Source organism: Inquilinus limosus, from assembly GCF_051487185.1.
GTDB classification, from domain to species: Bacteria; Pseudomonadota; Alphaproteobacteria; order DSM-16000; family Inquilinaceae; genus Inquilinus; species Inquilinus limosus_F.
On the sequence record NZ_JAHVDK010000013.1, the window covers coordinates 111,139 to 165,344 of the forward strand.

Sequence of the window (54,206 nt, forward strand, 5' to 3'; positions counted from 1 at the left end):
GCCCTGACCGAGGCCGGGCAGGAGAAGATCGAGCGCCTGCTGATCGAGAACGGCCTTCTCCAGGGCGACAACCTGTACGACATCCACAACGTGAACGTCGTCCACCACGTGAACCAAGCCTTGCGCGCCCACGTGATGTTCCAGCTGGACCGCGATTACATCGTCAAGGACGGTAAAGTCGTCATCATCGACGAATTCACCGGCCGCATGATGGAAGGCCGGCGGTATTCCGAAGGCTTGCACCAAGCAATCGAGGCCAAGGAGTGGGTGGAGATCCAGCGCGAGAACCAGACCCTCGCCTCGATCACCTTCCAGAACTATTTCCGCCTCTATCCGAAGCTGGCGGGTATGACCGGCACGGCGCAGACCGAGGCCGCCGAGTTCGGCGAGATCTACAACCTCGAGGTGGTCGAGATCCCGACCAACGTCCCGGTCCAGCGCCGCGACGAGGACGACGAGGTCTACCGCACCGTCCGCGAGAAATACGACGCCATCGTCACCCTGATCCGCGAGTGCAACGCCCGGCAGCAGCCGGTGCTGGTGGGCACCGTGTCGATCGAGAAGTCGGAGACGCTGTCGGCGCTGCTGCAGCGGGAGAAGATCCCGCACAACGTACTGAACGCCCGCTTCCACGAGCAGGAAGCCTATATCGTCGCTCAGGCCGGCCGGCCGGGCGCGGTGACCATCGCCACCAACATGGCCGGCCGCGGCACCGACATCCAGCTCGGCGGCAATGTCGAGATGCGGGTCGCGCTCGAGCTCGCCGGCGTCGAGGACCCGGCGGAACGGGAGCGGCGCGAGGCCGAGATCCGGGCCGAGGTGGCGCGGAACAAGGAGATCGTGCTGCAGGCCGGCGGCCTCTACGTCGTCGGCACCGAGCGGCATGAGAGCCGCCGCATCGACAACCAGCTGCGCGGCCGCTCCGGCCGCCAGGGCGACCCCGGCGGGTCGAAGTTCTTCCTGTCGCTGGAAGACGACCTGATGCGCATCTTCGCCTCCGAGCGGCTGGACGGCATCCTGCGCCGCTTCGGCCTGAAGGAGGGCGAGGCGATCATCCATCCCTGGATCAACCGGGCGCTGGAGAAGGCGCAGGAGAAGGTCGAGGCGCGCAACTTCGACATCCGCAAGAACCTGCTGCGCTTCGACAACGTGATGAACGACCAGCGCAAGGTGATCTACGAGCAGCGGCGCGAGATCATGCAGGCCGAGGAGGTCGGCGCCATGGTCGCCGATATGCGGCAGGAGGTGGTCGCCGGCATGGTCGCCCGCGCCATCCCTGAGAACAGCTACGCCGAGAAGTGGAACATCGACGGGCTGCACGAGGAGGCGCTGCGCATCTTCGGGCTCGACCTGCCGGTCAAGGGGTGGGCCACGGAAGAGGGCATCGCCGACCGCGAGATCGAGGAGCGGATCCAGGCGGCAGTCGACGCCAAGATGGCGGCCAAGGTCGAGGCCTACGGCCCCGAGATCATGAGGATGGCCGAGAAGAGCCTGCTGCTGCAGATCCTCGACCAGAGCTGGAAGGACCACCTGCTGACGCTCGACCATCTGCGCCAGGGCATCAATCTGCGCGCCTATGCCCAGCGCGACCCGCTGCGCGAATACCAGGCCGAGGCGTTCAATCTGTTCGAGGAGATGCTGGCCGGCTTGCGCGAGAACGTCACCCAGGTGCTGGCGCAGGTCGAGCTGCGGGTCACCCGGCCGGAGGACGTCGAGGCGCAGCAGCGCGCGGCGATGCAGCGCGAGATGCATGAAGGCCGCTTCGACCCGGCGCTCGGCGCGCCGGAGCCGGCAGCCGCGACCGTCAGCGGCGAGGCGGCGGTGGCGGCGGCGAGCGCGGCCCTGGCGCTGAACCCCGACTGGGTGCACACCCCGCGCAATGCCCCCTGCCCCTGCGGCTCGGGAAAGAAGTTCAAGCACTGTCACGGCGCGGTGGCGTAAACACCGACAGAGCGAAGCTGCCCTGAGGCCGGCCGGCGAATCCCATCGCCGCCGGCCTTCGCTTTTGCCAAGCTGGGCGCAAGCGGAGCGGGAGCGGGCGGCCATGACGGTGGTCCTGAGCAGAAGAGCCGACATCACCCTCGACGCGGTGCACCGCGTCGCCTGGCGGGGCGAGGGTGTGCGCATCGCCGAGACGGCGCTGCGGCGGATCGCCGAATGCCGGGCCGCCTTCCTGCGGTTGATCGACACCGACCCGGACCTCGTCATCTACGGCGTGACCACGGCGATGGGCGAGCTGGCCGACCGCCGCCTGCAGCCCGAAGAGCGCGAGCGTCACGCCCGGATCAAGGCCTTCGCCGCCGCCACCGCCTTCGGCAACCCGCTGCCGGAGCGGGTGGCGCGCGGCATCGTGCTGGCCCGGCTGGCGAATTTCCTGGAAGGTCACGCCGCCACCACGCCGCGGATTGCCCTTGCCGTCGCCGCCATGCTGGACGGCGGACCGCTGCCTCTGGTGCCCGCTTCTGGCCAAGGCGGCGCCGGCGAGATCCTGGCCCTCTATCCGCTGTTCGCCGAGCTCAGCACCCGCTTCGACCTCGAGGTCAAGGAGCGCGGGTCGCTGATCAACGGCTCGCCCGGCGCCGCGGCGCTGCTGGCCGATTCGGCCCTGGCGGCGCGCAACCGCATCCGGCTGGCAGAGACCGTCTTCGCCCTGTCGATCGAGGCCTTCCGGGCGCCGCTGGAGCATTATGACCCGGCGCTGGAGCCGCTATGGGGCGACGCCCACGAAGCCGCGGCGCTGCGCAACCTGCGCGCCCTTCTCGACGGTGCCGGCGACGGGCGGCGCAGCTACCAGGCCCCGATCAGCTACCGCATCGTGCCGCGCCTCCTGGGCCAGGCGCACCGCGCCCTGGCGGCGGCGGAGCAGGCGGCCACGGTGTCCCTGGCCGCAGTCACCGACAACCCGATCTACATCCCGCCCGACGAGGCGGGGCCGGCCTATCCGAACGGCCGCTGCCTCAGCACCGGCGGCTATCACAACGCCATGGCGGCCCCGGCGCTGGACGACCTTGCGGCGATCTGGGCCGATCTCTGCCTTCTGTGCGACCGCCACAGCTCGAAGCTGCTGGCCGGGCGGGTGTCGCATCTCCCCGACCTGCTGATGGTCGACCGCGACCCCGCCGACAGCGACGGCCATGGCAGCCTGGGCTATGTGCCGATGGCGGTGACCGGTTATCTTGAACAGGCCAAGGCGGCAGCACAGCGCACCTTGCTGCCGGGCACCGAGGCCGCGGGCGCCGGCCAGGACGACGTCGCCGCCCCGGCTTTCCTGGCCTGGGCGAAGGAGGAGCGGGCCGGCCGCTGCCTCGACGCCGCGCTGGCGATGCTGGCGGTGATCGCGTCCCAGGCGCTGCACGTTACCAGCCGAGCGGCCCCGCCGCCGCTGCGGTCCCTGGTCGACGAGGTGCGCGGCACGGTGCCGCCGGTGGAAGAGGACCGCGTGCTCGGCCCCGAGCTCGGGCGCCTGGCCGAGCGCCTCACGCAGCGAGTGTTCTCGACCGAAGAGCCGTAGGTCCGGCCGCTCAGCCCAGGTTCTGCCCGATTGCCAGGAACTTCTCGCGCCGCTTGCTGCGCAGGGTCTTGCCGTCGAGCTCAGTCAGCGGCACCAGCGCCGCGCCGATCGCGTCGCCGACGGCGCCGATCGCCTGCTGCGGGAAACGGTGGGCGCCGCCGACCGGTTCCTCGACCACGGTGTCGATGACGCCGAGTTGCTTCAGGTCCTGCGCCGTCAGCTTCAAGGCCGCCGCGGCCTCCTGGCTCTGCGCGCTGCTGCGCCACAGGATCGAGGCGCAACCCTCCGGCGAGATCACCGAGTAGATCGAATGCTCCAGCATCAGCACCCGGTCGGCCACGGCGATGCCGATGGCGCCGCCCGAGCCGCCCTCGCCGATCACCACCGAGACCACCGGCACCCGCGCCTTGAGGCAGGATTCGATCGACTTGGCGATGGCCTCGGCCACGCCGCGCTCCTCCGACGCCACGCCGGGATAGGCGCCGGCGGTGTCAACGAAGGTGATCACCGGCAGATGGAACCGGTCGGCCAGGTCGAGCAAGCGCTGCGCCTTGCGGTAGCCTTCCGGCTTGGCCATGCCGAAATTGTGCCGGATCCGGCTTTCGGTGTCGTTGCCCTTCTCCTGCCCGATCACGACGACCGAGCGGCCCTGGAACCGGCCGAGCCCGCCGACGATGGCGCGGTCCTCGGCGAAGGCGCGGTCGCCGGACAAAGGCTGGAACTCGGTGATCAGGCCCTGGATGTAATCCAGCGCATGCGGCCGATTCGGGTGCCGCGCCACCTGCACCTTCTGCGCTGGCGTCAGCCCGCGATAGGTGTCCCGCAGCAGCTTGTCGACCTTGGCCTGAAGCCGGGAGACCTCGTCGGCGATGTTGAGCTCGCCGGCGTCGGTGATGTGCCGAAGCTCCTCGATCTTGCCTTCGATCTCGGCAATCGGCTTTTCGAATTCGAGAAAGGTCTTCATTCCGCGTTGAGACTGGCCCTCGGGATCGGGGGGCTGTCTAACACAGGGCTGCGCGCATTGAGACCGAAATCTGCGCAGGGCTGGGTACGGCATCGGCCCGCAGCAGAGTGCCGCCCGGGCAGCCCTCGAGCGCGCCGAGCCGAAGCTCCGCCACCAGCAGCCGGTGCGGCTGCTCGTCCGGCATGACGAAGCCCAGCGGGGCGGCCGGCTGGAAGCCGAAGCGGGCGTAGTAGGCGAGGTCGCCGACCAGCAGCACCAGCCGGTGCCCCATATCGGCCGCCCGCTTCATGCTGCCGCGCATCAGCGCCGCCCCGACCCCGGCGCCGCGCAACTCCGGCTGCACCGCCAGGGGCCCGAGTAGCAGCACCGACCGGCCCGGCTCGACCAGCATCGGCCAGTAGCGGATCGAGCCCAGAATCCGACCGCTGGGACGGCCGTCCTCGCGCACCACGAAACAGAGGCTGCGCACCGGCGCGATGCCGTCGCGGTAGCGGTAGGAGATCTTGGTCTGCCGGTTCGGGCCGAAGGCAAGGTCGAGCAGGGCGTCGACTTCGGCCGCGTCCCGCGGCCGCTCGGTCTTCAGGAGATACACTTGGGAATGATCCTTGGAACGGAGAGCGTCGGTTCGCGCGCCGACCGGCGTCCGTCCCGCCCGCATCATGGTGTCGCAGGCACCCCGGACGCCTCAGGCCGCCGCGCCGGTGAAGGCGGGGCGACGGCGTCGTCGTCGCAGCGTCGGGGGCAGGAAGGTCACGTCGTTCCGTTCCACTCAGGAATCAGCGGTGACAGCGAAACCGCAACCGGGCCCGGCTGTCAATCCAAATGCAACATCATGATTACGGCGAAGACATGTGACGCCGGCCGGCCGTCGTGCCAGCACCGGCCGCATGCAGGCCCTGCCCCTTCCGAATCCCGCGCTCCGCCAGTTCGCCCGCTACGCGGCGGTCGGGCTGGCGGCGACCGCCATGCACTATTCCGTGCTGATCGGGCTGGTCGAATCGGGCGCCGCAGCGCCGCTGTCGGCGACGCTGGCCGGCTATCTCGCCGGCGGCATCGTCTCCTACGCGCTCAACCGACGGCTGACCTTCGGCGGCGACCGGCCGCATGGCGAGGCGGCCTGGCGATTCGCCCTGGTCGCCGCCGGCGGCTTCGCCTGGACCGGCCTGCTGATGGCGCTGCTCACCGGCCGGCTCGGCGCGCCCTATCTGCCGGCCCAGGCCGCAACCACGCTGATCGTGCTGGGCTGGGGCTTCCTGGCGAATCGGTTGTGGACCTTCGCCCACCCGGACGCCCCGACCTAGGACCGCCGGGCCTTCGCCAGCGGATGGGCCGAGGTCACCAGGCTCTGCAGCCGGTCGCCCAGCACATGGGTGTAGATCTGGGTGGTGGCGATGTCGGCGTGGCCCAGCATGGTCTGGACCGAGCGCAGATCGGCGCCGTGCGACAGCAGATGGGTGGCGAAGGCATGGCGCAGCACATGCGGGCTGACGCGGCTGGGCTCGATCCCCGCCTCCACCGCAAGATCCTTCAGCAGCTGGCCGAATCGCTGCCGGGTCAGGCAGCCGCCGCGCGCGGTGCGCGAGGGGAACAGGAAGCCGCGGTCGCGGCCCTTGACGAAGAAGACGCCGCGATGCGGCAGGTAGGCGGCGATGGCGTCGCGCGCCGGCTCCGACAACGGCACCAGCCGCTCCTTGCCGCCCTTGCCGCGGACGATCAGCGCCCGCCCGTCCCGCACCAGGGCTGACAGCGGCAACCCGACCAGCTCGGACACCCGCAGGCCGCCGCCATAGAGGATCTCGAGCAGGGCCAGGAGGCGCAGCGCCTCGGCCTGCCGTTCCGGGTCGGCGAAGCGGGCGGAGACGGCGCCGATCAGCGCCTCGACCTCGTCCTCCGACAGCAGCTTCGGCAGCGGCCGGCCCAGCGCCGGGGAGTCGAGCGCGGCGGAGGGATCATCCTGCCGCCGGCCCTCCGACACCAGGAAGCGGTAGAATTGCCGCATCGCCGACAGGCGACGGGCCGCGGTGCGTGCGGCGGTGCGGCCACCCTTAGCCCCTTCGCGCCGCGCCAGGTCGCCGAGATAGGCGCGCAGATCCTCGGTGCCGGCGCGGTCGACGGCGCCGCCGCGGGCTTCGAGGAAGCGGTTCAGGTCGAGCAGGTCGCGGCCATAGGCCTCGCGTGTGTTCGCGGCGACGCCGCGCTCCGCCACCAGCATGTCGAGGAAGGCCTCGACCGAGTGCGGCGGCAGCAGCCGCGGCGCGGGCGGGCGGCCGCGCCGGCGCTTCGGGGCTGCGGCCTCGGTCACTTGTTACTTAAAGCGGTCGTTCGGGATCACCTTCTCAACCGTCTGGGTCGGCGGCCGGAAGTCGATCACCGCGAGCGCGACGCCGCCGCCGACGATCACCAGCAGCAGGGCGATCGCCAGCACCCGGCCGAGGCCGCCACCTCCACCGCCACCGGAACTCTGCGAAAAGCGGGACTTCGAACGACGACGAGCCAAGACGGACCCCTGAGACCTAGGATGTGAATGGACGCGCCGGAGAAAGCAGATGCGGCGGGCCCGGCGCAACCCTATCTTAGGCGGTCGGCAGGGCGGCGGCAAACCGCCTCGCCCCGCCAGCCACGCCCAAGCAGGGCTCGAAAGAGGATCGATGATCACCACGCTGCACCGCCCCTTGCCTCGCACCCTCGTGCTCGTCGGCCTGATGGGCGCCGGCAAGACCGCGGTGGGCAAGCGCGTGGCCGCGCGGCTGGGGCTGGGCTTCACCGACGCCGACCACGAGATCGAGGCGGCGGCCGGCTGCAGCATCCCGGACATCTTCGAGCGCTACGGCGAGCCCGCCTTCCGCGATCTGGAGCGGCGGGTGATCGCCCGGCTGATGCGCGACCCGGTGCAGGTGCTGTCGACCGGCGGCGGCGCCTTCATGGACCCGCAGACCCGGGCGCTGATCGCCGAGCACGGCCTGTCGGTGTGGCTGAGGGCGGAGCTGCCGGTGCTGGCGGCGCGCACCGCCAAGCGCGGCAACCGGCCGCTGCTGCGCCAGGGCGACCCGAAGGCGGTGCTGGCCGGGCTGATGGAGCGGCGTTACCCGGTCTATGCCCTGGCCGACCTGACGGTGGAGAGCCGCGACGGGCCGGTCGAGGAGACGGTGGACCGGGTCCTGGCCGCGGTCGACGCCCGGCTGGCCGCGGAGGAGGCGGCCCAGCCCGCCATGGGACAAACGGATTGAACCCCTGAGATGACACGCGAAACCATCCGCGTCGGGCTGGGCCCGCGCAGCTACGACATCGTCATCGGCCCGGGCGCCCTGGCCGAGGCCGGAGAGAGGATCGCGGCGCTGGGCCGGGGCAAGCGGGTGATCGTGGTTGCCGACGCCCGGGTGGCGGCGCTGCACGGCGCGGCGCTGGAGGCGTCGCTCGCCGCGTCCGGGATCACGGCCGAAACCCTGACGGTGCCGCCGGGCGAGGCGACCAAGTCGATGACCGTCCTGGCCGACCTCCTGGACCGGATCCTGGCGCTGGGCATCGAGCGTCGGACATTGCTGGTCGCGCTCGGCGGCGGCGTGGTCGGCGACCTGGCCGGCTTTGCCGCGGCGGTGGCGCTGCGCGGGCTCGATTTCGTGCAGATCCCGACCACGCTGCTGGCCCAGGTCGACAGCTCGGTCGGCGGCAAGACCGGGATCAACAGCAAGCACGGCAAGAACCTGATCGGCGCCTTCCATCAGCCGCTGCTGGTGCTGGCCGACACCGCACTCCTGTCCACCCTGCCGCCGCGAGAGCTGCGTGCCGGCTATGCCGAGGTGACGAAATACGGCGCGCTGGGCGACGCCGGCTTCTTCGCCTGGCTGGAGGAGAACGGCCCGAAGCTGCTGGCCGGCGACGGCGAAGCCACGATCAGGGCGGTGAAGCGCAGCTGCGAGATGAAGGCCGAGATCGTCGGCCAGGACGAGCGCGAGGCGGCACAGCGCGCCCTGCTGAACCTCGGCCACACCTTCGGCCACGCGCTGGAGGCCGAGACCGGCTATGGCGACGCCCTGCTGCACGGCGAGGCGGTGTCGATCGGCATGGTCATGGCCTTCGACCTGTCGGTGCGCCTCGGCCTGTGCCCGGCGGCGGATCGCGACCGGCTGGCCCGGCACCTGGAGGCGGTCGGTCTGCCGACCCGGCCGGCCCGCGACCGCGCCTGGTCGGTCGACGCCCTGCTGCACCACATGACCCGCGACAAGAAGGTCCGGGACGGCCGCATGACCTTCATCCTGGTGCGCGGCCTCGGCCAGGCCTTCGTCACCAGTGAGGTGCCGGCGGAACCGGTCGCCGCGGTCCTGGCCGACGCCGTCGCCGCCTGACCACCCGACCGGACGACCACCATGTCTGACGATCTCGTCCTCCTGCTCAACCTCGCCGGGATCGTCGTGCTGCTGGTGGTCTCGGCCTTCTTCTCGGGATCGGAGACGGCGCTGACCGCGGCCAGCCGGGCGCGGATGCACCAGCTGGAGACGCACGGGCTCAAGCGGGCCGGAATCGTCAACCGGCTGCGCGAGCAGAAGGAGCGGCTGATCGGCGCCCTGCTGCTGGGCAACACCCTGGTCAACATCCTGGCCTCGGCGATCGCCACCAGCTTCCTGACCACGATGCTCGGCGCTTCGGCCGTGCCCGTGGCCACGCTGGTGATGACCGCGCTGATCCTGGTCTTCGCCGAGGTGCTGCCGAAGACCTACGCCATCAACCATGCCGATCGGGCGGCGCTGTCGCTGGCCCCGCTGGTGCGCGGCGTCGTCTGGCTGCTGAGCCCGGTGGTGCGGCTGGTGAACGGGCTGGTGCGCGGGGTGCTGCGGCTGTTCGGCGCCGATCCCAGCCGGATCGGCCTGGCCGACTATGTCGACGAGCTGCGCGGCGCCATCGAGCTGCACCGCGGCAGCGAGGCCGAGGTGGCGCAGGAACGGCAGATGCTGCGCTCGATCCTCGACCTCGGCGACGTCTCGGTGGCGGAGATCATGACCCACCGCCGCAGCGTCGAGGCGATCGACGCCGAGCTGACGCCGCGCCAGGTGGTGGCGGCGATGCTGAACAGCCCGCACACCCGCATGCCGCTGTGCCAGGGCGGCCTGGAGAACATCCTGGGCGTGCTGCACGCCAAGGACGTGCTGCGGGCGCTGCAGGCGGCCGGCGGCGACCCGGATCGCCTCGACATCCGCCGGATCGCGACCAAGCCCTGGTTCATCCCGGATTCGACCAGCCTCTTGGACCAGCTGCACGCCTTTCGCACCCGGCGCGAGCATTTCGCCCTGGTGGTCGACGAGTACGGCGACTTGCAGGGCGTGGTGACGCTGGAGGATATCCTGGAGGAGATCGTCGGCGACATCGTCGACGAGCACGACCTACCGGTCGCCGGCGTCCGCCCGCAGCCGAACGGCAGCTTCCTGATCGACGGCACGGTCACTATCCGCGACCTGAACCGCCGCTTCGAATGGCGGCTCCCGGATGACGAGGCTTCGACCATCGCCGGGCTGGTGCTGCATGAGGCGCGACACCTTCCGGAGGTCGGCCAGGTCTTCACCTTCCACGGCTTCCGCTTCGAGATTCTGCGGCGGCAGCGCAACCAGATCACCGCGCTGCGCGTGACCCCGCCCGCGGAGCCCGAGCCCGAGGAGGGTTGACCATGCCCCTCTCCGCCCCCGCCGAGCGCGAGCCGATCCATACCCGCCGCGTCACCTGCGACGGCTATCGCCGCGCGGACGGGCTATGGGATATCGAAGGCCACCTCGTCGACGTCAAGCATTACGAGTTCCGCAACGAATTCCGCGGCACTATCGCACCCGGCGAGCCGCTGCATCAGATGCGGATCCGACTGACCGTCGACGACGACCTCTCGATCGTCACGGTCGAGGCGGTGACCGAGCACGGCCCGTATGCCCTGTGCCCCGAGATCACGCCGAGCTTTCAGGCGCTGGTGGGCCTGCGCATCGGCCCCGGCTTCACCCGCGCGGTGAAGGAGCGGCTGGGCGGCGCCAAGGGCTGCACCCACCTGGTCGAGCTGCTGGGGCCCATGGCGACCACGGCGTTCCAGACCGTGTTCCCGATCCTGTCGCGCGAGCGCCGGGCCGACTCCGATCCGGCCAGACGGCCGATGCTGCTGGACAGCTGCCATGTCTTCGCCGCCGACGGCGAGCACGCCCGCCGCCACTGGCCGGCCTTCTACACCGGGCCGGAGCGGAGCTGACCGCAGGCGCGACGATGCGCCCGGTGCCGAATGCGTCTGTCGGCCGTTAACCACGGCACGACCGATCCGGCTGTCCCGAGGAGAGACGATGATCCGACGCCTGGCCCTGGCTGCCGCCCTGCTCAGCGCCCTCGCGGCCGCCCCCGCCGCGCTGGCCGATCCGATGCTGGCGGATTTCGACTATCCCTTCCCGGTCCAGCGCTTCGACTTCCGCTCGCAGAATCAAGATCTGTCCATGGCCTATATGGACGTGCAGCCGGACAAGCCGAACGGCCGGACCGTGGTGCTGCTGCACGGCAAGAACTTCTGCGGCGCCACCTGGGAGGGGGTGATGCGGCCGCTGCTGCAGGCCGGATACCGCGTCGTCGCCCCGGACCAGATCGGCTTCTGCAAGTCCAGCAAGCCGCAGGCCTACCAGTTCGGGCTGCATCAGCTGGCCGCCAACACCAGGGCGCTGCTGGACAGCCTGGGCATCCAGCACCCGGTCATCATGGGCCATTCCATGGGCGGCATGCTGGCGATGCGCTACGCCCTCGCCTTCCCCGACGCGCTGTCCGGGCTGGTGCTGGTGAACCCGATCGGGCTGGAGGACTGGAAGGCCGCGGGCGTGCCGGAGCAGACCGTCGACCAGTGGTTCGAGGCCGAGCTGAAGACCACAGCCGACAGCATCAAGGCCTATCAGCAAGCCACCTACTATGCCGGCGAGTGGCGCCCGGAATACGACCGCTGGGTCGGGATGCTGGCCGGCATGTATCAGGGCGAGGGCGGCCGGCAGGTCGCCTGGAACCAGGCGCTGACCTCGGACATGGTGTTCAACCAGCCGGTGGTCTACGAGCTGGAGCACATCCACGCCCCGACCGTGCTGATGATCGGCGAACGCGACACCACCGCGATCGGCAAGGCGCTGGTCCCACCCGAGGTGGCGCAGCGCCTGGGCAACTATGCCGAGCTGGGCCGCCGCGCCGCCGAGCGCATCCCCGGGGCCAGGTTGATCCGCTTCCCGACCCTTGGCCATTCGCCCCAGATCCAGTCGCCGGAGGAGTTTAACAGGGCGCTGCTGGGCGCGCTGGAGCGGCTGCCTCCTCCCTGAGGAGACGAGGCGGAAACCGGCTTCGTCTCGTGTCGCTTGCAACATGCAAGTGACTGCGGTAGTGACTGGCGCATGCAGCGCACCAGCTTCGCCGGCATGGATTGCCCGATCGCCCGCGCCCTCGATGCGCTGGGGGAGTGGTGGAGCCTTCTGATCCTGCGCGACGCCTTTCTGGGCCTGACCCGCTTCGACGAGTTCCAGCAGAGCCTGGGCATCGCCCCGAACATGCTGACGCGGCGGCTGAAGCGCCTGACCGAGGCCGGCCTGCTGGAGCGCCGCGCCTATTCGCAGCGGCCGCTGCGCCACGAATACCGGCTGACCGCGGCCGGCCGGGACGTGTTCCCGGTGCTGGCGGCGCTGGGCACCTGGGGCGGCTGCCACGCCACCGGCGGCAAGGTGCTGGTGCAGCTGGTCGGCCGCGCCGACGGCGTGCCGATGGACCCGGTCCTGGTCGACCGCCCCAGCGGAATCCCGATCACCCCGGAGACGGCCGAGTTCCGCCTGGGCCCGGATGCCCGACCCGCCCACCGGGACCGGGTCGCCCGGCTGCTGCAGCATCGGAACGGCCGCGACGCGGACTCTGTTCCGGTATGAGGAGACCCTGAGATGCGCCGCATCGTTGTCACCGGAATGGGGGCGGTCTCGCCCCTGGCCAACGGCGTGGAGGCCAGCTGGCGCCGGCTGCTGGCCGGCCGGTCCGGCCTGCGCCGCCTGCCGGAGGAGATGGTGGCGGACCTGTCCGCCAAGGTCGGCGGCGTGGTGCCGTCCATCGCCGAGGATCCCGAGGCCGGCTTCGACCCGGACGCGGCGGTGCCGCCCAAGGACCAGCGCAAGATGGACCGCTTCATCCAGTTCGCCATGGCGGCGGCGGACGAGGCGGTTGCCCAGGCCGGCTGGCGCCCGACCACCCCGCGCGAGCAGGAGCGGACGGCGACGATCATCGCCTCCGGCGTCGGCGGCTTCCCCTATATCGTCGAGACGGTGCGCACCGTCGACCAGAAGGGCGTGCGCCGGCTGTCGCCCTTCACCGTGCCGGCCTTCCTGGTCAATCTGGCGGCCGGCCAGGTCTCGATCCGCTACGGCTTCAAGGGGCCGCTGGGCGCCCCGGTCACCGCCTGCGCCGCCGGGGTGCAGGCGATCGGCGACGCCGCCCGGCTGATCCGCGCCGGCGAGGCCGATGTGGCACTGTGCGGCGGCAGCGAGGCCTGCATCGACCGGGTCAGCCTGGGCGGCTTCGCAGCCGCGCGGGCGCTGTCGACCGACTTCAACGACACGCCGGAGCGTGCCTCCCGCCCCTTCGATCAGGCGCGCGACGGCTTCGTCATGGGCGAAGGCGCCGGCCTCTTGCTGATCGAGGCGCTGGATCATGCCATCGCCCGCGGCGCCAGGCCGATCGCCGAGCTGCTCGGCTACGGCACCAGCGCCGACGCCTATCACATGACCTCCGGACCGGAGGACGGCGAGGGCTCGCGCCGGGCGATGGAGATCGCGCTGGCGCAGGGCGACGTCGTCCCCGGCGACGTGCAGCATGTGAACGCGCACGCCACCTCCACCCCGGTCGGCGACAAGAGCGAGCTGGCGGCGCTCAAGGCGCTGTTCGGCAGCCGCGGGACGGTGGCGGTGAGCGCGACCAAATCCGCCACCGGCCATCTGCTAGGCGCCGCCGGCGGGCTGGAGGCGATCTTCACCATCCTGGCGCTGCGCGACCAGGTCCTGCCGCCGACGCTGAATCTGGAGAACCCGGACCCGGACGCCGAGGGCATCGACCTGGTGGCCCGCGAGGCCCGGCCCGGCCGGATCGAGCACGCCCTGTCGAATGGCTTCGGCTTCGGCGGCGTCAACGCCAGCGTGCTGTTCCGCCGGTGGCAGGGCTAACACAGAGCCTACCCATTGCCTTTCCCGCTTGCGGGAGAGGTCGGAGACGCGAAGCGGCTCCGGGTGAGGGGATTTTGTCGAGGCCGAGACCAGCCCTCACCCGGTCTCGCTAACGCGAGCCCGACCTCTCCCGCGTCCGGCGGGAGAGGTATGCGACATGACCGGAAGGCGTCAGCGGGACGCCCCGCTAGCCTCGTTTCCCCGTCACCAGCCCGGCGCGGCGCAGGGCTTCGGCCATGGCGCCGTCGGGCTCCGGCGCCGGGGCGCGCGGCTTCGGCGGCTGCGGCTTGGCCTGGGCCGGACGCTGCGGCCCGGACTGCGGGCGGTCCTGCGGCTGGTGCCGCGGACGCCCGTCGGGCCGCCCGCCAGGGGCGCCGTTCTCGCGGCGCGGCGGGCGGGACTGGCCGTCATCGTCCAAGCGCATGGTCAGGCCGATGCGCTTCCTCTGCACATCGACCTCCAGCACCTTGACCTTCACCACGTCGCCCGGCTTGGCGACGGTGCGCGGATCCTTCACGAAGCTCTTCGACATGGCCGAGATGTGCACCAGCCCGTCCTGGTGCACACCGATGTCGACGAAGGCGCCGAAGGCCGCGACATTGGTGACCACGCCTTCCAGCACCATGCCGGGCTGCAGGTCGGTCAGCTTCTCGACGCCGTCCTTGAAGCTGGCGGTCTTGAAGGCCGGGCGCGGGTCGCGGCCGGGCTTCTCCAGCTCGCGCAGGATGTCGGTCACCGTCGGCACGCCGAAGATGTCGTCGGTGAAGCGCTCCGGCTCCAGCCCGCGCAGGGTCGCGGTGTCGCCGATCAGCGCCTTGATCTCGCCGCCCGTCGCCTCGATGATCCGGCGCACCACCGGATAGGCCTCGGGGTGCACGCCGGAGGCGTCGAGCGGATCGTCGCCGTTCGGGATGCGCAGGAAGCCGGCGCATTGCTCGAACGCCTTGGGCCCGAGCCGCGGTACGTCCTTCAGCGCCGCACGGGTGCGGAACGGGCCGTTGGCGTCGCGATGCTGCACGATGTTCTGGGCCAGCCCCTCGCCGACGCCGGAGACCCGGGCCAGCAGCGGCGCCGAGGCGGTGTTGAGATCGACCCCGACCGCGTTCACGCAGTCCTCGACCACGGCGTCGAGCGAGCGCGACAGTTTGGTCTCGCTGACATCGTGCTGGTACTGGCCGACGCCGATCGATTTCGGGTCGATCTTCACCAGCTCCGCCAGCGGGTCCTGCAGACGGCGGGCGATCGACACCGCGCCGCGCAGCGACACATCGAGCTCCGGCAGTTCCTGCGAGGCATAGGCCGAGGCGGAATAGACCGAGGCGCCGGCCTCCGACACCACCGCCTTGGTCAGCTTCAGCTCCGGATGGCGTTTGATCAGGTCGGCGGCCAGCTTGTCGGTCTCGCGCGAAGCGGTGCCGTTGCCGATGGCGACAAGGTCGACCGCATGGGCGCGGGCGAGCTCGGCCAGGGTGGCGATCGATTCGTCCCAGCGCTTCTGCGGCTCGTGCGGATAGATCGCGGTGGTGGCCACGACCTTGCCGGTGGCATCGACCACGGCGACCTTCACCCCGGTGCGGTAGCCGGGGTCCAGCCCCATGGTGGCGCGGGTGCCGGCCGGCGCCGCCAGCAGCAGGTCGCGCAGATTGCCGGCGAAGATCTTCACCGCCTCCTCCTCCGCCGCCTGCCACAGGCGCAGCCGGAGGTCGATGTCGAGATGGACCAGGATCTTCGTGCGCCAGGCCCAGCGCACCGTCTCGGCCAGCCAGCCATCGCCCGGCCGGCCCTGGTCGGCGATGCCGAAGCGGCGGGCGATGCGCTGCTCATACAGACCCGGGGCCTTCCGGCCCGACGCTTCGGCCGGCGCCTCCTCCGGCTCGAGGGTCAGCGACAGCACCTCCTCCTTCTCGCCCCGGAACAGGGCCAGGATGCGATGCGACGGCAGCTTCGTCAGCGCCTCGGCATAGTCGAAATAATCGGAGAACTTGGCGCCCGCCTGCTCCTTGCCCTCGCGCACCTTCGACACCAGCCGGCCGCGGGTCCAGGCCTCCTCGCGCAGAGCGCCGATCAGGTCGGCATCCTCGCCGAAGCGCTCGACCAGGATCGAGCGGGCGCCGTCCAGCGCCGCGGCGATATCGGCCACGCCCTTCTCGGCATCGACGAAGGCGGCGGCCGCCTGCTGCGGGTCGCGCTCCGGATGCGCCAGGAGGTCGTCGGCCAGCGGCTCCAGCCCCGCCTCGCGCGCGATCTGCGCCTTGGTCCGCCGCTTCGGCTTGTAGGGCAGGTAGATGTCCTCGAGCCGGGCCTTGGTCTCCGCCGCCTCGATCTGGGCGCGCAGCGCGTCATCGAGCTTCCCCTGCTCGGCGATGCTGTCGAGGATGGTCTTCCGCCGCTCCTCCAGCTCGCGCAGGTAGCGCAGCCTTTCGTCCAGCGTGCGCAGCTGCGCATCGTCCAGCCCGCCCGTCGCCTCCTTGCGGTAGCGGGCGATGAAGGGGACGGTCGCGCCGCCGTCGAGCAGCTCGATCGCGGCCGCGACCTGGGCCTCGCGGACGGAGAGCTCGTCGGCGATACGCTGGCTGATGGAGATCATCGACGGACCGGACCGGTTGTGAACATGGAAGGCGCTGCTTCTACCCCGCCGCCGCGGTCGAGGTCAAAACCGCCGGCAGGCGACCTTGCCAGGTTCCGGCCGCGATGATACTAAAATCATCGGTTAAGCAATGAGGCCGGCCGAGGAGAGACGCCATGAGCGAGCGGTCCGTGCAGCATGGCAACTTCACCATCGAGCGCCGCTTCGCTGCACCGCCGGCCCAGGTGTTCGCGGCCTGGGCCGACCCCGCCGCCCGCCGCATCTGGGGCGTGCCTGGTGGGGATTGGGAATTGGTCGACCCGCGCTTCGACTTCCGCGTCGGCGGCATCGAGACCAGCCGATTCGGCCCGGCCGGCGACCCGATCTATCGCAATGAGACCCGCTATGCCGACATCGTGCCGGACCGGCGCATCGTGTTCAGCTACACGATCGACCGCGGTGAGACCCGCATCTCCGCCTCGCTGAGCACGGTGGAGCTGTTGTCGGACGGGGCCGGCACCCGGCTGATCTTCACCGAGCAGGCCGCCTTCCTCGACGGCGGCGACCAGCCCCAGTTCCGCGAGGCGGGCTGGCGCGAGATCCTGGAGAGGCTGGAAGCGGCGCTGCGACGCCGGGCGGCCAACTGACTCGGCAATCTCTTCCAACACCGGAGGAGCGACCGATGGATACGACCAAGGCCGACATCCCCAATCTGATCCGGGCTTATTTCGGCGCCTATGAGTCGAAGGACCGGGCTGCCATCGAAGCTTTGGTGGGCGAGGACTTCACCTTCAGCAGCCCCCGTGACGACCACATCGACCGGGCGGCCTATTTCGAGCGCTGCTGGCCGAACAGCCGGACGATCCGCCGCTTCACCATCGAGCGGCTGTTCGATCGGGGCGACGAGGCCTTCGTGCTGTACGAGCTGGAGCTGACCTCCGGTACCCGCTTCCGCAACGTCGAGCATTTCCGCTTCGAGGGCAGTAAGATCCGAGGGATCGTGGTTTATTTCGGCTCGCTGCCGGAACCGGGATATGATCGGGCCTGATCGCCAGGAACTAACCGGCCATCCCCGCCGGCGCATCGATAACAACGCCATCACGATCAAGGGAGGCCATCCAATGAAGCTCTACCTCGCCCCAGGCGCCTGCAGCCTGGCCGACCATATCGCCCTGAACGAAGCCGGAATGGAGTTCGAGCGGATTCGGGTCGACATCCCGACCCGGCGCACCGAGACCGGCCACGACTACACCGCGGTTAACCCCAAGGGCTACGTCCCGGCGCTGGTGCTGGATGATGGCAGCGCCCTGACCGAGAACGTCGCGATCCTGTGCTGGGTGGCGGAGCGCGCGCCGCAGCTGGCGCTGGCCGGCGAGATGGGGCGGATCCGGCTGATCGAGATGCTGAGTTTCATCGCCAGCGAGCTGCACAAACTGCTGATCCGGTCGATCTTCCCGACCAGCGACAAGGAGAAGGAGATCGTCGACGGGGTGGCGGCGAAGCGCTTCGCCTATCTCGCCGAAAGGCTCCAGGGCGACTACCTGTTCGGCGACAGTATGAGCGTCGCCGACGCCTACCTCTACGTCATGCTGCGCTGGGCGCAGGCGCTGAAGCTGCCCTTTCCGGATCCGCTGCCGGCCTATTTCGAGCGTGTGAATGGCCGGCCGGCGGTGCAGCTGGCGCTGCAAAACGAGGGTTTAGCATGATGCTGGTCGGCTAGGACGGGGGTCTTGCCTCGACCGGTCGAGCCATGATACTCAACCATTGAGTTAACATATTCGGCCGCTGATCCGGCGGCCGGGAACCCGCGGTCGGAGAGCCACGGGTCGATCTGCCGACAGAACGGCTCTGCGGAAGGGAGAACGCCATGCCGGAACGCCATGCCGATTTCCATGGGCCGGCGCTTCGCGATGGGCGCTGGTGGGCGCTGACCGTGCTGTGCCTCGGCGTGCTGATGATCGTGCTGGACACGACCGTCGTGAACGTGGCGTTGCCCTCGATCAAGACCGATCTCGGCTTCAACGACTCCACCCTCGCCTGGGTGGTGAACGGCTATATGCTGACCTTCGGCGGCTTCCTGCTGCTGGGCGGCCGGCTGGGCGACCTGTTCGGGCACCGCCGGCTGTTCCTGATCGGCCTGGCCCTGTTCACCCTGGCGTCGCTGGCCTGCGGCCTGGCCGGCAGCCAGGGTTTCCTGGTCGCCGCCCGGGCGGTGCAGGGGCTGGGCGGTGCCGTCGTCTCCGCCGTCGCCCTGTCGCTGATCATGGACCTGTTCACCGAGCCTGCGGACCGCGCCAAGGCGATGGGCGTCTACGGCTTCGTCGCCGCCGGCGGCGGCAGCATCGGCGTGCTGCTGGGCGGGCTGCTGACCGGCTGGCTGAGCTGGCACTGGATCTTCCTGATCAACCTGCCGATCGGCGCCGCCGTCTTCGCCCTGTCGCTGATCCTGCTGCCGGCGGGCGGCCGCAACGAGGCGGCCCGGCATCTCGACATCGCCGGGGCGGTCACCGTGACCGCGGCGATGATGCTGGCGGTCTATGCCGTCGTGAACGGCAATGAGGTGGGCTGGACCTCCACCCGGACGCTCGGCCTGCTGGCCGCCGCCGTCGTCCTCCTGGTGGCGTTCCTGGCGATCGAGACCCGGGTGACGGCACCGCTGATGCCGCTTGGCCTGTTCCGGCTGCGCAGCCTGGCCGTCGCCAATGTCGTCGGCGTGCTGTGGGCGGCCGCCATGTTCGCCTGGTTCTTCCTGTCCGCGCTCTACATGCAGCAGGTGCTGGGCTACGGCCCGATGGAGGTCGGCCTCGCCTTCCTGCCGGCCAATCTGATCATGGCGGCCTTCTCGCTCGGCCTCTCCGCCCGGCTGGTGATGCGCTTCGGCATCCGCCGGCCGATCGTGGTCGGGCTGCTGCTGGCGGCGGCCGGGCTGGCGCTGTTCGCCTGGGCGCCCGTCGAGGGCCGCTTCACCCTGCATGTGCTGCCCGGCATGCTGCTGCTCGGCCTCGGCTGCGGCATGGCGCTGAACCCGGTGCTGCTGGCGGCGATGAGCGAGGTGGCGCCGACCGATTCGGGCCTCGCCTCCGGCATGGTCAACACCGCCTTCATGATGGGCGGGGCGCTGGGCCTGGCCGTCCTGGCCAGCCTGGCGGCGTCGCGCACAGGCGGGCTGCTGGCGACCGGCGCCGACCAGCCGGCCGCGCTGGTCGGCGGCTATCAGGCGGCCTTCCTGGCCGGGGCCTGCTTCGCCGCCCTGGCAGCGGCGCTGGGCGCCGCCCTGCTGCGCACGCCGCCGGCCGCGGAGCCCGCGGGCGAGGCCGAATCGGTGCGATCCTAGCGGCCTGTCCCCGCGGCGTCGGGTTGCTATAGTCCGGGTCCGACCCCGGAGGGACTCGCGATGGCCGTTCCCGTGCTGCATCTGTGCTGCGGCGACTGCGCCGCCGAGGTGATCCGCGCCGGGCTGGGCCTGCCCGAGACCGAGGTCCTGCCTTTGCGCGACGATCTGGCCGTCGGGCCGCTGGGCGATGTCGACGACGACCGGCCCGACGCCCGCGCCGCCTTCTGGCGCGTGCTGCTGGCCGAGGAGGATCGCGGGCGTATCGAGGCCGGCGGCGGAGCGCTGGCGGACCAACTGGCGGCCGAGTCGGCGGCATTGCGGCGCCTGCCGGAGGCGGCGTCGAAAATCGTGATCTGGCACGGCACCGGCGCCGCGGAGCAGCTGATGCTGCGCCGGACGCTGTGGGCGCTGCGCAACGCGGCGACAGCGGTCGAGGAGGTGGCGGTCGGTGCTGAACTGCTGCCTGAGGCCAAGCGCCGCGACATGACCGCCGTCGCGATGCTGCCGCCCGAGGACGCCCCCGGCGCCGCGGCCCGGCCGGTCGCGCCCGACCGCAAGGCCAGGCTGGCCGCGGACTGGGAGAGACTCCGGGCGGATGGCGGCGGGCTGCGCCATCACCAGGACGGCGCCATCACCACCCATCCGATCGACGCGCATGACGAGGAGATCCTGGCGCCGCTGGGCCCCGACTGGCAGCCGGCAGCGCGGGTGATCGGCGGGCCGATGGGCACGATCACCGGCTTCTTCGCCACCGACGCCTTCATCTTCTGGCGGCTGCGGCAGCTGGCGGCGCAGGGCCGGGTGGAGTTCGAAGGCAGCCCGGCCGCCATCCGCGGCTGCCGGGTGCGACGGGCAGGCTGACGGGAGCGGAAGACAGACCGATGGAACTCGAGCGGAACCGGTTCAAGGCGGCGCTGGCCGCGGGGCAGACGCAGATCGGGCTGTGGAGCAGCCTGTGCAGCAACATCGTCGCCGAGATCGTCGCCGACAGCGGCTTCGACTGGATCCTGTTCGACACCGAGCATTCGCCGAACGAGTTGCCGGGCCTGCTGTCGCAGCTGCAGGCGGCGGCGCGCGGCACGGCGACCGCGGTGGTGCGGCCGGCCTGGAACGACCCGGTGCTGATCAAGCGCATCCTCGACATCGGCGCCCAGGCGCTGCTGATCCCCTTCGTCCAGAACGCGGAGGAGGCGCGCCGCGCCGTGGCCGCCTGCCGCTACCCGCCGGCCGGCATCCGCGGCATCACCGCCAGCGGCCGCGGCAGCCGTTACGGCCGCGTGCCCGGTTACCTCAATACGGCCGATGCCGAGATCTGCGTGCTGGTCCAGGTCGAGACCGGCGAGGCGTTGGCGCGGATCGAGGAGATCGCGTCGGTCGAGGGCGTCGACGGGGTGTTCATCGGCCCGTCTGACCTGTCGGCCTCGCTGGGCCATATCGGCGACTCCCAGCATCCGGAGGTGCAGGCCGCGATCCAGGACGCGGTGCGGCGGCTGACCGCGATCGGCAAGCCGGTCGGGATTCTTACCTCCGTCGAGGCCGAAGCCCGGCGCTACATCGACTGGGGCTACCGCTTCGTCGCGGTCGGCACCGATCTGGGCCTGCTGGCGCGCAACGCCGACGCTTTGGCGCGCAGCTTTAAGGGGTGATCCGGGCACCATGTCGCAGACCGGCCGGGTTTGCGCCCGGCCGCGGCCGTGATATCCCGGCCAAGTCGAAGGGGGAGCGCAGGCCATGCGCCTGAGATGGGCACGGAGACGGGCATCATGGGTCGCGCTGGGCGCGGCCTATCTGCTGTTCGTCCAGGCCATCCTCGGCGGCCTCGCCATTGGCGCCAGCGCCGCGCCCGCGGCCTTCGACCCGCTCTCGGCCCTCTGCCGGACCGACGACGGCGCCGGGCCCGTCCATCCCGACCAGCCGGCCCAGCATCCGCATCTGCCCGATTGCTGCACCAGCGGCTGCAGCATGTTCGGGGGCTATCCGGTCCCGGCCGTCGTCGCGGCGCTGCTGGTGCCGCATCTGGCCGGCACGACCGAGCCCGCGCCCCTGCCCTCGGCACCGGTCGTGGCCCCGCCGCAGCGGTCGCCGGCCAATCCGAGAGCCCCTCCCGTCCAGGCGTGATCCACCGGGCCTGCCGCGGCAGGCCCATGACGATCCACGACCGGAGCAGGACGCCCGAGACGCGCCGCCCGGTCCAACCTGGAGCAATCCGATGTCCCTGTCCGTGATGGCGCGCCTGCGCCTTGCCGTCCTCGGTGTCGCCCTGGCCCTGCCGGCCATCGGCGTGGCCGCCGCGCATGAGTTCAAATCCGGCCCGATCGAGGTGATCCACCCGTGGTCCCGGGCCACGCCGCCGGCCGCGAAGGTCGGCGGCGGCTATGCCGAGATCCGCAACGACGGGTCCGAACCGGACCGTCTGGTCTCGGCCACCGCCGAGATCGCCGGCCGGGTCGAGATCCACGAGATGGCCGTCAAGGACGGCGTCATGACCATGCGGCCGGTCGAGCACGGCGTGCCCGTCCCGGCCGGCGGCGCCGCCGCGCTGGCGCCCGGCGGCATCCACCTGATGTTGATGGAGCTGAAGCGGCCGCTGAAGGCGGGCGAAAGCTTCGCCGGCACGCTGACCTTCGAGAAGGCCGGCGCCGTCGACGTCACCTTCGACGTCGAGCCGATCGGCGCGACCGGGCCGGGCCCCGGAGCGGGGCATTGAGATGCGCGCCCGAATCCTGGTGCCGTTGGCACTTGCCGTCGCCGCCATCCTGGTGGGGGCGGCCGGGTTCCTGCTGCTCTATCCGCAGGACCCATCGGCCCGGCCGATCGTGTCCGGGGCGCTGCCGGGCGGGCCGTTCCGGCTGACCGACCAGACCGGCGCGATCTTGAGCGACGCCGACCTGAAAGGCCGGCCCTTCGCCGTGTTCTTCGGCTTCACCCATTGCCCGGAGATCTGCCCGACCACGCTGTGGGAGATGTCGCAGGCGCTGCAGGTCCTCGGCCCCGACGCCGACCGGCTGCGCATGCTGTTCGTCACCGTCGACCCGGAGCGCGACAGGCCGGAGATGCTGCAGCAATACCTGCAGTCCTTCGACCGCCGCATCGTCGGGCTGACCGGCAGCCCGGAGGAGATCGCGGCCGTGGCCAAATCCTACCGGGTGTACTGGCGTCGCGTGCCGACCGGCGATGGCGACTACACCATGGACCATTCGGCCATGGTGTATCTGATGGACGCCGACGGCCGCTTCACCGAGCTCATCGCCTACGGCACGCCCGAGCCGGAGCGGATGGCTGCGCTGCGCCGCCTGATCGCCGGCACCTGATCCCCTTCCGTTTCAACCGTCGCCAGCCCCGGCCGGCGATCCGGAGACAAACCATGCTCAAATCCATCCTGCCGGCGCTGGCCCTGGCCGCCTTCGCCGCCGCCCCGGCCTTCGCCCATGTCACGCTGGAGACGCAGGAGGCGCCGGTCGGCGCCACCTACAAGGCGGTGTTCCGCGTGCCGCATGGCTGCGAGGGCTCGCCCACCGTGAAGATCCGCGTCCAGATCCCGGAAGGGGTGATCGCGGTCAAGCCAATGCCGAAGCCCGGCTGGGCGCTGGAGACGGTGAAGGGGAAATACGCCGCCTCCTACGACTATTACGGCACCCCGACCAGCGAAGGGGTGAAGGAGGTGGTGTGGAGCGGCGGCGAGCTGCCGGACGAGTTCTACGACGAGTTCGTGCTGCGCGCCTATCTGACCGCCGGCCTGCAGCCCGGGGCGCATCTGTACTTCCCGGTGGTCCAGGAATGCGAGGCGGGGGTCGAGCGCTGGATCGAGATCCCAGCCGAGGGCAAGGACGCCGACGACTATGAGTCCCCGGCGCCGGGCCTGAAGCTGCTGCCGAAGAAGTGATGGCGCCGCCTTCAGACAGCCGGCCAAATCAGTCCCCCCTCCCCTTGCGGGAGGGGGGCAGGGGGAGGGGGTTGTCGATCGAGGGGCGCCGGCCTGCGGTGGCCAGAGCACTTCGATATTCGTTCCGACACCTGGGGTCGGCTCCTGCGGCCCGAACCCCCTCCCCCTACCCCCCTCCCGCAAGGGGAGGGGGGACAAGAAAGGGCACGGCAGGGGGCTGGATTGGTGCCTGGCTGGTTCTTCTCCTCACCCTCCTCGCCCCACAGGCGGCGGTGGCCCACGCCTCGCTGCTGCGGGCCGAGCCGGCGCAGAATGCGGTGCTGGCGGCGGCGCCGGACGGGTTCCGCCTGACTTTCAACGAGCCGGTGGCGCCCCTGGTGTTGCGGCTGATCCGGCCGGACGGCACTGCCGAAACGCTGGGCCAGGCGCGGCTGGAGGATGCGACGCTGGTGGTCGCGGCGCCGCCCGGCCTCGGCACCGGCACGCATGTGCTGAGCTGGCGCGTCGTCTCGGAGGACGGGCATCCGGTCGGCGGGTCGGTCGTGTTCTCGATCGGGGCGCCCGGCGCCGGGCCGCCGCCGGCGGCGGAAGCGCCGGACCAGGCAGTCCGCGCCGCCATCTGGCTGGCCCGGATCGCTTTGTACGCCGCGCTGTTCCTCGGCATCGGCGCCGCGGCGTTCCGCGCCGCGATCGCCCCCCTGCCGCGCGTCGCCGGCCGCACCGCCGTCGCCCTGATGCTGCTGGGACTGGCGGTCGCGCCGCTGTCGGTCGGGCTGCAGGGGCTGGACGCGCTGGAGGCGCCGCTGTCGGGCCTCGGGCAGCGCGTCGTCTGGGCCGCCGGCTGGGGCACCAGCTACGGCACCACCGCCGCCGTTGCCGCCCTGGCCCTGGCGCTCGGACTGACGGCGCTGGCGCTGCGTCGGGGCTGGATCTCCGGCCTGGCGGCGCTGCTGGCGCTGGCCGCGACCGGGGCGGCGTTGGCCGCGAGCGGCCATGCCGGCGCCGCCGCGCCGCAGATCCTGACCCGGCCGGCGGTGTTCCTGCATGCGGTCTGCATCGCCGTCTGGGCCGGGGCGCTGCTGCCGCTCGGCCTGCATCTGCGCGCGGGCGGGGCCGAGGCGTTGGCGGTGCTGCGCCGCTTCTCTGCCCTGATCCCCTTCGCCGTCGCGCCCCTGGCGGCGGCCGGCGTCCTGTTGACCGTGATCCAGCTCGACCACGTCTCCGCGCTGTGGACCACCGCCTATGGCTGCGTCTTCCTGGTCAAGCTGGCGCTGCTGCTGGCCCTGTTCGGCCTGGCCGGGCTGAACCGCTGGCGCCTGACCCGGCCGGCCGGGGCCGGCGACGGGCGGGCCACGCGACGCCTGGTCCGCTCGGTCGCGGCCGAGACCGTGCTGGTGCTGGCGATCTTCGCCGCGGCCGCCGCCTGGCGCTTCACCCCGCCGCCGCGTGCCCTGGCCGAGGCCGCGGCCCGGCCGGCCGCGATCCACATCCACACCGCCCCGGCGATGGCCGACCTGACCGTCACCCCTGGCCGGACCGGCCCCGTCGCGGCCTCGATCATGGTGATGACCGGCGACTTCGGGCCGCTGGATGCGCAGGAGGTGACTCTGGTGCTGGCCAACCCCGCCGCCGGGATCGAGCCGATCCGGCGCAAGGCGGCGAAGGCCGGCAACGGCACCTGGCGGGTCGACGGGCTGGTGATCCCCGTGCCCGGCCGCTGGACCGTGCGGATCGACGTGCTGATCTCGGATTTCGAGATCGCCAGGCTGGAGGATGTGATCGACATCCGCCCCTAAGCGGGGCCGAGCAGGCGCATCACCCAGATGCCGAGAGCGAGCCAGGGGCCGAAGGCGATGGCGGTGTGCCGCGATACCCGCCCGTGGGCGGAGAGGAGGGTCGCCGCGAGCGCTGCGCCGGCACCGATCAGGAGCATCCAGGGCAGCGCCTGCCAGCCGAGCCAGGCGCCGCCGGCCGCCAGCAGCTTGGCATCGCCGAGGCCGAGCCCGTCGCGGCCGCGCAGCCGGCGATAGGCGGAGGCGAGGCCGGCGAACACCAGATAGCCGGCGGCCGCGCCGATCACCCGGTCCGCCAGTGGCGGGCCGCCCGGTTCGGCCAGTGCCGCCAGCAGCCCGGCCAGGATCAACGGCAGGGTCAGCATGTCCGGCAAGAGGCCGATGCGGCGGTCGATGGCGCCCAGCAGCAGCAGCCACCAGCCGAGCAGGCAGGTGCCGGGCGCCAGGGCGGGGTCGCCGACCAGGACGGACAGCAGGGCGATGCCGACCGCCGCCAGCTCGATCGCCGGATGCGTGCGGTCGATCGCGCCGCCGCAGTAGCGGCAGCGGCCGCCGAGGCTGATCCAGCTGAGCACCGGCACCAGGTCGCGCAGCGCCAGCGGATGGAGGCAGCGGTCGCAGCGGGAGCGGCCGACCAGCAGGCCGCGCACATCGTCCGGCAGGCGATGCGCCGCGGCGGCAAGGAAGCTGCCGACGATTGGCGAAACGGCGACCAGCGCGATCTGGATCGGGGTCACGCCCTGGCCGCGGCGATCACAGCGGACGCGGCGGCCGGTTGGTGCCGCGCGGCCGCAGCGCCTCCATGCGCGACCGCAGCTCCTCCGCGATGGCGGCCGCGTCGGCGGCATTGCGGATCACCCGCGGGGTGATGAAGATGACCAGCTCGGTCCGGTCGCGGCGGTTGCTGGTGGAGGAGAACAGGTTGCCGAGCACCGGGATGTCCTTCAGCACCGGCACGCCGCTGCGCCCGTTCTGCTGGTTGTCCTGGATCAGCCCGCCCAGCACCACGGTCTGGCCGTTGGCGACCGAGACGATCGAGCCGATGCGGCGGGTCGAGATCGTCGGCGCCAGGGCATCCTCCTCGGACGAGGGGGCGCCCTCGACGATGCTCGAGACCTCCTGCTGCACGTCCATGCTGACGTCGCCGTTGGAATTGATCCGCGGCGTCACCTTCAGGATCACGCCGGTGTCCTTGTATTCGATGTTGCTGACCACCGGCGCGTCGGGGTTGTCGGTCGACTGGCTCTGCTGCGTCCGCACCGGCACCTGGTCGCCGACCTGCAGCCGCGCGGTCTGGTTGTTCAGCACCGCAAGGGTCGGGGTCGCAAGCACCTGGACCTCGGTGACACTCGACAGCGCGTTGATGAAAATACGAGCGTTGCCGCTGGCGACCAGCCAATTAAAGCCGCCGTCCGGCCGAGTGAAATTGGTGGCGCCCCCCGTGTTGAGGGAAGCGCCGATGCTACCGACACCGCCGAAACCGCTGCCGGTCTCGAAGAAATATTCGACGCCGTATTGCAGCCGGTCGTTCAGCGTCACTTCGGCGATCGTTGCCTCGATCACCACCTGCAGCGGGCTGGCGTCGATCGCGCGCAGCGCCGATTCGATCAGCCGGAACGCCGCCGGCCGGGCGCGGATCAAGAGGGCGTTTTTGTCCCGATCCGGCACCACCCGCACCTCGCCCAGCCGGTCGAGCTTGAACACCGCCGCCCGGCCGGCCTGGGCGCCGGCCAGGCCTAGGATCGAGGCGTCGCCCTCCTTCTGCTGGGCGTTGAAGTCGATCGGCGCGAATTGCGACGAGGTCCCCGAGCCCGGCTGCCCGGACGCGGCCTGGCCGGTCGTGCCGGTGGTTCCCGTGGTGCCGGCGGCGTTAGCCTGGTCGGTCCCGCTGCTGCTGGTCGACAGCCCGGGCCCGCGGGCCACGTCCGAGCCGAGCTCGTCCTCGAAGGGCGATGCGCCGGCCTCGTCGACCTTGCCGAAGGCCTGGCCCAGCACCCGCGCCATGTTCGCCGCGGTGCCGTTCTGCACCATGTAGACGTAGACCCGCTCCTCGTCGGAATCGCCCTGGTCCAGCCGCTTGATCCAACGGCCGGCCTCGTTGAGCTTGTCGACGCGCGAGGAAACCACCAGCACGGCATTGAGCCGCTGCACCGGCAGGAAGTTGATCATCCCCTTCAAGGGACCGCGCTCGGGCGCGCCGCCGAACACCGCGCTCAGCTCCCTGATCACCGCCTCGGGCTGCGCCTGCTGCAGCGGAAAGATGCCCGACGACATGCCGCGCAGCCAGTCGACGTCGAAGGACTGCACTGTGGCGGCCAGCGCCGAACGGTCGGGGCTGGTGCCGGAGATCAGCACCATGTTGCGGGTCGGGTCGATGCGCACCAGGTCCGGATTGGTCGCCGGGGCGATCAGCGGGCCGATCGTCTCGGCCGAGACGTTGCGCAGCGGGATGATGGTGATGCCGTAGCCGGCGGGCAGCGGCTTCGGGTCGGTGCCGAGCTGCACGAAGGTGCGGCCCGACACCGCCTCGCCCAGCGGCACGATGCGGTAGCCGGCCCGGTCGTCCTGCACCAGCGCGGCGCCGCTGGCGCGCAGCACCGTCTCCAGCATCGCGATCAGGTCGTTGGGCTTGATCGGCCCCTGGGTCGACAGCGTCACCGTGCCGGTGACCCGGGGGTCGATGGTGTAGGGCTGGTGCAGCAGGTCGCCAAGCACCGCCTGCACCACCTGGGCCAGGTCGGCGTTGTTGAAATTGACCTGATAGCCGCCCGGCTGCGCCTGGATCGGCGCCCCGATCGGCGCCGGCTCGCCCGGGGCCGCGTCGATCCCCGGATAGACCTGGGCCTGGCGCACCGGCTGGGTCCTGCCGGCCGAGGCGACGACGTTCGAGCGCGCGCGGGTGTCGCCCGGCGCGGCGAGGGAGCGGTTGGCCAGATCGTCGAACATCGAGGGCGGCTGAGTCTTGACCTGCTGGCCGCAAGACATCAGCGCAAGCAGCAGCGGAACCCCAAGGATCCTGAAGGAAAACGCCCTGAAAGCCACTGAAGCCATCCCCCGCAGCGACGCCGAGCCATAACCGACCGGCTCCGGCTCGACAAGAGCCAAGAGCAATCGGCCCTGATTCGAAGCGAAATTGTTGCATTCTTGTTAAGTTTTATTGAAATCGAGTCGATAACCCTCTGATAAGACAAAAACATTTCGTTTGACCGCAGTCCTGGCGCAGTCGAGATTGCCGCTCGCCTGCCGCCCGGCGATGATGGGATGCGCGGCGGGCCGCGCGTGGGGGGCCGGCACCGGAAGGGCAATGTGAAACCGCTCCTGGACATTCTCGTCGAGCTCGGGAAGCTGGGCCCCGAGGACCGGGCGCGGGTGTCGCGCCTGCAGGAGACTTCGGGCGACGGCGTGCCGGCGCTGCTGTCGAAGCTGGGACTGGTGTCCGGCCGCGACCAGGCGCTGGCCCTGTCACTGCAGCACGGGGTGCCGCTGGTCGGCCCCGACGCCTTCCCGCCCGCGCCCCTGTTCGACGGCCGCCTGTCGCCCCGCTTCCTGCGGGAGTCCAGGGTGCTGCCGCTGGCCGAGGCCGAGGACGGGGTGGTCCTGGCCATGGCCGATCCCGGCGATGCCTATGCCCGTCGGGCGGTGGAGCTGGCGATGCGCCGGCCGGTCCGCCCCTGCGTCGCCGCGGCCGACGACCTGGACGAGGCCTTCGCCCGCTATTTCGACAGCGGCCGGTCCGCGGTCGAGCGGATCGTCGACGACATCGGCGGCGAGCCGGAGGAGGCGGCCGGCGACCCCGACGTACAGCATCTGCGCGACCTGGCGCAGGAGGCGCCGGTCATCCGCCTGGTCAACCAGATCTTCAGCGACGCGATCCGGATGCACGCCTCGGACATCCATGTCGAGTGCTTCCGCGACGAGGTGAAGGTCCGGTACCGCATCCACGGCCTGCTGCGCGAGATGAAGGCGCCGCCGGTGCGGCTGGCCCCGGCGCTGGTCAGCCGGATCAAGATCCTGGCGAAGCTGGACATCGCCGAGCGGCGGCTGCCGCAGGACGGCCGCGCCCGCTTCTCGGTCGGCGGTCGCAGCATGGACATGCGCGTTGCCACCGTCCCGACCCTGCACGGCGAGAACGTCGTCATCCGCCTCTTGGACACGGCGGGGATGGACATCGCCCTGTCCGCGATCGGCTTCGCGCCCGATGTCGAGGCGTCGCTGATGAAGCAGCTGGCCCGGCCGCATGGCATCCTGCTGGTCACCGGCCCGACTGGCAGCGGCAAGACCACGACGCTCTACGGCGCTCTGCGCATCCTGAACCAGCCGAGCCGGAAGATCCTGACCGTCGAGGACCCGGTCGAATACCAGATCAAGGGCATCAACCAGATCAATGTCCGCCCCCAGATCGGCCTCGACTTCGCCCGGGCGCTGCGGTCCTTCATGCGCCACGACCCGGACGTGATAATGGTCGGCGAGATCCGCGACCACGAGACCGCCGACATCGCGGTCCATGCCGCGCTGACCGGCCATCTGGTGCTGTCGACGCTGCACACCAACAGCGCCACCGGCGCGATCAACCGGCTGCTCGACATGGGCGTCGACGGCTATCTCCTGACCTCGACCATCGGCGGGGTGATCGGCCAGCGCCTGGTGCGGCGGCTGTGCCCGGACTGCCGCCACCCGGTCGACACCCCGGACTGGCTGGCGGAGCGGGCCGCCGCGGCCCGGCCGCTGGCGACGCCGACGCCGCAGCTGTACCAGGCGGTCGGCTGCAGCGCCTGCGACGATCTCGGCTACACCGGACGGATCGGCATCTTCGAGTATTTCGCCCCGGACGATGCGATCCGCGAGCTGCTGCGCGACCGCATCTCCACCTCCGCCCTGACCCAGGCGGCGCGCAAGGCCGGCATGGTCACGATGTATGAGGACGGGCTGCACAAATGCCTGGCCGGGCTGACGACGCTGGACGAGGTCCACCGCGTCACCGAGGAGTGGTAGGGCCGTGCCGGTCTTCGCATACAAGGCGATCGACGGCAGCGGCGCGGTGGTCGAAGGCCGCGCCGAGGCGGCGGACGAGGCCAGCCTGACGGCGAAGCTGGAGGCCACGGGCATCCTGCCGCTCTCCGTTGCGCCGGTGCGGATGCAGGCGGGCCGCAGCGGCGGATCCGGCTTCGGCCGCCGCCGCGGCCCGAAGCCCGGCGACATCACCCAGATGACGCGCGAGCTGGCGATTCTGGCGGCCGCAGGCCAGCCGCTGGAGCAGGCGCTGATGACGCTGTCGGAGGGCGCCGGCACCGGCCCGGTCGCCGGCCTCGCCGCCCAGGTGCTGGCGCGGGTGCGGGCCGGTGCCAGCCTGAGCACGGCGCTGGAGGAGCAGGGGGCGGTGTTCCCGCGGCTCTATGTCAACATGGTCCGCGCCGGCGAGAGCTCCGGCACCCTCGACGTGGTGCTGGAGCGGCTGGCCGACCTGCGCGAGCGCGGCGAGAAGACGCGTGAGATGGTGGTCTCGGCCATGCTGTACCCGGTGATCCTGATCATCGTGTCGCTGGCCTCGGTGTTCCTGCTGCTGACCTTCGTGGTGCCGCAGTTCGAGACCATCTTCAAGGATGCCGGCGCGGCCCTGCCGACGCCGACCGCGATCGTCATCGCCATCGGCCGCTTCTGCCAGGAGTACGGCTGGATCGTCGGCCTCGGCGCCGTCGCCGCGGTAGTCGCGGTGCGCCGCCTGCTGGCCCTGCCCGGGCCGCGGCTGGCCTGGGACCGCGCGGCGCTGCGCCTGCCGCTGGTCGGGCCGATGGTGCGCACCCTGGCGACCGCCCGGTTCTGCCGCACCCTGTCGACCCTGGTCGGCAACGGCGTCGACCTGCCCTCGGCCATCGCCCTGTCGCGCGACGTGATCCCGAACGGCGCCGTCCGCGCCGCGATGGAAACCGTCATCACCGGCGTGCGACAAGGCCGCGGCCTGGCCGACCCGCTGGCCGAGACCGGCCTGTTCCCGCCGCTGGCCGTGCAGATGCTGCGGGTCGGCGAGGAGACCGGGCGGATCGACGTGACCTCGGCGCATATCGCCGAAGCCTATGAGCGCAAGCTGGAGGCCGCGATCAAGCGGCTGGTCACGCTGGTCGAGCCGGCCCTGATCATCCTCCTCGGCCTGGCCGTGGGCGGCATCGTCATGTCGATCCTCCTGGCCGTCATCAGCATCAACGACCTCGCCTTCTGAGAGACCATGTCCCACACCCCGATGCAGACCCAGACCGACACGCCCGCCGCCGCCCGCCGTCGCCGCCAGGCCGGCTTCACCCTGATCGAGCTGCTGGTCGTGCTCGTCATCCTCGGCCTGCTGGCCGGGCTGGTGGGACCACGGGTGCTGGCCTATCTCGGCGGCGCCCGGGCGGATTCGGCGCGGCTGCAGATCGAGAACTTCAAATCCGCCCTCGATCTCTACGCCATCGATGTCGGCGGCTATCCGACCACCGCCCAGGGGCTGAAGGCGCTGCTGGCCAATCCGGGCGGGGTGCGCGGCTGGAACGGCCCCTATCTGCGCAGCAACGCGCTGCCGCAGGACCCTTGGGGCAACACCTACAACTACCGGGCGCCGGGGCAGCACGGGGCCTTCGACCTCTATTCCCTGGGCGCCGACAGTCGGGAGGGCGGCAGCGGCGATGACGCCGACATCACCAGCTGGTGACCGCGCACGCAAGCGGGACTCCCGCGGCTTCACCCTGCTGGAGCTGCTGGTGGTCCTGGTCGTGCTCGCCACCGTGGCGGCCCTGGTGCCGCCGATGCTGGCGCGCGGCTCGGCCCAGGCCTCGCTGAAGCGCACCGTGGCGACGCTGGCGTCGGAGCTGCGCCAGGCGCGCAGCGACGCGATCCTGCGCGACGGCCCGCAGGGCGTGGTGATCGACCCGATCGGCCGCAGCTTCGGCCCGGTCGGGGCGCCGCTGCGCCACCGCATCGGCGACGGAATCGCGGTCGACATCACCAGCGCGGCGATCGCCGCCGACCGCGACGGCCGGCCGGGCATCCGCTTCCTGCCCGACGGCCGGTCCACCGGCGGCACCATCCGCCTGGCCGGGCAGGGCCGGACCTACCGGGTCGAGGTCAACTGGCTGACCGGCCGGATCCGCGTCCAGGAGGCCGACGATGGCGGGGCGTGAACGGGGCTTCACCCTGATCGAGGTGGTGGTCGCCCTGACCCTGCTAGGGCTGATCCTGACCGTCATCTTCCGGATCTACGGCACCGGGCTGACCGGCATGGCCCGGGCCGACGGGCTGCAGCGCGCCGCCATCGTCGCCGAGGGGCTGGCGGCGCAGCTGGACACCGCGACCCGGCCGCTTCGGCTGGGCGACAGCCTGTCGGGCGAGACCGATGACGGCTATCGCTGGCGGATCGTGGCCGACCGCTGGGCCGAGGCGCCGCGCCGGACGGTGACTCTGGGCAGCCGCCAGGTCCAACTCGCCCGGCTGCGCATCGCCGTCGAGGGCGCCGCCGGACCGCGCTTCGAGATGACCACCCTGGCCCTGGTGGCGGTGCAGCAATGATCGCCAGGTCCGGCAGCCGCGGCCAGCGCGGCTTCACCCTGCTCGAGACCATCATCGCCATGGTCGTGCTGGCGCTGATCATGGTGCTGCTGACCGGGGGGCTGCGCTTCGTCACCGCCGGCTGGGATCGCGGCGCCCGGGCGGCGGAGGCGGCGGAGACGATCGCGCTGGTGCAGTCGACGCTGCGGCGCGAGGCGGCGGCCGCCCGGCGCCTGACCTGGCAGGGCCAGCCCGGCGCCAAGCCCGCGGTCGCCTTCCGCGGCGAGGCCGACCGCGTGGCCATGGTCGTCGTCGATCCGGGCTTCCCCGGCGACCCCGGCCTGGCCATCGCCATGTTCACTGTCGAGGTCGAGCCCGGCCGGTCGACCCTGCGCTATGCCCGCGCCGGCTTCGACCCGCGGCTGGACGGCTTCGCCGAAGCGAAGCGGACCGACGACCTGGTCCTGGCCCGCGGCGCGGTGCACCTGACCTTCGACTATTTCGGCACGGTGCCCGGCGAACCGCGGCCGCGCTGGGTCTCGCCCTGGCCCGACCGGGAGGCGCCGCCGCTGCTGATCCGGCTGCGCAGCCGGGACGCGACCGGGCAGGCGGTGTGGCCCGACATCACGGTGCCGCTGCCGGTCGAGCTGGAGGCCGCCTGCGTCCGCACCATCACGTCGGCGGCGACGAACGGCCCGGACGCGCAGCAGCCGAACGCGCCGGCGGGACAGAATGCGCCGGCCGGGCCGCAGGCCCGTCAGCCGCCGCAACGGCAGCAATCTCCACCGCAGCCGCAGGAGGGCACGCAGGCCGCGGCCGATTCCTCGGGTGCCTCCGCCGCCCCGCCCGCCGCGGGCACGGACGATTTCTGCAGCCTGACGGGGCAGCGCGATGCCAAGGCCGGCTGACCCTCGCGACAACGAGCGCGGCATCGCCCTGGTGGTGGTGCTGTGGACGCTGGTGATGCTGGCGATGCTGACCATCGGCTTCAGCCTGAGCAGCCGGACCGAGGCCCGGGTCGCCGCCAACGGCGCCGAGGAGATCCGGCTGCGGGCGCTGCTGCGCGGCGGCGTCGAGCTGGCGGTGCTGGGCCTGGGCACCGCCGACGACGATCGCGGCTGGCGCGCCGACGGCACCCCCTACCCGGCCAAGATCGGGGACGACCGCATCGTCGTGCGCATCCGCGACGAGGCCGGGCGCATCGACCTGAACCGGGCCGATGCCGAGACGCTGCAGCGGCTGATCGCGGTGGTGCTGGGCACGCCGGAATCGGCGCAGCGTCTGGCTGAGGCGATCCTGCGGCGGCGCGGCGGCGACCAGACCGCCGCCGGCGGGGCAGCACCCGGGGCGGGAGCGGCAGCGGCCGGTCAGGCCCCGAACGCGCCGCCGCCCCAGCCCCCGATGGCCCAGCCCGATCCGGCCAATCCTGACGACCCGGCCAGGCTGGCCCGCCCGTTCCAGTCGGCCGAGGAGCTGCGCCGGGTTCCCGGCATCAGCCGGGCCCTGGCCGACTTGCTGATGCCGCATGTCACCGTCCTGTCGCCGGCGGCCGGGATCAACCCCTTCGCCGCCGATCCGGTGGTGCTGCAGGCCCTGCCCGGTGTCACCCGCGCCCAGGCCGAGGCGGTGGTGCGGGCCCGGCAGCAGCGCCCGCCGCCGACGCCGGAGCGGCTGGCCTCGCTGCTGCCGCGGGACCTCGCCGAACGGCTGCGCGGCACCGCCGGGCCCATCTACAGCATCACCGTCGAGGCCGCGACCGCCCGCGGTGCGCGCGGCCGGGTCGAGGCGGTGATCTGGGTCGCCGCGGACGCGCAGAGCTTCTATCGTGTGCTGGACTGGCGGGAGGCCGGCTTCGGCCGGCCCGAGGGGGAGGACCCGCAGCTATGATCGGCGGCATGCTGCATCGCGCGGCGGCGTTCCTGCGCTGGTGGGGGCGCGAGCTGGCCGGCCTGGTGCCGGACCGCTGGCTGCACCGCCCGATCCTGCGCCGGCGCCGGCTGATCCTGCTGTGGCGGGAGGACGGCCCGAGGCTGATCGAAAGCCGCGCCCGCCGGGTGCTGCGCGACGTGCCGCTGGGCCATGTCCCGGCCGGCGGGACCCGCCGGCGCGGCGCCGAGGTGGTCCTGCGCTTCCCGGCCGAGGCCGGGCTGCGCCGCCGGATCGTGCTGCCGCGCGAGGCCGAGGCGGCGCTGGGCCGGGTGCTGCGCTTCGAGATCGACCGCCTGACCCCGTGGCCCGCCGGCAGCGTCGCCTTCGGCGCCCGCCGGCTGGCCCAGCCCGGCGACGGCGCCACCATCGCGGTCGAGCTGACGGCGGTGCCGCGGGAGCAGGTCGAGGCCGCGGTGCAGGCGGCCGGCGCCGCCGGCTGGAGCCCGGACGTGGTCGACCTGGCCGGCGAGGACCCCACGGCCCCGCCGGGCCCGGACCTGCGCCATGATGTCGAATCCGAGCGCCGCCGGGCGCTGCGCCGGCTGGCCTGGCTCGGCGGGCTCGGCCTCGGCGCCCCGGCCGTGATCGCGGCGGCGTGGCTGATCTGGACCGTCGCGGCGCATTGGGCGACGGTGTCGGAGCTGCGCGGCCAGGTGGCCGAGGCCCGGGCGGCGACCGCGCCGGCCAGCGCCCTGCAGGCGGAGATCCGGGCGCTGGAGGAGGCCGGCTCCTATCTCGGCGCCCAGCGCCGCGCCACGCCCTATGTCTCGGCCCTGATCGAGACCGTCAGCCGGGCCCTGCCCGACGGCGCCTGGCTGACCGAGCTGTCGCTGGAGCAGGGCACGCTGCGGCTCGGCGGCTTCGCCGATGATGCCGCCGGGCTGATTCCGGTGCTGGCGGCGCTGCCGCAGCTGGACTCCGTCGCCTTCGCCGCGCCGAGCGTACGCGACCCGGAGCGCGGCCAGGAGCGCTTCGTCGTCAGCGCGACCCTGGTCACGGCCGGAGGGGCGCAGCCATGACCATCGAGCTGAGGCCCGCCGCCCGTCGCCTGGTCGCTTTCGGCCTGCTGCTGCTTCTTCTGCTGGGCATCGGCGCCGGCTTTGCCGCCGGGGCGGTCGCCATCCGCGACGCCGACGACACCGCCGCCGGGCTGCGGCAGGAGCTGGCACTGCTGGCGCGGCTGTCGATGACCCGCGACCGGCTGGAGGCGCGCAAGGCCGACCTGGTCGCGGCGGCGGGCGGCGAGACGCCGGCGCTGCAGGGGGCCAGCCCGGCGATCGCCGGCGCGACGCTGCAGCAGCTGGTGTCGGGCATCGTCGCCGAAAAGGGGGGGCGGATCGACAGCATGACGGTGCTGCCCCCGGTGGAGGAGTCCGGCGGCTACAGCCGGGTCGGGCTGCGGGCCAGCTTCGGCGCCCGCATCGAGGCCCTGCGCAACATCCTGCACACCTTCGAGACGGGGGCGCCGCCCCTGTTCATCCCGGCCTTTTCGATCCGCACCGAGTCGACCAAGGGCGAGGAGGATCCGGAGCTGCTGGTCTCGGTTGATGTCTACGGCGTGATGCGCCGGCCGGAGGGCAGCTGAGATGGCCTGGCACCCCCTGACCCGGCTGCTGGTCGTGCTGGGCCCGATCGCGATCGGCGTCTCCTATCTGCTGGAGCCGGAGGACCCGGCCGCGGTGCCGGCGATGGTCCGCGCCGGCGGCGCCCAGGCGGCGCTGCCGCCAGAGGCGCCGGCCGCGGAGTCGAGGCCGGTGCCGACGGCGCCGGAGCTGTCGGCCCTGACCGAGACGGTGGCGCGGCCGCTGTTCAGCCCGACCCGCCGCGGCCCGCAGCCACCGCCGGTGGTAGAGGCGGCGGCGCCACCCCCGCCACCGCCCACGCCGCCGCCGGCGGTGACGCTGCAAGGCGTGATCCTGGCCGGTGACAGCACCGTGGCGCTGCTGCGCCGCGACGACACTGGCGAGATCATGACCGCCCGCCCCGGCGACGACCTGTCGGGCTGGCATGTCGATCGGATCGAGGCCGGGTCGGTGACCCTGAGCGGCCCCGACGGCGCGGTCCAGCTGCCGCTGTTCCCGCCACCCTGATGCGCCGCCCGTTCCGTCTGACGCCGCTGCTGGCGGCGCTGCTGCTGCTGTGCCTGACCTCGGGGCTGCGGGCGCAGGAGCTGGGCGAAGGCTGGATCATGCCGCCCGACCCCTCCTCCGGCAGCCTGATCCCGAGCCGCCCCGACATGCCGGCCGCCGCGCAGCCCGTCCCGTCCCCCACCCGATCCGCCGTCGGCCCTGATCAGATCCGCCGCCTGATCGTGGCCCGGCTGCGGCTGACCGATCCGCGGCTGCGGTCCGCGGTGCTGCGCCAGGCCCGATGCCTGGCCTATGCCGTGTATTTCGAGGCCCAGGGCGAGACCCGGCTGGGCCAGCTGGCGGTGGCGCAGGTGGTGCTGAACCGGCTGCGCCACCCGGCCTATCCCAAGACCATCTGCAGCGTGATCGGCGACCGCGGCCAGTTCCCCTGGACCACCGGCGACCTGACCATCCGCGACGCCGCCCGGTTCCGCATCGCCTGGTCGGTGGCGCTGCACATGATGGCCGGCATCTTCACCGACCCGACCGGCGGCGCCACCCATTTCTACGCCCCGGCCCGCGTCGCCGCCCCGGCCTGGGCCACGCCCGAGGCCTATCTCGCCACCATCGGCGGCCACCGCTTCTTCCGGCCCTGACCCGCGCGGCGGGAACATCCCAACCCCGTCATCGCGAGGAGCGCAGCGACGTGGCGATCCAGGCAACGGTGCCACTGGATCGCTTCGCCTTCGGCTCGCGATGACGAATGGGGGTGCGTGGAAGTGACGTCGGCGGAAGCTATCCAGCCATTTGGCAAGATCTGCCCGGTCGCTGTCATCCATGCCAATGGCTCCGGATGCCCGACCCGGGCAGAGTGCGGCTCCGTTCCAGGGAGACCGACCATGAGCAACCCCGTCACCGCCGTTCCCGCCGCCCCTTCCGCCGAGGCGCTGGCTCATTTCCGCGCCCGGCTGGCCTTCGAGACCGACTGCGCCGACGTGCACGAAGCGCTGGCCTCCGGCGCCCCCGGCTTCGTGCTGGCCGAGGCGCGCGGGCCGAAGGCCTATGCCGCCGGCCACATCCCCGGCGCGATCAACCTGCCGCACCGGACGATCACCGCCGAGCGCATGGCCGAATGGCCGCAGGACACGCTGTTCGTGGTCTATTGCGCCGGGCCGCACTGCAACGGCGCCGACCGCGCCGCGATCAAGCTGGCCGAGCTGGGCCGGCCGGTGAAGGTGATGATCGGCGGCATCGCCGGCTGGCTGGACGAGGGGTTCGAGCTGGAGCGGTCATAAGCCGCCCGGGGGATGCGGGCCGGCCCTTGGAACCGCCGGCCCCGCCCTGTATGGTCGGGCCGATACCGCCGCGCCCGAGGCCCGATGAAGACGCTGCCCGAATTCCCCAACCTCTTCATCCTCGACCACCCGCTGATCCAGCACAAACTGTCGCACATGCGGGACAAGGGGCGGTCGACCAACGGATTCCGCCGCCTGCTGCGCGAGATCTCGCTGCTGATGGGCTACGAGATCACCCGCGACCTGCCGATGACCACCGAGCGGATCGAGACGCCGCTGGAGGCCATGGACGCCCCGGTGCTGCTGGGCAAGAAGGTGGCGCTGGTGTCGATCCTGCGCGCCGGCCTCGGCATGACCGAGGGGTTGATCGAGCTGATCCCCTCCGCCCGCCAGGGCCATATCGGGCTGTACCGCGACCACGAGACCAAGATGCCGGTCGAGTATCTGGTGAAGCTGCCGGAGCCGCAGGGCCGCATCTTCATCGCCGTCGACCCGATGCTGGCCACCGGCAATTCCGCCGTTCACGCGGTCGACGTCCTCAACGGCCACGGCGTGCCGGACGAGATGATCCGCTTCATGGCCCTGGTGGCGGTGCCGGAGGGCGTGCGCACCCTCCACGGCAAGCACCCCGACGTGCGCATCTACACTGCGGCGCTCGACCGCTGCCTCGACCAGAACGCCTATATCCTCCCGGGCCTCGGCGACGCCGGGGACCGCATGTTCGGCACGAAGTGACGCAAATGACCGACAGCACCCAGCCCAAGCAGCTTCTGCACCTCGTCTTCGGCGGCGACCTCAAGGACCCGCAGGGCGTGGAGTTCGCCGACCTGGCGAAGCTCGACATCGTCGGCATCTTCCCGAACTACGCCGAGGCCTATGCCGCCTGGCGGGCCAAGGCGGCGGCGACGGTGGACGACGCCCAGAAGCGCTATTTCGTGGTGCATCTGCACCGGCTGCTGGACCCGTCGACCGCCGACACCGGCCGCAAAGGCTGAGGCGGCTTCAGGCGGCCTCGGCGCTCGCGTGCAGGGTCTCGCGCAGGGCCTGCAGCGATCGCCTGAGCGCCGCCGCCTTCTCCGGCGTCAGGCCGGTGGCGCAGCCGATCCGCTCGAACACGCGCGCCGCCTCTCCCTGCAGCGCCCGGCCGGCGGGCGTCAGATGGATGTTGACCACGCGCTCGTCGGTGGCGCTGCGGCGGCGCTCGACCAGCCCGGCCGCCTCGAGCCGCTTCAACAGCGGCGTCAGCGTGCCGGAATCGAGGAACAGCCTTTCGCCGATCTCCTTCACCGCCAGCCCGTCCCGCTCCCACAGCACCAGCATGACGAGGTATTGCGGGTAGGTCAGGCCGATCCGCTCCAGGATCGGCTTGTACATCCGGTTGAATGCGTGCGCCGTGGAGTAGACGGCGAAGCAGACCTGGTCGGCGAGGGTCGGGGCGGGATCGGTATCGGGCATGGCGGTGTCCCCGAAGGGTATGGACGGGCGACTCGGTACTGTGGACCGGCCAGATCGATTGTGCACCATTTAATCTTGCGATCGAGGCATGCCGCGATCTCATGGCAAGCCAAATAGATTGTGCGCTATTTAATTTTTCGCAAGCGGCATCCCGCCGCCCTTCCGACGAGGAAACGATCATGGCCATCCTGTATCGCACCAAAGCCACGGCGACCGGCGGCCGCGACGGCCGCGCCACCAGCGAGGACGGCAAGCTGTCCGTCGCCCTGACCACGCCGAAGGAGCTGGGCGGCCCGGGCAGCGAGGCCACCAACCCCGAGCAGCTGTTCGCCGCCGGCTATTCCGCCTGCTTCCTGAGCGCGCTGAAATACGTCGCCGCCCAGGCCAAGGTGAAGATCGCGCCGGAGAGCACGGTGACCGCCGATGTCGGCGTCGGCCCGCGCGACGACGGCCAGGGCTTCGGCCTGGATGTCGGGCTGACCATCGCCCTGCCGGGCGTCGAGCGCGCCGTCGCCGAGGATCTGGTCGCCCGCGCCCATGTGGTCTGCCCCTATTCGCACGCCACCCGCGGCAGCCTGAACGTCCGCCTGACCGTCGCCTGATCCCGGTCCGGCCGAAAGCCCACCCGTGGCATTGCGCCGCGGGCGGGCTTTCCGTTACGACGGCCGGATGACCGTCTCACTGATCGTCCCGTCCCTGGACCGCCTGCCCGGATTTGCCGACGCGCTGCGGCGCGGCTGGTCGCCGGACACTGTCCGCAGGGAGGCGGCGGCGCGGGAGCAGCTGGAGCGGATCGCGCAGGACCCGGCCGGTTTCGTCGCCGGTCTGGACGACCCCGAGGCGAAGGGCGGCCCGATCAAGATGCCGGACGGCAGCAGCGTGCCGCGGCTGCCCGGCTTCCAGCGGTGGCTGTGGGGCGGCGAGTTCTGCGGCAGCTTCAACTTCCGCTGGCAACCCGGCACTGCCGCGCTGCCACCGCATGTGCTGGGCCATATCGGCTACAGCATCGTGCCCTGGAAACAGGGCCGCGGCTGTGCCACGCGCGGCCTGGCGCTGCTGCTGCCGGAGGTGCGGACGCTGGGCCTGCCTTATGTCGAGCTGACCACCGATCCCGACAACATCGCTTCGCAGCGCGTGATCCTGGCCAATGGCGGGCGCCTGGTCGAACGCTTCCGCAAGGCGGAAGGCTATGGCGGCGGCGAGTCGCTGCGCTGGCGCATCGACCTCTGACCCCGGCGGCCTTTCGATCGAATCGCCTTTGCCGTAGATCGGTCGGGACCTTCGGCTGACGATTCGGAGTTGAACCGGCATGGCGGTTCCTAAACCTTCCTCCGCCCTGCTGGTGCGGCCGGTGCTGGGCCTCGCGCTGGGCGCCTCCACCCTGCCGCTGCTGCATGCCGGGGTGTTCCCAGCGATGCTGCCGGCGCTGCAGGTGCAGGCCGGCGCCTTCGGGCTGGTGGCGGCCGAGTCGCTGCTGGCGCTGCTGCCGTTCCTCGGCTGGGCCGCGATCGCCCGGCGCGGCGGCGAGCGCCCGCCGATCATGGCCGGCGGCGTGCTGCTGGCCCTGGCGCTGGCCGGGTTCCTGGCCGTGCTGCGCCAGCCGCTGACGCCGGAGGATTCCATCCTGATCCCCGGCCTCTTGTGGATCGCCGCGGTGGCAGGCGCCGCCGGGCTGGTGGTCGGCAACCACCTGCACCTGATCCGGCTGGGCGGCGGGTCGGGCGGCCGCATCGCCGTGATCACGGCCGCGGCGGCGACGCTGTTCGGGCCGATCCTGCTCAACGCCGTCGCGGTGGTGCTGCGCCCGGCCGCCGGATCGCTGGCCGTCCCGCTGGGGCCGTATCTGTTCTGGGCGGCGATGGCGCTGGCGCTGGCCTTCATCACCTGGCGCAGCCCGACCGCCGCGGCTCCGGCGGCGACCACCCATGCCGCGCCGGCCGCGGTCGCGGCGGCGGCGCTGGGGCTGGTGCTGCTGCTGGCGCCGATCGTCTGGCTGAACGCCATCCGCCTGCCGCTGCTGATCCACGCCGCCACGGTGGCCGGCGGATCGGTTCCCGATCTGGTCGGCCAGGTCTCGCTGATCGGCTATCTGGCCATCGCCGTGGTGCTGCTGGCCGTGGCGCTGCATCCCGGGATCGGCCTTCTGGCCGCCGCCCCGCTGGCCGCGGCCGTCGTGATCTGGGCCCTCGCCGGGCTCGATATCGAGGTGCCGGTCTCGGCGGCCTGGGGTGTCAGCAGCGACCCTGCCTATGCCCTGGCGATGCTGGCCGGCTTCTCCGCCATCCTGGGGCGCGGTGCCGGGCCGCTCAGGGTCGGAGTCGCCTGGACTGCGCTGCAGGTCGCCGCCGTGCTGGGCAATCGCGGCGGCCAGGTCTGGTGGCAGGTCAACCAGCTCGTGATCACCGACGGGATGCAATGGACCGGCATCGCCATGGCGGTGCTGGGCGCTCTGGCCCTGGCCGGCGTCGTCCTGGCCCGCCGCGCTCCATGAAAAAGGCCTCCGGAGCGAGGCTCCGGAGGCTCTGAGTGAAGATCGGGCCGGAGGAACGCCAGCCAGGGACCGGCCCGATCGTCGACGGATCGACGGCTTCACGATGGCGTCGGCTTGGTCGTCCAGCCCGCCCGATCCGTGATCCTGTGAACGACCGCAGCGCAGAAGCAATTGCAAATCATTCGCAATCTCAAGATACGATTTTGCCGTGCGGATGCAAGCGGAATCGCGACGGGGCGCAAGCGCCGGCCGCGGCACGGGGCCGCAGCCGGCGGGAGGACTCTCAGTCGAAGCGGAGCGGGATGTTGATGGTGATCCCCGGCGTCGGCGCCACATAGACCGGGGACGGCGGCGCGACATAGACCGGCCGCGGGCGCCGCACATAGTAGGTCGGCCGGTCGTCGTAGATCACCACCCGATCGCGATGCGGCCGCCAGTAATAGGCCGGCGGCCCGTCGCGCCAGTGCCGGTGGCGATGATGGCGCCAGTAGCCCCGATCGTCGTCATCATCATCGTCGTCGTCATCGTCGTCCGCGACCGCCGTCGCCGGATGCAGCAGCAGCGTCGGGGCGGCGGCGGTCAGGGCGAGCAGCGCCAGCAGGGACAGGCGCATCAGGGAGCGCTGCATGCCGGGCCTCAGTCGAAGCGCAGCGGGATGTTGACCGAGATGCCCGGGGCCGGCGCCACATAGACCGGGGGCGGCGGCGCGACGTAGACCGGCGCCGGACGCTCGTAATAGACCGGCGGCCGCTCGACATAAACCGGCGCCGGCTCGTAGTAGACCCGCGGACGCGGCCGCACCACGACCACGTCCGGGCCGCGATCGTAGTAGTAGCCGTGGTGGTGGCGCCACGGCGGCCCCCAGCCATGGCCACGCTTCCAGCCGTCGGCGAGGGCCGGGGTCGACACCGCCAGCGTGACCGCGACGGCGGTCAAGGCACCGGCCAGGATGCGGCGAGTCGAAATCATCAGGGTCCTATCCTTCTGCTGCCGGGCGGCCCCTGGGGCCGGACCCACCAACGCACGATCGACATAACGTTCGGTCGGTGGCTTCGATCCGGCCATAATCAAGGCATTTTCGTGGCATTATCGGCCGGCGGAGGCTCCCAGCCGAAGACGCTGCGGCCGCCATATTCGTGCGAGCGGCGGCGCTCGACCGCGATGTGCTCCGGCAGGGTTGGACCGGTGGCCTGCCGCTCGACCCGCCGCGCCTGGTCGTCGAGGCGACGGATCGCCTCCAGACGCTCGTCATTGCCGAGCTTGGCCTGGGCGACGGCCGCCTTCAGCACGGCGATGGTCTGGTCGTAGACCAGGGTCGGCACCGGATACGGGTGGCGGTCCTTGCCGCCATGGGCCAGGGAGAAGCGCCCGGGATCGGCGAAGCGGCAGGGTGCGCCGTGCACCACCTCCGCCACCATGGCGAGCGACCGCACGGTGCGGGCACCGACGCCGGGCACCAGCAGCAGCTCGGCGAAATCCTCCGGCGCCCGGTCCGCAGCGGCGGCCAGCGCGCCGTGCAGCCGGCGCAGGATCACGTCCTTTGGCCGAACATCGTGATGCGCCGGCATGACCAGATGCGGCAGGCCAGGCTGGGCCGGCGGCGGTGGCATCGCCCTCCCCTCCAGCGTCGCGACCTCGCCGACCAGGCGGTCGGGGCCGAGGTCGCGCAGCAGATCGAGCTGGCGGTGGCGCGAGGCCCGGGCCCGCCGGTCCGTCAGGTTGACGATCACGCCCTGGCCGGGCCCTTCGATCGCGGTATGCGGCGCCTCGACGAAGCTCTTCAGATCCTCGGAGTGCCAGTGGTAGCGGCGGGCCAGGCGGCTGTCGCCGTTCATGCCCTGCTGCACCACCACCCAACGCCCGTCATCGGCGACGATGAAGCCGTGCAGATAGAGGTCGAAGCCGTCCTGCACCGCGGCGCTGTCGACCTTGGCGACCATCCGGCTGGCCTGCGCCAGCGCCGCGCCGTCGAAGCCGACGCGCTCGCCGATCGCCACCAGCTCGTGCGGCGTCTGCCGCGAATGCTGGCCGCGGCCGCCGCAGACATGCAGGCCGAGCTCGCCGGCTAGCGGCTGCAGCCCGCGCTTCAGCGCGCCGACCACGCTGGTGGTGATGCCGGAGGAATGCCAGTCCATGCCCATCACGGCGCCGAAGGACTGGAACCAGAAGGGGTGGGCCAGGCGGCGCAGGAACTCGTCGCGGCCGTAATGGTGGATGATCGCCTGCGCGATCACCGCGCCCAGCCGGGCCATGCGCCGGCCCAGCCAGGCCGGCACCCGGCCGTAATGCAGGGGCAGATCGGCGCTGCCGGCCCGTCGCGTCACGGAACCTCCCGGAACAAAGATCGAACGATGTTAGCGCGGAGCGCAGGTTCCCGCCATAGGAGATGCCGGAGCTGACGGCGGCTAGTAGCCGCCCCCTCCCCCCATGCCGCCGGTGTTGGAGCCGCCCGCGCCCGAGTTGCTGCCCGTGCTGGAGGCCGAGGGCATCCGGTTCGGGCCGTGGCACTCGCCGGCGGCGAGGCCCAGCAGCAGGGCGAGAAGGAGACCGATGCGAAGGCCGGGCCGGAGACGAGACGAAGCCAGAGGAGCATGCGCCATGGCAGCGACTCCCATTCGGTCGGAAACCGGGTTTCGGATCTTTGAGGGCCGGTTCGACCGGCGGCCGCGAAAGGTTACGCCGCGGCCCGCGCCTTGCCGATCAGGGCGAGGATCTCGCTCGCCGCCTGCGGGATGTTGGTGCCCGGGCCGTAGACGGCGCTGACGCCGGCGGCCAGCAGCGTCTCATAATCCTGCGGCGGGATGACGCCGCCGCACACCACCAGGATGTCGCCGGCACCCTCGGCCTTCAACGCCTGCAGCAGCTGCGGCACCAGCGTCAGGTGCCCGGCCGCCTGGGACGACACGCCGACGACATGGACATCGTTCTCGATCGCCTGGCGCGCCGCCTCCTCCGGCGTCTGGAACAGCGGCCCGATGTCGACGTCGAAGCCGATATCGGCGAAGGCTGTGGCGATCACCTTGGCGCCGCGGTCGTGCCCGTCCTGGCCCAGCTTCACCACCAGCATGCGCGGCCGCCGCCCCTCGGCCTCGGCGAAGCGCGCCACCTCCTGCTGGATCCGGGCATAGCCCTCGTCGTCGGCGAAGGCGCCGCCATAGACGCCGGAGACGGAGCGGATCACGGCGCGGTGGCGGGTGAACACCTGTTCCAGCGCATCCGAGATCTCGCCGACCGTGGCCCGGGCGCGGGTGGCCTTGACCGCGAGGTCCAGCAGGTTGCCCTCGCCGCTCTTCGCCGCTTCGGCCAGCGCCGCCAGCGCCGCCCGGCAGGCGCCCTCGTCGCGTTCGGCCCGAATCTTCCTCAGCCGCGCCACCTGAGATTCGCGCACCGCCGAGTTGTCGATCGCCAGCACCTCGACATGGTCCGGCTTCTCCGGGACGTATTTGTTGACGCCGACGATGGTCTGCTCGCCGCGGTCGATCCGCGCCTGTCGGCGGGTCGCGCTTTCCTCGATCCGCAGCTTCGGCAGCCCGGCCTCGACCGCCTTGGTCATGCCGCCCATGGACTCGACCTCGTCGATCAGGGCGCGGGCCTTGTCCGCCAGCTCCCGCGTCAGCGCCTCGACATAGTAGCTGCCGCCGAGCGGGTCGACGGTGCGGGTCACGCCCGTCTCCTCGGCGATGATCAACTGGGTGTTGCGGGCGATGCGGGCCGAGAAGGGCGTGGGCAGGCCCAGCGCCTCGTCGAAGCTGTTGGTGTGCAGGCTCTGGGTCCCGCCCAGCACCGCGGCCAGCGCCTCGATCGTGGTGCGGATGACGTTGTTGTACGGATCCTGCTCGGTCAGCGACACGCCGGAGGTCTGGCAATGGGTGCGCAGCATCAGGCTCTCGGCCTTCTTCGGCGCGAACTTCTCCTGCATCAGCTGCGCCCAGAGCTGGCGGGCGGCGCGCAGCTTCGCCACCTCGGTGAAGAAATCCATGCCGATGGCGAAGAAGAAGGACAGGCGGCCGGCGAAGGCGTCGACGTCGAGCCCGCGCGAGATCGCGGCACGGACATAGTCCAGGCCGTCGGCCAGGGTGTAGGCCAGCTCCTGCACCGCCGTCGCCCCGGCCTCTTGCATGTGGTAGCCGGAGATCGAGATCGAGTTGAACTTCGGCATCCGCTGTGCCGTATAGGCGATGATGTCGGCGACGATCCGCATCGAGGGCCCGGGCGGGTAGATGTAGGTGTTCCGGACCATGAACTCCTTGAGGATGTCGTTCTGGATGGTGCCGGACAGCTTGGCCTCCGGCACCCCCTGCTCCTCCGCCGCCACGATGTAGCCGGCCAGCACCGGCAGCACGGCGCCGTTCATGGTCATCGACACCGACATGCGGTCGAGCGGGATGCCGTCGAATAGGATCTTCATGTCCTCGACGGAATCGATCGCCACCCCGGCCTTGCCGACATCGCCGACCACGCGCGGATGGTCGCTGTCGTAGCCGCGATGGGTGGCGAGGTCGAAGGCGACCGACAGCCCCATCTGCCCGGCCGCGAGATTGGCCCGGTAGAAGGCGTTCGATTCCTCGGCGGTGGAGAAGCCGGCGTACTGCCGGATGGTCCAGGGCCGGCCGGCATACATCGTCGCCCGCACGCCGCGGGTGAAGGGGGCGAAGCCCGGCAACTCCCCCGCTGTATCCGCCGGCACGTCCGCCGCGGTGTAGAGCGGCTTGACCGACACGCCCTCCGGCGTCTCGACCGACAGATCCTCGAGCGGGCGGTCGCGCAGCTCCTTCCGGGCCAGCGCCTCCCAATCGGCGAGAGTCCGCTTGTCGAAGGCGGTCATGGCGGCATTCCTCCTGTCTCGGGAGGGAGTATAGGAGCGGCGCCGGCCGCGGTCACGCGGCAGGCACGATTCTTTCGCCCGCCGGGTCGCCGGGCCTCACGGGCCAGACGAAGAGCCGGCAGCTGCGCCCTCCGACTTCGCGCGGGCCATGAAGGCCTTGATGTCGGCGACGATGTGCTTCGGCCGCTCCAGAAAGACGTAAAGCGGCACCCATGCATTTGCCTTCATCACCGGCCACCGGCGGAGCCAGGACCGCCAGCCTCTCCCGACATGGATGCCGAACCGCTCCGGGCGGTCGATCACCAGCGAGAGCTGACTGAATCTGACGAGATTGGCCCGGAACGAGATCATTCGTACGTCCGAGATCGCGTCCCAGGGCACCGACCAACCCTTGTTCGCGACAAAGTGCAAGCCTGCGTCGTCGAGGATCAGCTCGATGCGCCGCCGCCGCTTCCTTGCCAACGTCACGGCACCGACCGCCGACAGCCCGACCATCGCAGTGAACGTCATACCGATGGCCGGATGGACGAAGCCGGCCTGCCGTAGCGCGAGCTGGGCAAAGGCCAACAGAAAGCTCGAGACGCAGGAAGAGACCAGCGCCGCCAGCGCCAAGCCATCCTTCTGCCAGAGACGGCTCACGCGATGTACGACGACGCCCGGCGGCGATGCCCAACGCAGGCGGCGGAGGCGATGGGAGAGCCGTTCCAAGAGATCCCGCAGCCACAACGGCAGACACGCCAGGAACGTGAAGGCGCAGATGCCGGAGAGAATGGCCGGCTCCGCCCAGCTCTCGCCGCCGAGGCTCGGCAGGCGCCCGATGGAATAGATCAAGCCCACCAGGGCGACGCATGCGGGCGCGACAATGATCGGCCAAAAGACCGCCTGCAGCGCAACAAGGAGCACGCGGCGGTCCAGCGGCAGCAGCGTTCCGTCATCACGGCGTAATGTACGTCTGTAATTCGCCGAGAGCTGCGGCGCCGCGACGACACCCCCGTAACCGGCAAGCCAGGCGACGATGATGCCGGCGATTAGGACGATGGAGCCCCAGACGGTCTTAGAATTGTCCTGCCGCGATAAGGCGACGAGCGCGATCATCAGTATGGCCAGCAGCGACACGATGGCCGCCGCCCAGAGCGCGACGCGAATGCCGATTCGCAATGCGGACAAGATCAATGGACCCGCTTGATCGGAAAGAGGAAGGACTATGCTCCTCGAGCTGACGCAAAGCGGGACATCCGGTCAACGGCCGAAGGTTCCCTCGCTCAGTTCCGGCTCAACGCCATATGCGCGCCGAGGCCGACCAGGGCCGAGCCGCTGGCGAGGCGCAGCCACCGCGCCACCCGCTCGCTGCGGCGCAGCCGGGCCATCGCCCGGTCGACGCACAGGAGCGCGATCACGTCGGAGGCGAAGAACACGGCGTTGACGATCATCCCCAGGACCAGGAACTGGGCCCAGACCGGCAGCCCGGCGGCCGGGTCCACGAACTGAGGCAGGAAGGCGATAAAGAACAGCGCCGTCTTCGGGTTCAGGAGCTCGACCGTCACGCTCTCGGCGAAGGCGCGGCGCGCCGTCTTCTGCGCCAGCTGCGGCAGGGCGTCGCCGGACTGGCGGCTGCGCACCATGCGGATGCCGAGCCAGACCAGATAGGCGGCGCCGAAGATCTTCACCACCAGGAACAAGGTCGGCGACCAGCGGAACACCGCCGAGAGGCCAGCCGCGGCCGCGGCGACATGGACCAGGTCGCCGACCGCGATCCCGGTCGCGGCCCGGAACCCCGCCGCCCGGCCGCGCGCCAGCGTCTGGGCCACGGTGTAGAGGATCGCCGGCCCCGGGATGACCGCGATCAGCACCGTGGCGACAAAGAAGGGCAGCAGATGCGCGAGCGACGGCATGGAGGGGCCTCCGGCAGGTTGCCAGCCACCATAGCGCGGCTTCGCCTCGGCGTCAGGGCGGCATCCGGCAACCAAGCTTGAAGGCGATCTTCAGAGCAACCATAATCTAGCCAGACCTAGCTAGAGTGGTGAAGCCGTGACCACCGTCAACATCTTCGAGGCGAAATCCAGCCTCTCGCGCCTGGTGGCTGCCGTCGAAACAGGTCGCGAATCGGAAATCATCATCGCCCGCAACGGCCGCCCCGTGGCGCGCCTTGTCCCGATGGCCCCCGTCCCGGATGCCAGCCGCCGTCTCGGGCTGCTCGCCGGCCAGTATCCGACGATGACGCTCGAGGAGTTCGACGCCGAGAACGAGCGGATCGCGGCGCTGTTCGAAGATCAGGAGAAGTGAGGCTTCTGCTCGATACCCATGTCGCGATCTGGGCCCTGGTCTCGCCGGATGTGATGCCGGAGTCGATCCGGGCCCTGATCGCCGATCCGGCGAATGCCGTCCACATCTCCGCCGCGAGCATCTGGGAGATCGCGATCAAGCATTCGATGGCCCGGCGCAGCGCCCCTCCGTTTTCGGGGGCACAGGCGATCGGCTATTTCGAACAGGCGGGTTACGCGCTTCTGCCCGTATCGGCCGAGCATGCGGCCGGTGTCGAGGTCCTGCCTCCGCTCCATGCCGATCCCTTCGACCGGCTTCTCGTCGCACAGGCGCTGGCCGAACCTCTACGGCTGATCACTCACGACGACGCGGTTGCCGCTTACGACGGCTCGATTATCCATTTCTGAGCGATCCGCGGCGCTGTACCGCTCCTCGCAATGTCTTGACGTTGTCACAAATCCAGCTAGGAATGATTCGCAGATGGAGCGATGGCAACCGCCATGTCATTGGTGTAGGGGAAGGAATCCCGTGGCGGACCACGATCCCAACCCGCCCGTTTCTGCGATATAATCCTAGGTCGCAGCGGCGGGCAAAGTCGCTGCCACCGTTCGGAAGCGAGAGCACAGTCGGAGAGCGAGACCGTGAACGCAAGCGTCGGAAACCAAGGCACCGCGACGCATCCGGGCCCAATCAAACCGAAGCAGGTGTTCGTTACCGAGGGCATCGACCCGACCCTGGACCGGCCGAGCCTGGTGACGCGCTTCTTCATGCGCGTCGTCGCCTGGGCCGAGCGGCTCAACCTGAAATACACCAAGGTCGGCAACCCGCCGGTCTACGACACCGCCACCTTCCCATGGGTGGCCGAGATCGAGCGCGAATGGCCCCTGATCCGGGCCGAACTGGACAAGATCCTGCTGCGCCAGGACGAGCTGCCGAGCTTCCAGGACATCTCGTCCGACGTGAAGACAATCACCAAGGACAACCACTGGAAGACGTTCTTCCTGGCCGGCTACGGCGTCAGCTCGGAGAAGAACATCGCCCAGTGCCCGGAGACCTGGCGCGTCGTCCAGAAGATCCCGGGGCTGAAGACGGCGATGTTCTCGATCTTCGAGCCGGGCAAGCATCTGGCGCCGCATCGCGGCCCCTATAACGGCGTGCTGCGGCTGCACCTGCCGCTGCTGGTGCCGGAGCCGCGCGAGAAGCTGGCGATCCGCGTCGACAAGCAGATCTGCCACTGGACCGAGGGCCAGGCCCTGGTGTTCGACGACGCCTATGAGCACGAGGCCTGGAACCACACCGACAAGACCCGCGTGGTGCTGTTCATCGACTTCGTCAAGCCGCTGCGCTTCCCGGCGAAGCTGGTGAACTGGCTGCTCTTGAACCTGGCCGTCTTCACCCCCTTCATCCGCGAGGGGCAGGACGCGCACAAGGAGTGGGAAAAGAAGTTCTACGCCCAGGCGGAGGCCTTGCGGAACAAGAAGGCCTGAGGCCGCCTTACGCCCCCAGCCGCTCCACCACCGCGCCCGTCGTCGTGACCGCGGCGAATTCCGCCGCCAGCGTCGCCAGATGGGCGCGGTGCAGATCCTCCGCCGCGACCGTGCCGCCGGCGCCGTCCGGCAGGTCGAAGCAGGCGCAGGCGTCGCCGATCACGATCGTCCGGTAGCCCAGATTCGCCGCGACGCGGGCGGTGGTCGAGACGCACATGTCGGCGGTGAAGCCGAACAGCGCCACCGTGCCGACGCCGAGCCGCCGCAGCCGCAGGTCGAGATCGGTGCCGATGAAGGCGCAGTTCACCGACTTCGCCACCACCGGCTCGCCCTCCCGCGGCTCGAAGCCCGGGCGGAAGGCGTGGCCGGGATGGCTCGGCGCCAGGGTCGAGCCCGGCTCCACCGAATCGTGCCGGATGTGCAGCAGCGGCAGCCCCGCCCGCCGCCACGCCGCCAGCAGCCGCTGGCCGTTGGCGTCGAGATCCGGGTTGTTGCGCCGGCCCCAGGACGGCAGGCCGAAGCCGCGCTGCAGGTCGACCGGCAGCAGCGCCGCCCGGTGGGTCCAGAGATCGGGGACGACGGTCATGCTCTCTCCTCCATCTGTTGCGGAAGCGCCGTGGGCCCGGCCGCCGGCCGGAACCGCTCGCGATACTCGCGCGGCCCGACGCCGAGCCGCCGCAGGAAGGCCCGCCGCATGCCGTCGCCATTGCCGAAGCCGCAGGACCGGGCGATGGTCTCGCCCGGCAGGTTGGTCTCCTCCAGCCGGCGGCGCGCCGCCTCGACCCGCAGCTGCTCGACATAGGCGGCGGGCGTGGTGCCGATCTCGCGCAGGAAGGCACGGGCGAAGTTGCGCGGGCTCATCGCCGCCCGCGCCGCCAGCGCCGGCACCGACAGGTCGGCGTCGGGATGCGCCAGCATCCAGCCCTGCAGCGCCCGCAGCGGCCGCCGCTCCGCCGCCTGCCCGGCCAGGACGGCGCTGAACTGGGACTGGCCGCCGGGCCGCTTCAGGAACATCACCAGGTCACGGGCGGTGGCGAGCGCCAGATCCCGGCCATGGTCGGCCTCGACCAGGGCCAGCGCCAGGTCCATGCCGGCGGTGACGCCGGCCGAGGTCCAGACCGGGCCGTCCCGGACGAAGATCGGGTCGGGCTCGACCCGCACCGCCGGATAGCGCCGGCGCAGCCTGTCGCACCAGTTCCAATGCGTCGCCGCGCGGCGGCCGTCGAGCAGCCCGGCCTCGGCCAGCAGCAGCGCCCCGGTGCAGACCGAGCCGAGCCGTCGGATGCTCGGCGCCGCGGCCCGGAGCCAGGCGACGAGGGCCGGATCGGCGACGGCGTCCTCGATCCCGGTGCCGCCCGCGACCAGCAGCGTGTCGATGTCGTCCGCGGGCCGGTCGAGCCCGCGATCGGCCACCACCGCGAGGCCGGAATCGGCGCGCACGGGACCGGCCCGCGCCGCCAGGACCTCGACCGCATAGGCCGGTGGCAGCCCGCCGTCGCGCCGCAGGGCGGTGGCCGCGGCGAAGACCTCGAGCGGCCCGACGACGTCGAGCATCCCGACGCCGGGGAAGGCCAGCACGGCGATGCGCCGCGGAGAATTGCGGGTCGGCTCGGACATGCGGCGAGTGTGGCCGGACCGGCCGGATGGCAGCAACGACAGGATGCCGTCGGATTCTGCCAAATCCGGCCGGTGCTCACGCGGTCAGCCGGCGCGGGCCTTGCCCAGCGACTGCCAGGCCGCGAGCGCCAGGGCCAGCAGCGCCGCGGCCGGCGCCACCCAGGCATCCGGCGCCGACATCGCCCACAGCGTCGCCCCGGTGGCCGCGCACCACAGCACCGGTAGGACCATCAGCCCCCAGCGCGCCGGCCCGGCCGCGGCCAGCAGCAGGCCCAGCGTGCCGATGGCGGTGGGATCGGGGGCGACGCCGAAGATCTCAGCCTGCCGCCAGCCACGGCCGAGCAGCAGGCCGATCGCGGGTTGGAGCAGCAGCGCGAACAGGAAAATCCCGATCCCGGCCCGGCCGGCGAGGCCGAGCCGCGGCGGGGCGGAGAGGCGGTTGCTGATCACGCCCAGCCAGACCAGCAGCGCCGCCTGCGCCAGGAATCCGGCGGCGGCCCAGGGCGCGGCCCAGTTGATGGTGGCGTAGCGGTCGAGATGGAAGGCGATGGCGACCCAGGCCCAACAGGCGGCGAGGATGGCGGCCGCCGCCGATCCCCCGATCGGGCCGCCGCGCCGCAGCAGCATCAGCGCCGCGAGGCCGAGCAGGACGGAAGCGGTCTGCGCCGGCCAAATCGCGGCGTTGTAGAGCTCGAACAGCCGGTGGTAGGTGCGGGGAGAAAAGAGCAGGAAGTCGGAGAGTCGGTAGCTCCACCATTCCGACATCACAGCGCCTCGACATCGGCGGCCATGCGCCGGCGCATCGCCGCGTCCGGCATCGGGCCGCGGGCGACGCCGAGATTCTCGCGCACATGGTCGACGCGGGTGGTGGCCGGGATGGCGCAGGTGACGGCCGGGTGGGAGACGATGAACTTCAGCAGGATCTGCGCCCAGCTGCCGCAGCCGATCTCGCCGGCCCAGCCGGGCAGCGGCCCACCCTCGAAGTCTTGGATCAGGTCGCCCTGGCGGAACGGCCGGTTGACGATGACGCCGATGCCGCGATCCTGCGCCAGCGGCAGGATCCGGTCCTCCACCTCGCGGTCGAGGATGTTGTAGGTGATCTGGACGAAGTCGATCCGCCGGTCCCGCATGATCCGCTCGATTTCGCCGTGCCGCCGCCCCTCCGAGGTGGTGATCCCGATATAGCGCAGCTGTCCCTCCGCCTTCATGGCGAAGAGCGTGTCGAGATGCGCCTCCCACGCCAGCAGGTTGTGGACCTGCAGCAGGTCGAAGCGGGGGACGCCCCAGAACCGCCGGGACTCCTCGATCTGCCCTGGCCCCTCCTCGCCGGAGGAGGTCCAGACCTTCTCGGCCGAGAACAGGCTGGGCGGCCGGCCCAGCTTGGCGAGACCGTAGCCGATCACCGGCTGGGACGAGCCGTACATCGGCGAGGAATCGATCATCCGGCCGCCATCGGCGAAGAAGGCCCGCATCACCTCGGCGCAGTCGTCGCGCGCCTCCGGGTCGTCGCCGACATTGAAGGTGATCCAGGTGCCGAGCCCGACCACCGGCAGCGCCTCGCCGGTCGACGGGATCGGCCGGGTGATCGGGACCTCCTGCGCCGTCGCGGCCGGGACCGGCAGCAGCGGGGCGGCGCCGGATGCGGCGAGCGCGCCCAGCAGGGTACGGCGGCTGAGGGTCGGGGATCGCGTCATCACCTGCCTCCGTCTGCGGCATCGCCCCATGAAGATGGGGTCAGACCGCCTCGGCGCCATACCCGGGCTGGAAGCAGACGAATGCCGAGTGTATGGCGGCGCCGTCACTATTTCCTTCCGGTCCCGGTGTTCCTGCGCCAGCATTTGTTCCTACACTGCTGCCGGCCGGCGGGTCACGGACAGGGGGACGGGATGGGGAGTCGACGGAACAATCCGAGATCGATCGGTGGCGCGTTGGGAGCATGCCTGGCCGCTGCGCTTCTTGCGGGCGTGGCGCTATCGGCGGCGGCCGAGGAAGCGCCGGCCCCGGTGCTGAACGCCGGCGACCGCGTGC

61 protein-coding genes (2 of these 61 only partly in view) are annotated in these 54,206 nt (G+C 71.4%); 42 read left to right on the plus strand and 19 right to left on the minus strand.

Translation table 11 applies throughout. The features are described 5' to 3' along the window. Both secA and KXR53_RS16620 read left to right on the plus strand, forming a co-directional pair. Positions 1-1,941: the 3' portion of a preprotein translocase subunit SecA gene (gene secA / locus KXR53_RS16615; RefSeq protein ID WP_437376345.1), read on the plus strand. The gene continues 786 nt to the left of window position 1, outside the view; the window shows 1,941 of its 2,727 coding nt (coding positions 787-2,727); its start codon lies beyond the left edge, outside the window; the stop codon is at positions 1,939-1,941. A gap of 103 nt (positions 1,942-2,044) precedes the next feature. After that, complete coding sequence (locus KXR53_RS16620) at positions 2,045-3,511, plus strand: aromatic amino acid lyase (protein ID WP_437376346.1); 1,467 nt, start codon at positions 2,045-2,047, stop codon at positions 3,509-3,511. A 10-nt stretch (positions 3,512-3,521) separates the two neighbouring features. Here KXR53_RS16620 and KXR53_RS16625 read toward each other — a convergent pair whose 3' ends face one another. Both KXR53_RS16625 and KXR53_RS16630 read right to left on the minus strand, forming a co-directional pair. After that, the gene (locus KXR53_RS16625; protein ID WP_437376347.1) at positions 3,522-4,475 is read right to left on the minus strand and encodes an acetyl-CoA carboxylase carboxyltransferase subunit alpha; all 954 of its coding nucleotides are present in this window, start codon (positions 4,473-4,475) and stop codon (positions 3,522-3,524) included. A 37-nt stretch (positions 4,476-4,512) separates the two neighbouring features. Beyond that, positions 4,513-5,067 (minus strand): GNAT family N-acetyltransferase, encoded by a 555-nt coding sequence (locus tag KXR53_RS16630; protein WP_437376348.1) that lies wholly within the window; start codon positions 5,065-5,067, stop codon positions 4,513-4,515. Between the two features lie 295 nt (positions 5,068-5,362). On the opposite strand from KXR53_RS16630, the gene KXR53_RS16635 reads away from it, so the two are divergent. Beyond that, positions 5,363-5,776 (plus strand): GtrA family protein, encoded by a 414-nt coding sequence (locus tag KXR53_RS16635; RefSeq protein ID WP_437376349.1) that lies wholly within the window; start codon positions 5,363-5,365, stop codon positions 5,774-5,776. Here KXR53_RS16635 and KXR53_RS16640 read toward each other — a convergent pair. Together KXR53_RS16640 and KXR53_RS16645 are read right to left on the minus strand one after the other, a co-directional pair. Beyond that, positions 5,773-6,777 carry a site-specific tyrosine recombinase XerD gene (locus KXR53_RS16640; RefSeq protein ID WP_437376350.1) on the minus strand — a complete coding sequence of 335 codons (1,005 nt, stop codon included), beginning with the start codon at positions 6,775-6,777 and terminating at the stop codon, positions 5,773-5,775. The two genes, KXR53_RS16635 and KXR53_RS16640, sit on opposite strands and share 4 nt — an antisense overlap. Before the next feature lie 3 nt (positions 6,778-6,780). Next, positions 6,781-6,972 (minus strand): hypothetical protein, encoded by a 192-nt coding sequence (locus KXR53_RS16645; protein ID WP_437376351.1) that lies wholly within the window; start codon positions 6,970-6,972, stop codon positions 6,781-6,783. A 151-nt stretch (positions 6,973-7,123) separates the two neighbouring features. Between KXR53_RS16645 and KXR53_RS16650 the strand changes: the two genes are divergently transcribed. The 7 genes from KXR53_RS16650 (at position 7,124) to fabF (ending at position 13,657) form a co-directional block, all read left to right on the plus strand. Next, the gene (locus KXR53_RS16650; RefSeq protein WP_437376352.1) at positions 7,124-7,702 is read left to right on the plus strand and encodes a shikimate kinase; all 579 of its coding nucleotides are present in this window, start codon (positions 7,124-7,126) and stop codon (positions 7,700-7,702) included. A 9-nt stretch (positions 7,703-7,711) separates the two neighbouring features. Further along, a complete protein-coding gene (gene aroB / locus KXR53_RS16655; RefSeq protein WP_437376353.1) occupies positions 7,712-8,818 on the plus strand; it encodes a 3-dehydroquinate synthase in 1,107 nt (368 codons plus the stop codon). A gap of 21 nt (positions 8,819-8,839) precedes the next feature. Further along, complete coding sequence (locus KXR53_RS16660; protein WP_437376354.1) at positions 8,840-10,129, plus strand: HlyC/CorC family transporter; 1,290 nt, start codon at positions 8,840-8,842, stop codon at positions 10,127-10,129. A 2-nt stretch (positions 10,130-10,131) separates the two neighbouring features. After that, on the plus strand, positions 10,132-10,692 hold the full coding sequence (locus KXR53_RS16665) for a DUF2889 domain-containing protein (RefSeq protein ID WP_437376355.1): 561 nt from the start codon (positions 10,132-10,134) through the stop codon (positions 10,690-10,692). Between the two features lie 88 nt (positions 10,693-10,780). After that, positions 10,781-11,782 (plus strand): alpha/beta fold hydrolase, encoded by a 1,002-nt coding sequence (locus tag KXR53_RS16670; protein WP_437376356.1) that lies wholly within the window; start codon positions 10,781-10,783, stop codon positions 11,780-11,782. Positions 11,783-11,854: 72 nt separating this feature from the next. Further along, positions 11,855-12,376 carry a winged helix-turn-helix transcriptional regulator gene (locus KXR53_RS16675; RefSeq protein WP_437376357.1) on the plus strand — a complete coding sequence of 174 codons (522 nt, stop codon included), beginning with the start codon at positions 11,855-11,857 and terminating at the stop codon, positions 12,374-12,376. Between the two features lie 12 nt (positions 12,377-12,388). Continuing rightward, positions 12,389-13,657, plus strand: a complete 1,269-nt coding sequence (gene fabF, locus KXR53_RS16680; RefSeq protein ID WP_437376358.1) for a beta-ketoacyl-ACP synthase II — start codon at positions 12,389-12,391, stop codon at positions 13,655-13,657. Between the two features lie 187 nt (positions 13,658-13,844). Here fabF and KXR53_RS16685 read toward each other — a convergent pair whose 3' ends face one another. Next, a complete protein-coding gene (locus KXR53_RS16685) occupies positions 13,845-16,244 on the minus strand; it encodes a Tex-like N-terminal domain-containing protein (protein WP_437376359.1) in 2,400 nt (799 codons plus the stop codon). A gap of 155 nt (positions 16,245-16,399) precedes the next feature. Between KXR53_RS16685 and KXR53_RS16690 the strand changes: the two genes are divergently transcribed. The 11 genes from KXR53_RS16690 to KXR53_RS16740 all read left to right on the plus strand — a co-directional run bounded on the left by KXR53_RS16690 (position 16,400) and on the right by KXR53_RS16740 (position 25,236). Then, complete coding sequence (locus KXR53_RS16690) at positions 16,400-16,870, plus strand: SRPBCC family protein (protein WP_437376360.1); 471 nt, start codon at positions 16,400-16,402, stop codon at positions 16,868-16,870. A gap of 35 nt (positions 16,871-16,905) precedes the next feature. Further along, entirely contained in the window at positions 16,906-17,271 is a 366-nt protein-coding gene (locus KXR53_RS16695) for a nuclear transport factor 2 family protein (protein ID WP_437376362.1), read from the plus strand. A gap of 73 nt (positions 17,272-17,344) precedes the next feature. Continuing rightward, a complete protein-coding gene (locus KXR53_RS16700; RefSeq protein WP_437376363.1) occupies positions 17,345-17,929 on the plus strand; it encodes a glutathione binding-like protein in 585 nt (194 codons plus the stop codon). Positions 17,930-18,090: 161 nt separating this feature from the next. Next, complete coding sequence (locus tag KXR53_RS16705; protein ID WP_437376364.1) at positions 18,091-19,557, plus strand: DHA2 family efflux MFS transporter permease subunit; 1,467 nt, start codon at positions 18,091-18,093, stop codon at positions 19,555-19,557. Between the two features lie 60 nt (positions 19,558-19,617). Continuing rightward, positions 19,618-20,418 (plus strand): DUF3658 domain-containing protein, encoded by an 801-nt coding sequence (locus KXR53_RS16710; RefSeq protein WP_437376365.1) that lies wholly within the window; start codon positions 19,618-19,620, stop codon positions 20,416-20,418. Positions 20,419-20,438: 20 nt separating this feature from the next. Further along, positions 20,439-21,203, plus strand: a complete 765-nt coding sequence (locus KXR53_RS16715; protein WP_437376366.1) for an aldolase/citrate lyase family protein — start codon at positions 20,439-20,441, stop codon at positions 21,201-21,203. 85 nt (positions 21,204-21,288) lie between these two features. Next, positions 21,289-21,675 carry a DUF2946 family protein gene (locus KXR53_RS16720; RefSeq protein ID WP_437376368.1) on the plus strand — a complete coding sequence of 129 codons (387 nt, stop codon included), beginning with the start codon at positions 21,289-21,291 and terminating at the stop codon, positions 21,673-21,675. Positions 21,676-21,766: 91 nt separating this feature from the next. After that, positions 21,767-22,264 carry a copper chaperone PCu(A)C gene (locus KXR53_RS16725; RefSeq protein WP_437376369.1) on the plus strand — a complete coding sequence of 166 codons (498 nt, stop codon included), beginning with the start codon at positions 21,767-21,769 and terminating at the stop codon, positions 22,262-22,264. A 1-nt stretch (position 22,265) separates the two neighbouring features. Beyond that, positions 22,266-22,868, plus strand: coding sequence for an SCO family protein (locus KXR53_RS16730; protein WP_437376370.1), 603 nt, complete (start codon positions 22,266-22,268; stop codon positions 22,866-22,868). A gap of 53 nt (positions 22,869-22,921) precedes the next feature. Further along, positions 22,922-23,440 (plus strand): YcnI family copper-binding membrane protein, encoded by a 519-nt coding sequence (locus KXR53_RS16735; protein WP_437376371.1) that lies wholly within the window; start codon positions 22,922-22,924, stop codon positions 23,438-23,440. 272 nt (positions 23,441-23,712) lie between these two features. Further along, positions 23,713-25,236, plus strand: coding sequence for a copper resistance CopC/CopD family protein (locus tag KXR53_RS16740; RefSeq protein ID WP_437376372.1), 1,524 nt, complete (start codon positions 23,713-23,715; stop codon positions 25,234-25,236). Here KXR53_RS16740 and KXR53_RS16745 read toward each other — a convergent pair. Together KXR53_RS16745 and gspD are read right to left on the minus strand one after the other, a co-directional pair. Beyond that, positions 25,233-25,970, minus strand: coding sequence for a prepilin peptidase (locus KXR53_RS16745; RefSeq protein WP_437376373.1), 738 nt, complete (start codon positions 25,968-25,970; stop codon positions 25,233-25,235). The two genes, KXR53_RS16740 and KXR53_RS16745, sit on opposite strands and share 4 nt — an antisense overlap. A gap of 16 nt (positions 25,971-25,986) precedes the next feature. Beyond that, complete coding sequence (gene gspD, locus KXR53_RS16750) at positions 25,987-28,179, minus strand: type II secretion system secretin GspD (RefSeq protein WP_437376374.1); 2,193 nt, start codon at positions 28,177-28,179, stop codon at positions 25,987-25,989. 360 nt (positions 28,180-28,539) lie between these two features. Between gspD and KXR53_RS16755 the strand changes: the two genes are divergently transcribed. The 14 genes from KXR53_RS16755 to KXR53_RS16820 all read left to right on the plus strand — a co-directional run bounded on the left by KXR53_RS16755 (position 28,540) and on the right by KXR53_RS16820 (position 39,036). After that, the gene (locus KXR53_RS16755; RefSeq protein ID WP_437376375.1) at positions 28,540-30,225 is read left to right on the plus strand and encodes a GspE/PulE family protein; all 1,686 of its coding nucleotides are present in this window, start codon (positions 28,540-28,542) and stop codon (positions 30,223-30,225) included. Between the two features lie 4 nt (positions 30,226-30,229). Then, positions 30,230-31,447, plus strand: coding sequence for a type II secretion system F family protein (locus KXR53_RS16760; RefSeq protein WP_437376376.1), 1,218 nt, complete (start codon positions 30,230-30,232; stop codon positions 31,445-31,447). A gap of 6 nt (positions 31,448-31,453) precedes the next feature. Further along, entirely contained in the window at positions 31,454-31,915 is a 462-nt protein-coding gene (gspG, locus tag KXR53_RS16765; RefSeq protein ID WP_437376377.1) for a type II secretion system major pseudopilin GspG, read from the plus strand. Further along, entirely contained in the window at positions 31,890-32,384 is a 495-nt protein-coding gene (locus KXR53_RS16770; protein ID WP_437376378.1) for a GspH/FimT family protein, read from the plus strand. The genes gspG and KXR53_RS16770 overlap by 26 nt, the downstream gene beginning before the upstream one ends. Beyond that, positions 32,371-32,769, plus strand: a complete 399-nt coding sequence (locus KXR53_RS16775; protein ID WP_437376379.1) for a type II secretion system protein — start codon at positions 32,371-32,373, stop codon at positions 32,767-32,769. Before KXR53_RS16770 ends, KXR53_RS16775 begins: the two co-directional genes overlap by 14 nt. Further along, on the plus strand, positions 32,766-33,656 hold the full coding sequence (locus KXR53_RS16780; protein ID WP_437376381.1) for a PulJ/GspJ family protein: 891 nt from the start codon (positions 32,766-32,768) through the stop codon (positions 33,654-33,656). The genes KXR53_RS16775 and KXR53_RS16780 overlap by 4 nt, the downstream gene beginning before the upstream one ends. Then, positions 33,640-34,635, plus strand: coding sequence for a general secretion pathway protein GspK (locus KXR53_RS16785; protein WP_437376382.1), 996 nt, complete (start codon positions 33,640-33,642; stop codon positions 34,633-34,635). The genes KXR53_RS16780 and KXR53_RS16785 overlap by 17 nt, the downstream gene beginning before the upstream one ends. Positions 34,636-34,643: 8 nt before the next feature. Continuing rightward, positions 34,644-35,696 (plus strand): PilN domain-containing protein, encoded by a 1,053-nt coding sequence (locus KXR53_RS16790; protein ID WP_437376383.1) that lies wholly within the window; start codon positions 34,644-34,646, stop codon positions 35,694-35,696. Continuing rightward, positions 35,693-36,262 (plus strand): type II secretion system protein GspM, encoded by a 570-nt coding sequence (gene gspM, locus KXR53_RS16795; RefSeq protein WP_437376384.1) that lies wholly within the window; start codon positions 35,693-35,695, stop codon positions 36,260-36,262. The genes KXR53_RS16790 and gspM overlap by 4 nt, the downstream gene beginning before the upstream one ends. A gap of 1 nt (position 36,263) precedes the next feature. Further along, entirely contained in the window at positions 36,264-36,767 is a 504-nt protein-coding gene (locus tag KXR53_RS16800) for a hypothetical protein (protein ID WP_437376385.1), read from the plus strand. Next, on the plus strand, positions 36,767-37,402 hold the full coding sequence (locus tag KXR53_RS16805) for a cell wall hydrolase (RefSeq protein WP_437376386.1): 636 nt from the start codon (positions 36,767-36,769) through the stop codon (positions 37,400-37,402). Before KXR53_RS16800 ends, KXR53_RS16805 begins: the two co-directional genes overlap by 1 nt. Before the next feature lie 243 nt (positions 37,403-37,645). Beyond that, the gene (locus KXR53_RS16810; RefSeq protein WP_437376387.1) at positions 37,646-38,041 is read left to right on the plus strand and encodes a rhodanese-like domain-containing protein; all 396 of its coding nucleotides are present in this window, start codon (positions 37,646-37,648) and stop codon (positions 38,039-38,041) included. Between the two features lie 84 nt (positions 38,042-38,125). After that, complete coding sequence (gene upp, locus KXR53_RS16815) at positions 38,126-38,776, plus strand: uracil phosphoribosyltransferase (protein ID WP_437376388.1); 651 nt, start codon at positions 38,126-38,128, stop codon at positions 38,774-38,776. A gap of 5 nt (positions 38,777-38,781) precedes the next feature. Then, on the plus strand, positions 38,782-39,036 hold the full coding sequence (locus KXR53_RS16820; RefSeq protein WP_437376389.1) for a DUF4170 domain-containing protein: 255 nt from the start codon (positions 38,782-38,784) through the stop codon (positions 39,034-39,036). A 7-nt stretch (positions 39,037-39,043) separates the two neighbouring features. Here KXR53_RS16820 and KXR53_RS16825 read toward each other — a convergent pair whose 3' ends face one another. Next, entirely contained in the window at positions 39,044-39,496 is a 453-nt protein-coding gene (locus KXR53_RS16825) for a MarR family winged helix-turn-helix transcriptional regulator (protein ID WP_437376390.1), read from the minus strand. Positions 39,497-39,675: 179 nt separating this feature from the next. Here KXR53_RS16825 and KXR53_RS16830 point away from each other — a divergent pair, with 179 nt between their 5' ends. The 3 genes from KXR53_RS16830 (at position 39,676) to KXR53_RS16840 (ending at position 41,987) form a co-directional block, all read left to right on the plus strand. Continuing rightward, positions 39,676-40,098, plus strand: a complete 423-nt coding sequence (locus KXR53_RS16830) for an organic hydroperoxide resistance protein (RefSeq protein ID WP_437376391.1) — start codon at positions 39,676-39,678, stop codon at positions 40,096-40,098. Positions 40,099-40,165: 67 nt separating this feature from the next. Then, complete coding sequence (locus KXR53_RS16835; protein ID WP_437376392.1) at positions 40,166-40,726, plus strand: GNAT family N-acetyltransferase; 561 nt, start codon at positions 40,166-40,168, stop codon at positions 40,724-40,726. Between the two features lie 79 nt (positions 40,727-40,805). Further along, positions 40,806-41,987 carry a hypothetical protein gene (locus tag KXR53_RS16840; RefSeq protein ID WP_437376393.1) on the plus strand — a complete coding sequence of 394 codons (1,182 nt, stop codon included), beginning with the start codon at positions 40,806-40,808 and terminating at the stop codon, positions 41,985-41,987. 283 nt (positions 41,988-42,270) lie between these two features. Here the strand turns inward: KXR53_RS16840 and KXR53_RS16845 are convergent, their stop codons facing one another. The 7 genes from KXR53_RS16845 to KXR53_RS16875 form a co-directional block, all read right to left on the minus strand. Then, the gene (locus tag KXR53_RS16845; protein WP_437376394.1) at positions 42,271-42,615 is read right to left on the minus strand and encodes a hypothetical protein; all 345 of its coding nucleotides are present in this window, start codon (positions 42,613-42,615) and stop codon (positions 42,271-42,273) included. A gap of 8 nt (positions 42,616-42,623) precedes the next feature. Beyond that, complete coding sequence (locus KXR53_RS16850) at positions 42,624-42,956, minus strand: hypothetical protein (protein ID WP_437376395.1); 333 nt, start codon at positions 42,954-42,956, stop codon at positions 42,624-42,626. Positions 42,957-43,054: 98 nt separating this feature from the next. After that, on the minus strand, positions 43,055-44,311 hold the full coding sequence (locus KXR53_RS16855; RefSeq protein ID WP_437376396.1) for a DUF763 domain-containing protein: 1,257 nt from the start codon (positions 44,309-44,311) through the stop codon (positions 43,055-43,057). Between the two features lie 81 nt (positions 44,312-44,392). After that, on the minus strand, positions 44,393-44,587 hold the full coding sequence (locus KXR53_RS16860; protein WP_437376397.1) for a hypothetical protein: 195 nt from the start codon (positions 44,585-44,587) through the stop codon (positions 44,393-44,395). A gap of 74 nt (positions 44,588-44,661) precedes the next feature. Continuing rightward, complete coding sequence (scpA, locus tag KXR53_RS16865) at positions 44,662-46,812, minus strand: methylmalonyl-CoA mutase (protein WP_437376398.1); 2,151 nt, start codon at positions 46,810-46,812, stop codon at positions 44,662-44,664. A 96-nt stretch (positions 46,813-46,908) separates the two neighbouring features. Continuing rightward, positions 46,909-47,985 (minus strand): hypothetical protein, encoded by a 1,077-nt coding sequence (locus KXR53_RS16870; RefSeq protein ID WP_437376399.1) that lies wholly within the window; start codon positions 47,983-47,985, stop codon positions 46,909-46,911. Positions 47,986-48,074: 89 nt separating this feature from the next. Continuing rightward, complete coding sequence (locus KXR53_RS16875; RefSeq protein WP_437376400.1) at positions 48,075-48,704, minus strand: LysE family translocator; 630 nt, start codon at positions 48,702-48,704, stop codon at positions 48,075-48,077. Positions 48,705-48,840: 136 nt separating this feature from the next. On the opposite strand from KXR53_RS16875, the gene KXR53_RS16880 reads away from it, so the two are divergent. From KXR53_RS16880 to KXR53_RS16890, 3 genes are all read left to right on the plus strand, one after another. Next, entirely contained in the window at positions 48,841-49,095 is a 255-nt protein-coding gene (locus tag KXR53_RS16880) for a type II toxin-antitoxin system Phd/YefM family antitoxin (protein WP_437376401.1), read from the plus strand. Continuing rightward, positions 49,092-49,481, plus strand: coding sequence for a type II toxin-antitoxin system VapC family toxin (locus tag KXR53_RS16885; RefSeq protein ID WP_437376402.1), 390 nt, complete (start codon positions 49,092-49,094; stop codon positions 49,479-49,481). Before KXR53_RS16880 ends, KXR53_RS16885 begins: the two co-directional genes overlap by 4 nt. 234 nt (positions 49,482-49,715) lie before the next feature. After that, positions 49,716-50,561 carry an aspartyl/asparaginyl beta-hydroxylase domain-containing protein gene (locus tag KXR53_RS16890; protein ID WP_437376403.1) on the plus strand — a complete coding sequence of 282 codons (846 nt, stop codon included), beginning with the start codon at positions 49,716-49,718 and terminating at the stop codon, positions 50,559-50,561. Between the two features lie 7 nt (positions 50,562-50,568). On the opposite strand, the gene KXR53_RS16895 is transcribed toward KXR53_RS16890, so the two are convergent. The 4 genes from KXR53_RS16895 to KXR53_RS16910 form a co-directional block, all read right to left on the minus strand. Beyond that, positions 50,569-51,147, minus strand: a complete 579-nt coding sequence (locus tag KXR53_RS16895) for a cysteine hydrolase family protein (protein WP_437376404.1) — start codon at positions 51,145-51,147, stop codon at positions 50,569-50,571. Further along, on the minus strand, positions 51,144-52,178 hold the full coding sequence (locus KXR53_RS16900) for a GlxA family transcriptional regulator (protein ID WP_437376405.1): 1,035 nt from the start codon (positions 52,176-52,178) through the stop codon (positions 51,144-51,146). Before KXR53_RS16900 ends, KXR53_RS16895 begins: the two co-directional genes overlap by 4 nt. 84 nt (positions 52,179-52,262) lie before the next feature. After that, entirely contained in the window at positions 52,263-52,943 is a 681-nt protein-coding gene (locus KXR53_RS16905) for a DUF6064 family protein (protein WP_437376406.1), read from the minus strand. Next, positions 52,943-53,872, minus strand: a complete 930-nt coding sequence (locus KXR53_RS16910; RefSeq protein ID WP_437376407.1) for an aldo/keto reductase — start codon at positions 53,870-53,872, stop codon at positions 52,943-52,945. The genes KXR53_RS16905 and KXR53_RS16910 overlap by 1 nt, the downstream gene beginning before the upstream one ends. Before the next feature lie 234 nt (positions 53,873-54,106). On the opposite strand from KXR53_RS16910, the gene KXR53_RS16915 reads away from it, so the two are divergent. Then, positions 54,107-54,206 carry the 5' end (the start) of a P1 family peptidase gene (locus tag KXR53_RS16915; RefSeq protein ID WP_437376408.1) on the plus strand. The gene runs 1,256 nt beyond the window's last position, so the window shows 100 of its 1,356 coding nt (coding positions 1-100); the start codon lies at positions 54,107-54,109; the stop codon falls past the right edge of the window.

Coding starts and splice junctions, on each gene's coding strand:
- KXR53_RS16770 (WP_437376378.1), top strand. CDS start 31,890: ATGACGCCGACATCACCAGCTGGTGACCGCGCACGCAAGCGGGACTCC.
- KXR53_RS16690 (WP_437376360.1), top strand. CDS start 16,400: ATGAGCGAGCGGTCCGTGCAGCATGGCAACTTCACCATCGAGCGCCGC.
- gspG (WP_437376377.1), top strand. CDS start 31,454: ATGTCCCACACCCCGATGCAGACCCAGACCGACACGCCCGCCGCCGCC.
- KXR53_RS16830 (WP_437376391.1), top strand. CDS start 39,676: ATGGCCATCCTGTATCGCACCAAAGCCACGGCGACCGGCGGCCGCGAC.
- KXR53_RS16850 (WP_437376395.1), bottom strand. CDS start 42,956: ATGATTTCGACTCGCCGCATCCTGGCCGGTGCCTTGACCGCCGTCGCG.
- KXR53_RS16875 (WP_437376400.1), bottom strand. CDS start 48,704: ATGCCGTCGCTCGCGCATCTGCTGCCCTTCTTTGTCGCCACGGTGCTG.
- KXR53_RS16895 (WP_437376404.1), bottom strand. CDS start 51,147: ATGACCGTCGTCCCCGATCTCTGGACCCACCGGGCGGCGCTGCTGCCG.
- KXR53_RS16705 (WP_437376364.1), top strand. CDS start 18,091: ATGCCGGAACGCCATGCCGATTTCCATGGGCCGGCGCTTCGCGATGGG.
- KXR53_RS16905 (WP_437376406.1), bottom strand. CDS start 52,943: ATGTCGGAATGGTGGAGCTACCGACTCTCCGACTTCCTGCTCTTTTCT.
- KXR53_RS16685 (WP_437376359.1), bottom strand. CDS start 16,244: ATGATCTCCATCAGCCAGCGTATCGCCGACGAGCTCTCCGTCCGCGAG.
- KXR53_RS16900 (WP_437376405.1), bottom strand. CDS start 52,178: ATGTCCGAGCCGACCCGCAATTCTCCGCGGCGCATCGCCGTGCTGGCC.
- KXR53_RS16650 (WP_437376352.1), top strand. CDS start 7,124: ATGATCACCACGCTGCACCGCCCCTTGCCTCGCACCCTCGTGCTCGTC.
- KXR53_RS16790 (WP_437376383.1), top strand. CDS start 34,644: ATGCTGCATCGCGCGGCGGCGTTCCTGCGCTGGTGGGGGCGCGAGCTG.
- KXR53_RS16820 (WP_437376389.1), top strand. CDS start 38,782: ATGACCGACAGCACCCAGCCCAAGCAGCTTCTGCACCTCGTCTTCGGC.
- KXR53_RS16800 (WP_437376385.1), top strand. CDS start 36,264: ATGGCCTGGCACCCCCTGACCCGGCTGCTGGTCGTGCTGGGCCCGATC.
- KXR53_RS16635 (WP_437376349.1), top strand. CDS start 5,363: ATGCAGGCCCTGCCCCTTCCGAATCCCGCGCTCCGCCAGTTCGCCCGC.
- KXR53_RS16810 (WP_437376387.1), top strand. CDS start 37,646: ATGAGCAACCCCGTCACCGCCGTTCCCGCCGCCCCTTCCGCCGAGGCG.
- KXR53_RS16675 (WP_437376357.1), top strand. CDS start 11,855: ATGCAGCGCACCAGCTTCGCCGGCATGGATTGCCCGATCGCCCGCGCC.
- KXR53_RS16625 (WP_437376347.1), bottom strand. CDS start 4,475: ATGAAGACCTTTCTCGAATTCGAAAAGCCGATTGCCGAGATCGAAGGC.
- upp (WP_437376388.1), top strand. CDS start 38,126: ATGAAGACGCTGCCCGAATTCCCCAACCTCTTCATCCTCGACCACCCG.
- KXR53_RS16805 (WP_437376386.1), top strand. CDS start 36,767: ATGCGCCGCCCGTTCCGTCTGACGCCGCTGCTGGCGGCGCTGCTGCTG.
- gspM (WP_437376384.1), top strand. CDS start 35,693: ATGACCATCGAGCTGAGGCCCGCCGCCCGTCGCCTGGTCGCTTTCGGC.
- KXR53_RS16845 (WP_437376394.1), bottom strand. CDS start 42,615: ATGCAGCGCTCCCTGATGCGCCTGTCCCTGCTGGCGCTGCTCGCCCTG.
- fabF (WP_437376358.1), top strand. CDS start 12,389: ATGCGCCGCATCGTTGTCACCGGAATGGGGGCGGTCTCGCCCCTGGCC.
- KXR53_RS16785 (WP_437376382.1), top strand. CDS start 33,640: ATGCCAAGGCCGGCTGACCCTCGCGACAACGAGCGCGGCATCGCCCTG.
- aroB (WP_437376353.1), top strand. CDS start 7,712: ATGACACGCGAAACCATCCGCGTCGGGCTGGGCCCGCGCAGCTACGAC.
- KXR53_RS16840 (WP_437376393.1), top strand. CDS start 40,806: ATGGCGGTTCCTAAACCTTCCTCCGCCCTGCTGGTGCGGCCGGTGCTG.
- KXR53_RS16725 (WP_437376369.1), top strand. CDS start 21,767: ATGTCCCTGTCCGTGATGGCGCGCCTGCGCCTTGCCGTCCTCGGTGTC.
- KXR53_RS16620 (WP_437376346.1), top strand. CDS start 2,045: ATGACGGTGGTCCTGAGCAGAAGAGCCGACATCACCCTCGACGCGGTG.
- KXR53_RS16700 (WP_437376363.1), top strand. CDS start 17,345: ATGAAGCTCTACCTCGCCCCAGGCGCCTGCAGCCTGGCCGACCATATC.
- KXR53_RS16775 (WP_437376379.1), top strand. CDS start 32,371: ATGGCGGGGCGTGAACGGGGCTTCACCCTGATCGAGGTGGTGGTCGCC.
- KXR53_RS16670 (WP_437376356.1), top strand. CDS start 10,781: ATGATCCGACGCCTGGCCCTGGCTGCCGCCCTGCTCAGCGCCCTCGCG.
- KXR53_RS16720 (WP_437376368.1), top strand. CDS start 21,289: ATGCGCCTGAGATGGGCACGGAGACGGGCATCATGGGTCGCGCTGGGC.
- KXR53_RS16825 (WP_437376390.1), bottom strand. CDS start 39,496: ATGCCCGATACCGATCCCGCCCCGACCCTCGCCGACCAGGTCTGCTTC.
- gspD (WP_437376374.1), bottom strand. CDS start 28,179: ATGTTCGACGATCTGGCCAACCGCTCCCTCGCCGCGCCGGGCGACACC.
- scpA (WP_437376398.1), bottom strand. CDS start 46,812: ATGACCGCCTTCGACAAGCGGACTCTCGCCGATTGGGAGGCGCTGGCC.
- KXR53_RS16710 (WP_437376365.1), top strand. CDS start 19,618: ATGGCCGTTCCCGTGCTGCATCTGTGCTGCGGCGACTGCGCCGCCGAG.
- KXR53_RS16735 (WP_437376371.1), top strand. CDS start 22,922: ATGCTCAAATCCATCCTGCCGGCGCTGGCCCTGGCCGCCTTCGCCGCC.
- KXR53_RS16730 (WP_437376370.1), top strand. CDS start 22,266: ATGCGCGCCCGAATCCTGGTGCCGTTGGCACTTGCCGTCGCCGCCATC.
- KXR53_RS16665 (WP_437376355.1), top strand. CDS start 10,132: ATGCCCCTCTCCGCCCCCGCCGAGCGCGAGCCGATCCATACCCGCCGC.
- KXR53_RS16780 (WP_437376381.1), top strand. CDS start 32,766: ATGATCGCCAGGTCCGGCAGCCGCGGCCAGCGCGGCTTCACCCTGCTC.
- KXR53_RS16660 (WP_437376354.1), top strand. CDS start 8,840: ATGTCTGACGATCTCGTCCTCCTGCTCAACCTCGCCGGGATCGTCGTG.
- KXR53_RS16715 (WP_437376366.1), top strand. CDS start 20,439: ATGGAACTCGAGCGGAACCGGTTCAAGGCGGCGCTGGCCGCGGGGCAG.
- KXR53_RS16695 (WP_437376362.1), top strand. CDS start 16,906: ATGGATACGACCAAGGCCGACATCCCCAATCTGATCCGGGCTTATTTC.
- KXR53_RS16835 (WP_437376392.1), top strand. CDS start 40,166: ATGACCGTCTCACTGATCGTCCCGTCCCTGGACCGCCTGCCCGGATTT.
- KXR53_RS16910 (WP_437376407.1), bottom strand. CDS start 53,872: ATGACGCGATCCCCGACCCTCAGCCGCCGTACCCTGCTGGGCGCGCTC.
- KXR53_RS16860 (WP_437376397.1), bottom strand. CDS start 44,587: ATGGCGCATGCTCCTCTGGCTTCGTCTCGTCTCCGGCCCGGCCTTCGC.